The sequence below is a fragment of the Serratia sp. BW106 genome (genome assembly GCF_002607755.1).
GTDB lineage: Bacteria > Pseudomonadota > Gammaproteobacteria > Enterobacterales > Enterobacteriaceae > Serratia > Serratia proteamaculans.
On record NZ_MCGS01000021.1, the window covers coordinates 1 to 57,671 of the forward strand.

Annotated in this window: 50 protein-coding genes and 1 pseudogene (1 of these 51 running past the window's edge); 29 read left to right on the forward strand and 22 right to left on the reverse strand. The window is 55.3% G+C overall.

Annotated features, from left to right (window positions below; genetic code table 11):
• From BEI65_RS14605 to hisD, 3 genes and pseudogenes are all read left to right on the forward strand, one after another.
• A pseudogene (locus BEI65_RS14605) lies at nt 1–290 on the forward strand (polyketide cyclase); the annotation flags it as partial.
• Nucleotides 291–469: 179 nt separating this feature from the next.
• Nucleotides 470–1,609, forward strand: coding sequence for an ester cyclase (locus BEI65_RS14610; protein ID WP_099063949.1), 1,140 nt, complete (start codon nt 470–472; stop codon nt 1,607–1,609).
• Nucleotides 1,610–1,612: 3 nt separating this feature from the next.
• Nucleotides 1,613–2,920 carry a histidinol dehydrogenase gene (hisD, locus tag BEI65_RS14615; protein ID WP_099063950.1) on the forward strand — a complete coding sequence of 436 codons (1,308 nt, stop codon included), beginning with the start codon at nt 1,613–1,615 and terminating at the stop codon, nt 2,918–2,920.
• A 231-nt stretch (nt 2,921–3,151) separates the two neighbouring features.
• Here the strand turns inward: hisD and BEI65_RS14620 are convergent, their stop codons facing one another.
• From BEI65_RS14620 to BEI65_RS14640, 5 genes are all read right to left on the reverse strand, one after another.
• On the reverse strand, nt 3,152–4,000 hold the full coding sequence (locus BEI65_RS14620; RefSeq protein WP_099063951.1) for a PA4780 family RIO1-like protein kinase: 849 nt from the start codon (nt 3,998–4,000) through the stop codon (nt 3,152–3,154).
• Between the two features lie 123 nt (nt 4,001–4,123).
• Nucleotides 4,124–5,614: an alpha-amylase gene (gene amyA / locus BEI65_RS14625; protein WP_099063952.1), complete on the reverse strand. Its 1,491-nt coding sequence runs from the start codon at nt 5,612–5,614 to the stop codon at nt 4,124–4,126.
• Nucleotides 5,615–5,801: 187 nt separating this feature from the next.
• Complete coding sequence (gene dapF / locus BEI65_RS14630) at nt 5,802–6,659, reverse strand: diaminopimelate epimerase (RefSeq protein ID WP_099063953.1); 858 nt, start codon at nt 6,657–6,659, stop codon at nt 5,802–5,804.
• Nucleotides 6,660–6,774: 115 nt separating this feature from the next.
• The gene (locus tag BEI65_RS14635) at nt 6,775–7,032 is read right to left on the reverse strand and encodes a YdgH/BhsA/McbA-like domain containing protein (RefSeq protein WP_099063954.1); all 258 of its coding nucleotides are present in this window, start codon (nt 7,030–7,032) and stop codon (nt 6,775–6,777) included.
• 202 nt (nt 7,033–7,234) lie between these two features.
• Entirely contained in the window at nt 7,235–7,492 is a 258-nt protein-coding gene (locus tag BEI65_RS14640) for a YdgH/BhsA/McbA-like domain containing protein (RefSeq protein ID WP_099063955.1), read from the reverse strand.
• Between the two features lie 174 nt (nt 7,493–7,666).
• Between BEI65_RS14640 and BEI65_RS14645 the strand changes: the two genes are divergently transcribed.
• On the forward strand, nt 7,667–8,311 hold the full coding sequence (locus tag BEI65_RS14645; protein WP_099063956.1) for a TetR/AcrR family transcriptional regulator: 645 nt from the start codon (nt 7,667–7,669) through the stop codon (nt 8,309–8,311).
• A 57-nt stretch (nt 8,312–8,368) separates the two neighbouring features.
• On the opposite strand, the gene BEI65_RS14650 is transcribed toward BEI65_RS14645, so the two are convergent.
• The 4 genes from BEI65_RS14650 to BEI65_RS14665 form a co-directional block, all read right to left on the reverse strand.
• On the reverse strand, nt 8,369–9,190 hold the full coding sequence (locus BEI65_RS14650) for a MetQ/NlpA family ABC transporter substrate-binding protein (RefSeq protein ID WP_369804763.1): 822 nt from the start codon (nt 9,188–9,190) through the stop codon (nt 8,369–8,371).
• Between the two features lie 17 nt (nt 9,191–9,207).
• Nucleotides 9,208–9,876, reverse strand: a complete 669-nt coding sequence (locus BEI65_RS14655) for a methionine ABC transporter permease (RefSeq protein ID WP_099063957.1) — start codon at nt 9,874–9,876, stop codon at nt 9,208–9,210.
• A complete protein-coding gene (locus BEI65_RS14660) occupies nt 9,869–10,894 on the reverse strand; it encodes a methionine ABC transporter ATP-binding protein (protein WP_099063958.1) in 1,026 nt (341 codons plus the stop codon). Before BEI65_RS14660 ends, BEI65_RS14655 begins: the two co-directional genes overlap by 8 nt.
• 249 nt (nt 10,895–11,143) lie before the next feature.
• Entirely contained in the window at nt 11,144–12,034 is an 891-nt protein-coding gene (locus BEI65_RS14665) for a LysR family transcriptional regulator (RefSeq protein WP_099063959.1), read from the reverse strand.
• A gap of 119 nt (nt 12,035–12,153) precedes the next feature.
• Between BEI65_RS14665 and BEI65_RS14670 the strand changes: the two genes are divergently transcribed.
• Nucleotides 12,154–13,134 (forward strand): quinone oxidoreductase, encoded by a 981-nt coding sequence (locus BEI65_RS14670; protein ID WP_099063960.1) that lies wholly within the window; start codon nt 12,154–12,156, stop codon nt 13,132–13,134.
• A 58-nt stretch (nt 13,135–13,192) separates the two neighbouring features.
• The gene (locus tag BEI65_RS14675; protein ID WP_099063961.1) at nt 13,193–14,074 is read left to right on the forward strand and encodes an oxygenase MpaB family protein; all 882 of its coding nucleotides are present in this window, start codon (nt 13,193–13,195) and stop codon (nt 14,072–14,074) included.
• Nucleotides 14,075–14,077: 3 nt separating this feature from the next.
• Here the strand turns inward: BEI65_RS14675 and BEI65_RS14680 are convergent, their stop codons facing one another.
• Entirely contained in the window at nt 14,078–14,587 is a 510-nt protein-coding gene (locus tag BEI65_RS14680; protein WP_198404458.1) for a phenolic acid decarboxylase, read from the reverse strand.
• Nucleotides 14,588–14,706: 119 nt separating this feature from the next.
• Between BEI65_RS14680 and BEI65_RS14685 the strand changes: the two genes are divergently transcribed.
• The 3 genes from BEI65_RS14685 (at nt 14,707) to BEI65_RS14695 (ending at nt 17,378) form a co-directional block, all read left to right on the forward strand.
• Nucleotides 14,707–15,609: a LysR family transcriptional regulator gene (locus BEI65_RS14685; RefSeq protein ID WP_099063963.1), complete on the forward strand. Its 903-nt coding sequence runs from the start codon at nt 14,707–14,709 to the stop codon at nt 15,607–15,609.
• A 110-nt stretch (nt 15,610–15,719) separates the two neighbouring features.
• Nucleotides 15,720–16,823, forward strand: coding sequence for a suppressor of fused domain protein (locus tag BEI65_RS14690; protein WP_099063964.1), 1,104 nt, complete (start codon nt 15,720–15,722; stop codon nt 16,821–16,823).
• Nucleotides 16,824–16,850: 27 nt separating this feature from the next.
• Entirely contained in the window at nt 16,851–17,378 is a 528-nt protein-coding gene (locus tag BEI65_RS14695; protein ID WP_099063965.1) for a cysteine hydrolase family protein, read from the forward strand.
• A 127-nt stretch (nt 17,379–17,505) separates the two neighbouring features.
• Here the strand turns inward: BEI65_RS14695 and BEI65_RS14700 are convergent, their stop codons facing one another.
• Together BEI65_RS14700 and BEI65_RS14705 are read right to left on the reverse strand one after the other, a co-directional pair.
• Entirely contained in the window at nt 17,506–17,841 is a 336-nt protein-coding gene (locus BEI65_RS14700) for a DUF1493 family protein (protein ID WP_099063966.1), read from the reverse strand.
• Nucleotides 17,835–18,290, reverse strand: coding sequence for an STM2901 family protein (locus BEI65_RS14705; RefSeq protein WP_099063967.1), 456 nt, complete (start codon nt 18,288–18,290; stop codon nt 17,835–17,837). Before BEI65_RS14705 ends, BEI65_RS14700 begins: the two co-directional genes overlap by 7 nt.
• A gap of 136 nt (nt 18,291–18,426) precedes the next feature.
• On the opposite strand from BEI65_RS14705, the gene BEI65_RS26830 reads away from it, so the two are divergent.
• The gene (locus BEI65_RS26830) at nt 18,427–18,564 is read left to right on the forward strand and encodes a hypothetical protein (protein WP_232519099.1); all 138 of its coding nucleotides are present in this window, start codon (nt 18,427–18,429) and stop codon (nt 18,562–18,564) included.
• 46 nt (nt 18,565–18,610) lie between these two features.
• On the opposite strand, the gene BEI65_RS14710 is transcribed toward BEI65_RS26830, so the two are convergent.
• Together BEI65_RS14710 and BEI65_RS14715 are read right to left on the reverse strand one after the other, a co-directional pair.
• A complete protein-coding gene (locus tag BEI65_RS14710; RefSeq protein ID WP_255409008.1) occupies nt 18,611–19,504 on the reverse strand; it encodes an NAD(P)-dependent oxidoreductase in 894 nt (297 codons plus the stop codon).
• Nucleotides 19,505–19,566: 62 nt separating this feature from the next.
• A complete protein-coding gene (locus BEI65_RS14715; RefSeq protein WP_099063969.1) occupies nt 19,567–20,313 on the reverse strand; it encodes an SDR family NAD(P)-dependent oxidoreductase in 747 nt (248 codons plus the stop codon).
• 127 nt (nt 20,314–20,440) lie between these two features.
• On the opposite strand from BEI65_RS14715, the gene BEI65_RS14720 reads away from it, so the two are divergent.
• Together BEI65_RS14720 and trpS are read left to right on the forward strand one after the other, a co-directional pair.
• The gene (locus tag BEI65_RS14720; RefSeq protein ID WP_099063970.1) at nt 20,441–21,376 is read left to right on the forward strand and encodes a LysR family transcriptional regulator; all 936 of its coding nucleotides are present in this window, start codon (nt 20,441–20,443) and stop codon (nt 21,374–21,376) included.
• A 158-nt stretch (nt 21,377–21,534) separates the two neighbouring features.
• Nucleotides 21,535–22,542: a tryptophan--tRNA ligase gene (gene trpS, locus BEI65_RS14725; protein ID WP_099063971.1), complete on the forward strand. Its 1,008-nt coding sequence runs from the start codon at nt 21,535–21,537 to the stop codon at nt 22,540–22,542.
• A 39-nt stretch (nt 22,543–22,581) separates the two neighbouring features.
• Here trpS and BEI65_RS14730 read toward each other — a convergent pair whose 3' ends face one another.
• Together BEI65_RS14730 and BEI65_RS14735 are read right to left on the reverse strand one after the other, a co-directional pair.
• Entirely contained in the window at nt 22,582–23,940 is a 1,359-nt protein-coding gene (locus BEI65_RS14730) for an MFS transporter (protein WP_099063972.1), read from the reverse strand.
• Nucleotides 23,941–24,166: 226 nt separating this feature from the next.
• The gene (locus BEI65_RS14735) at nt 24,167–25,072 is read right to left on the reverse strand and encodes a GntR family transcriptional regulator (RefSeq protein WP_099063973.1); all 906 of its coding nucleotides are present in this window, start codon (nt 25,070–25,072) and stop codon (nt 24,167–24,169) included.
• Nucleotides 25,073–25,209: 137 nt separating this feature from the next.
• Between BEI65_RS14735 and BEI65_RS14740 the strand changes: the two genes are divergently transcribed.
• The 6 genes from BEI65_RS14740 (at nt 25,210) to BEI65_RS14765 (ending at nt 30,568) form a co-directional block, all read left to right on the forward strand.
• Nucleotides 25,210–26,232: a zinc-binding alcohol dehydrogenase family protein gene (locus BEI65_RS14740; protein ID WP_198404451.1), complete on the forward strand. Its 1,023-nt coding sequence runs from the start codon at nt 25,210–25,212 to the stop codon at nt 26,230–26,232.
• Nucleotides 26,233–26,351: 119 nt separating this feature from the next.
• Nucleotides 26,352–27,185 carry a phosphonate ABC transporter ATP-binding protein gene (gene phnC / locus BEI65_RS14745; protein ID WP_099063974.1) on the forward strand — a complete coding sequence of 278 codons (834 nt, stop codon included), beginning with the start codon at nt 26,352–26,354 and terminating at the stop codon, nt 27,183–27,185.
• A 44-nt stretch (nt 27,186–27,229) separates the two neighbouring features.
• Nucleotides 27,230–28,162 (forward strand): phosphonate ABC transporter substrate-binding protein, encoded by a 933-nt coding sequence (phnD, locus tag BEI65_RS14750; RefSeq protein WP_099063975.1) that lies wholly within the window; start codon nt 27,230–27,232, stop codon nt 28,160–28,162.
• A 78-nt stretch (nt 28,163–28,240) separates the two neighbouring features.
• Complete coding sequence (gene phnE / locus BEI65_RS14755) at nt 28,241–29,104, forward strand: phosphonate ABC transporter, permease protein PhnE (protein ID WP_099063976.1); 864 nt, start codon at nt 28,241–28,243, stop codon at nt 29,102–29,104.
• Nucleotides 29,101–30,000 carry a phosphonate ABC transporter, permease protein PhnE gene (gene phnE / locus BEI65_RS14760; RefSeq protein ID WP_085115793.1) on the forward strand — a complete coding sequence of 300 codons (900 nt, stop codon included), beginning with the start codon at nt 29,101–29,103 and terminating at the stop codon, nt 29,998–30,000. Before phnE (BEI65_RS14755) ends, phnE (BEI65_RS14760) begins: the two co-directional genes overlap by 4 nt.
• Before the next feature lie 103 nt (nt 30,001–30,103).
• Nucleotides 30,104–30,568, forward strand: a complete 465-nt coding sequence (locus BEI65_RS14765; RefSeq protein ID WP_099063977.1) for a DUF1456 family protein — start codon at nt 30,104–30,106, stop codon at nt 30,566–30,568.
• 37 nt (nt 30,569–30,605) lie between these two features.
• On the opposite strand, the gene BEI65_RS14770 is transcribed toward BEI65_RS14765, so the two are convergent.
• Genes BEI65_RS14770 through ssuD form a run of 3 tightly spaced genes read right to left on the reverse strand, consistent with a single transcriptional unit; the run spans nt 30,606 to nt 34,268 of the window.
• Nucleotides 30,606–32,006 carry an FAD/NAD(P)-binding protein gene (locus BEI65_RS14770; protein WP_099063978.1) on the reverse strand — a complete coding sequence of 467 codons (1,401 nt, stop codon included), beginning with the start codon at nt 32,004–32,006 and terminating at the stop codon, nt 30,606–30,608.
• A complete protein-coding gene (gene sfnG, locus BEI65_RS14775) occupies nt 31,999–33,090 on the reverse strand; it encodes a dimethylsulfone monooxygenase SfnG (RefSeq protein WP_099063979.1) in 1,092 nt (363 codons plus the stop codon). Before sfnG ends, BEI65_RS14770 begins: the two co-directional genes overlap by 8 nt.
• A 17-nt stretch (nt 33,091–33,107) precedes the next feature.
• Complete coding sequence (gene ssuD, locus BEI65_RS14780) at nt 33,108–34,268, reverse strand: FMNH2-dependent alkanesulfonate monooxygenase (protein ID WP_099063980.1); 1,161 nt, start codon at nt 34,266–34,268, stop codon at nt 33,108–33,110.
• 274 nt (nt 34,269–34,542) lie between these two features.
• Between ssuD and BEI65_RS14785 the strand changes: the two genes are divergently transcribed.
• Both BEI65_RS14785 and BEI65_RS14790 read left to right on the forward strand, forming a co-directional pair.
• Entirely contained in the window at nt 34,543–36,429 is a 1,887-nt protein-coding gene (locus tag BEI65_RS14785; protein WP_099063981.1) for a sigma-54-dependent Fis family transcriptional regulator, read from the forward strand.
• A gap of 126 nt (nt 36,430–36,555) precedes the next feature.
• Nucleotides 36,556–39,126: a putative mucin/carbohydrate-binding domain-containing protein gene (locus tag BEI65_RS14790; protein WP_099063982.1), complete on the forward strand. Its 2,571-nt coding sequence runs from the start codon at nt 36,556–36,558 to the stop codon at nt 39,124–39,126.
• 65 nt (nt 39,127–39,191) lie between these two features.
• On the opposite strand, the gene BEI65_RS14795 is transcribed toward BEI65_RS14790, so the two are convergent.
• Entirely contained in the window at nt 39,192–40,691 is a 1,500-nt protein-coding gene (locus BEI65_RS14795) for a SulP family inorganic anion transporter (protein ID WP_099063983.1), read from the reverse strand.
• Nucleotides 40,688–41,308, reverse strand: coding sequence for a carbonic anhydrase (locus BEI65_RS14800; protein WP_099063984.1), 621 nt, complete (start codon nt 41,306–41,308; stop codon nt 40,688–40,690). Before BEI65_RS14800 ends, BEI65_RS14795 begins: the two co-directional genes overlap by 4 nt.
• A 616-nt stretch (nt 41,309–41,924) precedes the next feature.
• On the opposite strand from BEI65_RS14800, the gene atzF reads away from it, so the two are divergent.
• From atzF to urtE, 8 genes are all read left to right on the forward strand, one after another.
• Nucleotides 41,925–43,754 (forward strand): allophanate hydrolase, encoded by a 1,830-nt coding sequence (atzF, locus tag BEI65_RS14805; RefSeq protein ID WP_099063985.1) that lies wholly within the window; start codon nt 41,925–41,927, stop codon nt 43,752–43,754.
• Between the two features lie 2 nt (nt 43,755–43,756).
• Entirely contained in the window at nt 43,757–47,380 is a 3,624-nt protein-coding gene (uca, locus tag BEI65_RS14810) for an urea carboxylase (protein WP_099063986.1), read from the forward strand.
• 51 nt (nt 47,381–47,431) lie between these two features.
• Nucleotides 47,432–48,142: a GntR family transcriptional regulator gene (locus BEI65_RS14815; protein WP_099063987.1), complete on the forward strand. Its 711-nt coding sequence runs from the start codon at nt 47,432–47,434 to the stop codon at nt 48,140–48,142.
• A 53-nt stretch (nt 48,143–48,195) separates the two neighbouring features.
• On the forward strand, nt 48,196–49,464 hold the full coding sequence (urtA, locus tag BEI65_RS14820; protein ID WP_099063988.1) for an urea ABC transporter substrate-binding protein: 1,269 nt from the start codon (nt 48,196–48,198) through the stop codon (nt 49,462–49,464).
• Nucleotides 49,465–49,525: 61 nt separating this feature from the next.
• Nucleotides 49,526–51,106: an urea ABC transporter permease subunit UrtB gene (gene urtB / locus BEI65_RS14825; RefSeq protein WP_099063989.1), complete on the forward strand. Its 1,581-nt coding sequence runs from the start codon at nt 49,526–49,528 to the stop codon at nt 51,104–51,106.
• Nucleotides 51,106–52,182 carry an urea ABC transporter permease subunit UrtC gene (gene urtC, locus BEI65_RS14830; RefSeq protein WP_085115802.1) on the forward strand — a complete coding sequence of 359 codons (1,077 nt, stop codon included), beginning with the start codon at nt 51,106–51,108 and terminating at the stop codon, nt 52,180–52,182. The genes urtB and urtC overlap by 1 nt, the downstream gene beginning before the upstream one ends.
• Nucleotides 52,179–52,985 (forward strand): urea ABC transporter ATP-binding protein UrtD, encoded by an 807-nt coding sequence (gene urtD / locus BEI65_RS14835; RefSeq protein WP_198404452.1) that lies wholly within the window; start codon nt 52,179–52,181, stop codon nt 52,983–52,985. The genes urtC and urtD overlap by 4 nt, the downstream gene beginning before the upstream one ends.
• Before the next feature lie 8 nt (nt 52,986–52,993).
• Nucleotides 52,994–53,692 (forward strand): urea ABC transporter ATP-binding subunit UrtE, encoded by a 699-nt coding sequence (gene urtE, locus BEI65_RS14840; RefSeq protein WP_085115803.1) that lies wholly within the window; start codon nt 52,994–52,996, stop codon nt 53,690–53,692.
• Between the two features lie 914 nt (nt 53,693–54,606).
• Here urtE and BEI65_RS14845 read toward each other — a convergent pair.
• The gene (locus tag BEI65_RS14845) at nt 54,607–54,921 is read right to left on the reverse strand and encodes a hypothetical protein (protein WP_157765453.1); all 315 of its coding nucleotides are present in this window, start codon (nt 54,919–54,921) and stop codon (nt 54,607–54,609) included.
• A 662-nt stretch (nt 54,922–55,583) separates the two neighbouring features.
• Between BEI65_RS14845 and BEI65_RS14850 the strand changes: the two genes are divergently transcribed.
• Nucleotides 55,584–57,671, forward strand: the 5' portion of a protein-coding gene (locus BEI65_RS14850; RefSeq protein ID WP_099063991.1) for a non-ribosomal peptide synthetase. 1,923 nt of this gene lie beyond the right edge of the window; 2,088 of the gene's 4,011 nt are visible here — the first part of the coding sequence; the start codon lies at nt 55,584–55,586; its stop codon lies off the right edge, out of view.

Consider the following 57,671-nt stretch of genomic DNA (forward strand, 5'->3'; position numbering starts at 1 on the left):
CAGTAAGTTGGAGTCATTACCGATTTTTGTCGGGCTATCGTGCTTCATTCGCCGATAGCGAAACCCAATTGCATCATCTTATTGTTCGTCGTGATCACAACGAACCGATCCGGTTATCACTTCGCTGGTCATTATTAACCTATCATGACGGGTTTGGTAAATTCGGTATTCCTACACGGCGTCCTATTTCAATAACCGGTATTAGCCAACTAGAACTACGCGATGGTTTAATTATTCGTGAATATCTTGGTATTGATGAGCTCGCCATTTGGTCACAAATTTTTAATTAATTATACAAGAGGGGTTCCCCTCTTTAAAATGAAATTCTGATGATAAAATAATTGTCAGGTATTGCTGTTGCCCGAAATTAAAGGAAGTTATCGCCATATTTTTGGTGAGGGAAACTTACATCTCTAATTAATTCGTGCTGATATTTATTGCAGCACATCTATACAACGCAGGAGGTTATATGTCTTCAACTGAAACGACAAATAAAACACCGGTAATTAATGAGAAAAGTAATGCAAAAACTATCCGTGACGAGCCTGTATTACAAGTGGAACGCCGCGACTTTATCGATTTAGTGCCCGAGAAACGCCAGCGAGTTCAGTCATTAAGAGGTTTTGATGATTGTTATACCGATATTGTTGATTATATTGTGCGATGTACCCATAAAATATGGGATGAGCGAGACGTCGGCTTAATTTACTCTCATTATACCCATAACTGCGTTTTATATAACGCCCTTGGTACCATGTATAACCGCGAGCAGGTGGTTCAGGATACCTTGCAACGTCTGATTGCCTTCCCAGAACGCCGCGGTTTGGCGACTCAGGTTATCTGGAATGGCAACGATGTGGATGGTTTCTACACGTCACATCTGGTGACCGGCAGTGGTCGACATACCCAATATAGCCACCTTGGCAAACCTACTAACCGTACTTTTGTGACCCGCACCGTGGCGGATTGCATGATCCACGAGAATAAAATTTATCGTGAGTGGGTGGTCAGTGACAACATGTCAATGATGAAACAGCTCGGCCTGGATACTGACGCGGTGGCATACGGTATGGCCAAGGAGCAGTTTGATAAAGGCTTCCGGGTGACTGACATTGGTGAGAATCGTCGCATGGTGGGGCAATATCCGCCGGAAATGGAATGCGATATCTCCATTGCCAATACCGATACCGAAGAGCTCTGCCTGCGTTGGCTGCATGAAATCTACAACCGACGGATGTTTGGCAAAATCAAGGATGTCTACGCCACTAACGTGCAGTGGCATGGCCCATTAATGAAAGAGCTGTATGGCCAAGCTGCGGTGATGCACCAGACGCTGGCGCTTGTCGGCATGATCCCTGACGGTGCGTGGATGCCCCAGCATGTATGCTCCAATCCTTGTGAGGAAGGTGGTACCAAAGTAGCGGTGCGATGGATCATAGAAGGTCATCATTTGGGCTACGGTGAACTGGGTAAACCTACGGGTGAACGCTTGTTCGTCATGGGCATGTCCCATTACCACATTGTTAATGGAAAAATTATTGACGAATGGGTGGTATACGATCATTTGGCTATGCTTGCGCAAATTAAACTGGGACAGATGGAGGAATAAACAATGAGCATGATTAATGTTAATGATGTGCAGTTTATCAAACGCCCGCAGGGGCAGAATGCGCAGGCAGACCGATCGCTGACTGAGACAGTTCATCATATTATTGAGCAAGTGCGTGAATTTGGTGATGCAGCATTACGCGATTTCTCGGCCAAATTTGATAAAACCGTACCCGTGAGCTTTGAGGTGTCAGAAAGCGATATTGCCGGAGCACTGGCAGAGCTTGACCCACAAACTCGTAAAGACAGCGAGTTTGCTATAGCCCAGGTCAAGCGCTTTGCCGAGGCGCAGCTGGCGACCATGAGCGAGCTGGATGTAGAGACACTGCCAGGGGTTCATCTGGGGCACCGCATTATCCCAATCCAAAATATTGGTTGCTACGTACCTGGTGGACGATATCCCATTCTATCTGCCCCGGTAATGTCAATTGTTCCCGCGGTGGTGGCTGGGTGTGACAACATCATTGCCTGCCTGCCTCCAGGAGCCCATCCCGCGATGATAGCCATTTGTCATCTGGCCGGTGCTCATAGAATCTTTAAAGTGGGCGGTGCGCAGGCCATTGCCGCGATGGCCTGGGGAACCGAATCCATTCCTGTGGTGGATAAAATAGTTGGACCCGGCAATGCCTTTGTCAACGAGGCCAAGCGGCAGGTATTTGGTAAAGTCGGTATCGATGCCCTCGCTGGGCCAAGCGAGATTTATACGATTGCTGATGATAGCGCCAACCCACAGATTTTGGCTGCCGACCTATTAGCCCAGGCGGAGCACGATGTTCACACCCGTGTAGGTATGGCGACGACCAGTCCCCGAATTGCCAATGAAACGCTGGTGGAAATTGAACGACAGCTTGAAAATCTTCCCACGGCTGCGACCGCCGGAGAGGCCTGGCGTCGACAGGGTGAAATAGTGGTGTGCCGTGATGAGGCTCAACTCATTGCCTGGGCCGATCACATCGCAACGGAACATTTGCAAGTCCATACCCGCGATCCCCACGCCACGGCCAATAAAATTCGCAATTATGGTTCGCTGTTTATTGGCCAAAATGCCAGCGTGGTTTTCTCGGACAAATGCTGCGGTACCAACCATACGCTACCGACTATGGCAGCGGCTCGTTACACTGGTGGCTTGTGGGTTGGCGCTTATGTGAAAGTCTGTACTCATCAATGGATTGATGACCAGGGTATTGCCGCTATCGCTGAACCGGCCATTCGTCAAAGTCGTACCGAAGGTATGCAGGCACATCGACGCGCTGCGGAGATCCGTTTATTCCCACAGGAGATTGCCGAGATCACAAGTGGAGAGCGTGATTAATCATTCACGCGGGATATGGACGAGAATGACCGTACGTTTGGGGCTCATTTGTGAGCCTCTAGCGACTTGAATACACTGATTGATCAAGCAGATGTGCGGCGTCATGCTACAACACTGCTTAAAAAGGCGGATTAAGTAACAGGGTGAGAGTGCTTCCGCCTTCAGTTTCGGGTACTCGGTTGCCTTCAGGAATTAAGACACCCGGCCATACAGGAAATGGCCGGGTAGAGGTTAATCTTCTTCGTTGCGAGCCATAAGCTGACGTTGGTGCTCTTCGCTGGCCGCCTGGATTTCTTCCAGCACTGAACCGACATCGGCGCGTTTGTTGCTCTCGACAAACTTACCGGTCAACATACTGGCCGGTGTCAGGTTACCTTCCTGATACAGCGCCCAAATTTCTTTGGCGTACTTGCTGTCGAGCAGTTCCGGGGCATATTGGCCGTAAAACTGCGACATGTTGTTGATATCACGTTCGAACATGCTTTTGGCGTGGTTGTTGGCGGCGGCATCCACCACCTGCGGCAAATCGATAATCACCGGTCCGTTTTTGTCCATCAGCACGTTGAATTCCGACAGGTCGCCATGTACCAGCCCGGCGCAAAGCATGCGCACCGCGTAGTTCATCATCAGTGCGTGATCGGCCCGCGCCTGTTCCGGCGTCAGAGTGACATCGCTCAGACGTGGGGCTACCAGGCCTTCTTCGTCGGTGATCAGTTCCATCAGCAGCACGCCATCCAGACAGATATCCGGCTGCGGTACGCGTACGCCCGCTTTGGCGAGCAGATACAGCGCATCGACCTCGGTATTCTGCCAGGCTTCTTCCTGCTGCTGGCGACCGAATTTCGACCCTTTGCTCATGGCACGGGCATCGCGGCTGTTACGCACTTTGCGGCCTTCCTGGTAATTCACGGCCTGCTTGAAGTTACGCTTGTCTGCTTCTTTGTAAACTTTGGCGCAGCGGATCTCTTCGCCGCAGCGCACGATAAAGACGTCGGCTTCTTTGCCACTTTTCAAACGGCGGATGACGTCGTCGATTAAACCATCATCTACCAATGGCTGGAGTCGTTTTGGAATTTTCATGCAGCCTTGTACCCTATTTAGGCTCCGGTGTGAATGGTTTGCTAAGGTGTTAGCCAAATTTAGACCCGAAAGGCAAAATTTAGTTTGCCGCCGCTGCGACACATGGCCGCAACGGCGCACCCGCTACAGGGTTTCTGCCAGTACCCAAACGCTGACGCTGCCGCCGTTAACCGGGAAAGTCGCATTCCCCTGTTCGTCGGTGGTGACCTCATCCTGACGGTTACCGAGCAGATCGCGCCAGTTTTTATGTGCCAGTTCGGCACCCAGCGAAACCGCTTTGCCGCTTTCAGCCCCATTGGTGAGTACCACTACGCAGCCAGGTGCTTCGGCGGTACCGCTGCGGCTGAAGGCCACGCAGTTTTTATCATCAAAATAATCGGTTTGCACGCCGTTGGCAAAGCGTTGTCGCGCCTGAATCAACTTTTCCAGCTCAGGGATGACCGGCATATCAATCTGGTACTCCTGGCCGTCACTGCCTTTATCTTTATAGCTGGCACCGTACAGGTCAGGATAGAACACGCAGGGCACCCCTTGTTCGCGTAACAGGATCAAGGCGTAAGCCAGCGGTTTGAACCAGGGTTCGACCGGCGCTTCCAGCGATTGTAGCGGTTGGGTGTCGTGGTTGGCGACCAGCGTGACCGAATGGGCTGGATCGGCAGCGGTCAGGGTATCGGTGAACATCTGCGCCATATCGAACCCATCCCCCTGTTTTGATGCCTGATGAAACTTCAGGTGCAAGGCTACGTCGAACAGCATCACTTTGCCCTCGACCAGGTCAATATACTGTTGTAACGCGGCCAAATCGTGCGACCAGTATTCGGCGACGATAAACAGATCGCGCTGTGCGCTGTCACGCACGTGGTCAGCCCATTCTTTAAAGAACCAGGCGGGGATATGTTTGGCCGCATCCAGCCGGAAACCGTCGCACGGCAGGGTTTCCAGCAGCCAGCGCGCCCAGTATTTCAGCTCTTCTACCACCGCCGGGTTGCGAAATTCAACGTCGGCTCCCATCAGATAGTCATAGTTGCCTTTCTCGTCGCCGACCTGATCGTTCCAGCCATCGTCACCGTAGTCATTGGCGATTTTGAACACGCCTTTTTCATCGGGCTGTTCAACGTAATCAACCCCGCCAAAGCATTTGTAATCCCAAATAAATTTGGAGTAGGTGCCCTGTCGGCCGGGAAAGGTGAAACGGGTGTAGGCCAGAGCGTCGAAACCCTGGTCGTTAATATTATTGCGGTTGTTGGCGTCCGCCTTATACACGTGCACCTGCTCTTTTTCGTCGGCACCGAGCTTGTGGTTGAAGACCACGTCATAAATCACCCGCACGCCGTTATCACGCAGCGCTGTGGCGGCATGCACCAATGCTTCCTTGTCACCGTATTTGGTGGCGCGGCTGCCTTTTTGGTCGAACTCGCCCAGATCGAACAGATCGTAGCTGTCATACCCTACCGAATAGCCGCCGGAAGCGCCCTTATAGGCGGGGGGCAGCCACAGGTCGGTGATACCCAACTGAGCAATTTGCGCGGCCCGTTCGGCGACCTCTGGCCATAACTTTCCGCCATCAGGATAATACCAATGGAAAAACTGCAGCAAGGTGGTTTTTTTCGTCATGAGCCAGCGTCCCTATTTGCCAGAAAGAGGTGCGGGATGAGCCGTCGCCCACCCCATCCTGTTACAGCATGGGCTACTTTTGGTAAAAGGGAAACTCGGTTCGGGCGGCCACATGTGCCGCCCTGAGAGGTTATCGCAGATTAGAGGGCGTTCATGCAAAATTGCACAGATTTGTGCCTCTGCAATATCACCGCAACGCACCCTCACCGCCGATAAAGCAATCTTCATCCAGCGTCAAACTGGCAATCTTATGCACCGGCCCGAGCATGCTGACTTGAAAGTCACCACTGAAGCTAATCTGCAATTGGCCGCCTGGCATGTGGACGGTAACCTTATCATCTACCTGATTCAGCTTGCGCATCACACTGGCCGCTGCACAACTGCTGCTGCCGGAAGCCAGAGTAAAACCAGCCCCCCGTTCCCAGATGCCAATGCGTAACGTATTGCGATCTATCACTTCAACCAACTGCACATTGGTTCGCTTGGGGAACAGTGGATGATGTTCAATCTGTGGCCCCAGCCGGTGAACCTCTGCCAAATCAAGCCGGGCGACCGGTACCACGCAGTGTGGGTTACCCATCGACACCAGAGACACGCTGAGGGTTTCCTCTGCTAATGAAAGCGGGTAGTTAAGTGCTTCGGGCAAATCGATCAGCGCCGGCAGTGCTGCCGGATTGAAATTGGCGCGGCCCATATCCACCTGAACTTGGTGTTTATCTTCGTTAACCTGGCAGCGCACATCACCACCTGCGGTATGTACCCAAAACGGCAGGTGATTGACTCGGCCTATATCGAAAAGATAACGGGCATAAATGCGCAGACCGTTGCCACTTTTCTCCGCTTCTGAGCCATCTGGATTAATGATGCGTAGCGTAGGGTTTATGCTGTCTCCGCTGTCGATCAGCAAACCGTCCGACCCAATACCGTAATGGCGGTGACACAAGATGCGTATTTGTTCGTTGGTCAGTTGTGTGGCGACAGAACGGTGGCACACCAGGTAATCATTACCCAGTCCGTGATATTTGTGGAAAAGCAATGGCGTCATGGTATCTGTCAGATTTTGTTGTGGCAGGGCACCACAGATTACAACAGATTTTCGGCGGGGCAATAATACAAAAGGCGGCCAGGGCCGCCTCTTTGCGCAATTGCTGATTCAGCAATTAATTGTAGATAATCGCAGTACCATGCAGTTTGTTGTCGCCGGTAGTTGAGATGATCTGGAATGATTTAGCACCTGCTTCATCCGCTTTGGCAGCCAGTTTGTTTTCCAGGCTGGTCAGGTCGGAAGCCCCACTGACGGTAACCACACCGGCTTTTTGCAGATCTGCCGGTTGGGCATTTACCAGGTCGGCGGCGAAGCTACCGAAAGAAACAGAAGCCAGTGCGATGGCAGCGATGGTCATTTTCAGGTTTTTCATGGTCTTATTTCCTATCTCGATATTCTGTACGATGTTTTTATTGGGTCGTTAAATTAATTAACGATCGATAATTTAATGTTAGACGCCTGTTCGGCGCTTTGCAACTATTTTTTTAATGTTCGTTAATTAATTTTTTTCTTATCGTCGTTAACCGGGAAGAAAATAGCCGTTACCGGCCCAGAGAATGACGATTAACTGATTGTTATTGATAGATTACTGCGGTGCCATGCAGCTGGTTGTTACCCCCGGCGCCGGTGATGCGGAATGATTTTGCACCGGCTGCGTCAGCTTTGGCCGCTAAATCGGCTTCCAGAGAGGTGATATCGGAAGCACCACTGACGGTGACCACACCGATTTTTTGCTGATCAGCCGGCTGACTGTTAACCAGGTCTGCAGCAAAGCTACCGAAAGAAGCAGAGGCAAGCGCGATGGCGGCAAGAGTAATTTTTAAGTTTTTCATTATGTTAATTCCTATTCTAACAGCGTAAACTGGGATTTGAATGTCTGTCGTTGTTATTACTTAACGATCGATAACTAAATGTTAATCGCTTCTCGACGGCAGCGCAATATTTTTTTATAATGATCGTTAATTTAATTAGTGAGCCCTGCTGCGGGGCGGGATAAGAGAGGGTCTATGAGTATCAATGAAGAGGTCTGCGCTAAAAAAACGCGTGGCAGACCGAAGCAGTTTGATCGCGACCGTGCGCTGGACAGCGCGCTCGATCTGTTCTGGCGGCACGGTTATGACTCAACGTCGCTGGCCGATCTGGTTGAAGTCACCGGCGCCAAGGCGCCAACGCTGTATGCCGAGTTCGGTAATAAAGAAGGGCTGTTTCGCGCGGCGGTGGAGCGTTATCTGCAAAAGTACACCACCTGCACCAATCAACTGCTGGAGCAGGATCTGCCGATAGCGGAAATCGTTGAAGCCTATGTGCGCTCTTCAGCTGAAGTGTTTACCGATCCGGATACGCCGTCCGGCTGCTTTATGGTGTGTGCGTCCGCGGCGCTGTCTTCGTCGTCTGATGAAGTCGCCGAAATGCTGCGTAACAAGCATCATGCTAATGAGGCCAGCCTGCGAGCCTGTTTTGACCGCAAGGTACAGCAGGGGGAGTTATTGGCGAAAACCGATACCGCACTGTTGGCCAAATTCATCGTCTGTACCATTGAAGGCATGTCGGTTCAGGCACGTGAAGGGGCTAGCCGTGAGGATTTATATCGCTTGCTCGATGCATTGATGCTGGTTTGGCCGCGTCTCAGCCAGGTGGGCAATAAGGTCTAGGGAAGGGCGTATTGTGCGATAAAGGGCAAGGCCGCATCGCTGCGACCTTGCTTTTAATTACTGGTTAACCGGGATCACTGCGCCCTGGTATTTTTGGCGGATGAAATCCTGAATGGCTTTGGAGTGCAACACCTTCACCAGGGCGACAATTTCCGGCTTGTTCACGTCGGCCTTATGCACGGTGATGATGTTGGCATAGGGGTTGTTTTCACCGCTTTCGACCGCGATCGGGTCTTTGGTTGGGTTCAGCCCGGCATCGATGGCGTAGTTGGCGTTAATCACCACCGCGTCACCCTCATCGTTGTTGTACATCTGTGGCAACAATGCGCCTTCCACGTTCGCCAGGAACTTCAGATGTTTCGGGTTTTCCACCACGTCGGTAATGCGTGCATCCACTTTGCTCACGCCTGGTTTCAGCTTAATCACGCCTTCTTTTTCAAAGATAGACAAAATGCGCCCTTCCTCTGCCACCGCATCACGCATGATGATTTTTCCGTTGTCCGGCAGATCCTTCAGGCTTTTATACTTCTTGGAGTAAATGCCGATCGGCTCGATATGGATAGCCCCGGCGCTGACAAAGTCGTAACTCTTATCGCCCGCATGGTCCTTCAGTACCGAATTCAGATAGGGCACATGCTGGAAGTAGTTGGCGTCAATATCGTGACTGGCCAGCGCCGTATTCGGCAGGATGTAATCCTGGAAGGGTTTGATCACCAGATCAATGCCTTCCTTCGCCAAAATCGGCTTGGCCTGCTCGAGGATCTCCGCGTGCGGAACGTTGGACGCACCAACCACCAGCTTGGTCTCCGCCGCGGCACCCAAGGAGGCTAACGCGGTCAGTGAGGCGAAAGCCAGCATCATCATTTGCTTTTTCATCATCATTATTCCCAGGTTATTTATCGTTTATCGAGCGTTGTTGTAATGGTGTCGCCGATGAACTGGATAACGAAAACGATCAGCAGGATCGTAAGCGTCGCCACCAGCGTCACGTCACCGTGATTGCGTTGAAAACCTTCCAGATAGGCCAGATTACCCAGCCCGCCTGCGCCGATCACCCCGGCCATCGCGGTATAGCTCACCAGCGCGATCAGGGTGACGGTAATACCAGAAACCAGCGCCGGGGAAGACTCCGGCAGCAGCACGCGGAAGATAATGGTGCTGGTTTTGGCACCCATAGAGCGCGCCGCTTCAATGACCCCCTTGTCCACCTCACGCAAGCCAATCTCAACCAGCCGCGCATAGAAGGGGGCAGCGCCGACAATCAGCGCCGGCAGCGCAGCGTCAGCTCCTAAAATGGTGCCGATCAGCGTCTTGGTGAACGGGATCAGCAACACGATCAAAATGATGAAGGGAATGGAACGGAATACGTTGACCAGCACTGAAATCAGCGAATAGACGAGGCGATTTTGCAACAGTTGGCCGCGGGAGGTCAGGAACAGCAGCACCCCCAGCACGATACCGAGTACCAGCGTCGCCAGCCCGGCGATACCGGTCATGTACAGGGTTTCCAGGGTGGCGTTCAGCAACTGGTCAATGCGCAGGTGAGGGAACAGTGACTCAATCATGTTTAATCACCTCAGCGGCGATCTGTTGTTCTTTCAATAATTTCAGCATGCTGTCGATTTGCAGATCGTTGCCATCGGCGTGGATATACAATTCGCCAAAGGATCCGTTCAGGGTCTGGGTTATCTTGCCGTGCAGAATATTAATGCTCACCTTGTAGCGCAGGATCACGTCGGAAATCACCGCCTGATGGGTTTGCACGCCGACAAAGGTCAGCTTGAAGATCGCGCCCGGCAGGTGCTGGGCCAACAGTGGATTAAAGCTTTCCTCTGTTTCCTGATACTGCGAAACCTGTTTAACGAACTGCTGGGTAATCGGCTGCTGCGGCCGGGTGAAAACATCGATCACCGGGCCTTCTTCGACAATGCGGCCGTTTTCCATCACCGCCACGCGATGGCAAATTTTGCGCACTACGTGCATTTCATGGGTGATCAACACAATGGTCAGGTTCAGCTTGCGGTTGATGTCCAGCAACAGGTCCAGAATCGAATCGGTGGTCTGAGGATCGAGTGCCGAGGTGGCCTCATCGCACAGCAATACTCCCGGATTATTGGCCAGTGCGCGGGCGATGCCGACACGCTGTTTCTGTCCGCCACTGAGCTGCGAAGGATAAGCCTCTTCGCGGCCCTGCAGGCCAACCAATGTCACCAGCTCCGCCACACGCGGTTTAATCTGTGCCTTGGGCACGCCGGCGATTTGCATCGAGAAGGCAATATTCTGGCTGACGGTGCGTGACCACAGCAGGTTGAAGTGTTGAAACACCATGCTGATTTTCAGCCGCGCCTGGCGCAACTGGTCGCTTTTGGCGGCGGCGATATCGAAACCGTCGACCTGAATGCTGCCGCTGGTAGGGGTTTCCAGCCCGTTAAGCAAACGGATCAGGGTGCTTTTACCGGCTCCGCTATAGCCAATGATGCCGTAAATTTGCCCGGCTTCGACCGCCAGGTTGACATCATCCACCGCGATAACGCGGCCCTGTGCGCTGTCAAAAGTTTTGCAAACGTTCGAAAGAACGATCATAAAGAAGCGGATCCTTATCAATACATCACAGTATTCCGCCCGGAGCGCGCAGCGCCAGAGGGCTCGGCTTCTCGAAGCAAAGGGCAGGCGGAACCTCTGTTGCTGGTGAATACAGGCCAATCCTACCGGGGGTTGATAGTGACAGGAAGAATATAAATCCTATTAGTTATTCTTATTTGATATATAAAATAATGAGCAGAAGTGATGGTGAAACCGCGGCCTGGGGCGATTTTGGCCGCGGTGTTTTGTTCAGGCGCGTCCCCAAAGTCTGGCGACGGTCAGGGCGATAAAAGCTTCCAGCTTGGGTGACTGCCGTCGTTCGGGCAGATAGACCAGGTGCATCGGCCGTGGCAGCGGCGAATAGTCCGGCAACACCCGCACCAGCCGGCCGGCAGCAATATCTTCGTCCAGCAGCATACCGGCATGCAGCGCGATACCAAACCCGGCCAGCGCCGCCCGGCGCACTCCTTCGCCAGAGTCCATCCGCAGCCGTGGCCTGACCGGCACGCTGATTTCCCCCTCTGGCCCCTGCAACCGCCAGAAGTGGTTGCCGTCCCACTGGCTGAAGCCAAAGCAACTGTGGGTGCTGAGCTGAGTCGGCTGCATTGGAACACCCTGCTGCGCTAAATAGTCCGGCGAGGCGGCCAGCGTCATACGGTAATCGGGCAGGGCACGCGCCACCAGGCCGTCGTCCGCCACCGGGCCGATGCGAAATGCGGCTTCGTAGCTTTCCTCAATCAAATCCACTTTGCGATCCGACAGCACCACCTCCGCCTCGACCTCTGGGTGCCGCTGCAGGAATTCGGTGAGGATCGGCGTCAGAACGCGGTTGCCAAAAGTGACCGGTGCGCTGATACGCAGCAGCCCGCTGGGGGAGCTCAGCAGCGCCCGGGCACTGGCTTCGGCGGCATCGGCGTCGGCCAGCAGGCGGCGGCAGCGTTCGTAGAACACCCGACCGGCCTCGGTCAATCCCTGCCTGCGGGTGGTGCGGTTCAGCAGCGGCACATTCAGGCGTTGCTCCAGGTAACGGATGTGCTTGCCGACCATGGTCGGAGAGATTGCCATCTCCTCGGCGGCGGCGACAAAGCTGCCTTTTTCCACCACCCGCACAAACACCGCCATGCTGGTTAATCGGTCCATTATAAACCCCTGGTGTTTTCTGAATGTTCTGCGGGCCACTTTGCCTGATTATAGCGCTTTGCGATAATCCTTCTATCGACCGTCAGTGTGTTATTGGCGGAATTTCCCGGAGCAGCAACATGCATGCATTAGCGTTTGAACACTTTGGCGGGCCGGACGTGCTCGAATACCTTGAGTTACCGACGCCAGTGGTACCGGCGGGCGCGGTGCAGGTGCGGATGGGCGCTGCCGGGCTGAATTTTGCCGATATCTACCGCCGCAAGGGCAATTATGTGCTGCACGGTAACCCGCCGCATATCGGTGGTTACGAAGGCGTAGGCACCATTATCGCCGTGGGTGAGGGCGTCAATGGCTGGCAGTTGGGGGAGCGGATTGGTTTCGCCGATGTGCCTTTTTGTCACGCCACGCGTATCAATGTGCCAGTGGAGCATGCACTGCGACTGCCACCAGCCCTGAGCGACGTCGAGGCGGCCTCAATTCTGCTGCAAGGGCTGACGGCGCAGTACCTGATTAATGACAGCGTGCAGGTGAAGGCGGGCGATCGCGCGTTAGTGCATGCAGCGGCGGGCGGTGTCGGGCAGATCCTGACCCGCATGCTGGTGGCGCGTGGCGCACAGGTTTACGCCGTGGTGTCTTCGGCGCACAAACAGCAGATCGCGCTGAACAACGGTGCCGCAGCAGCCTTCACCTATCAGCAGGATTGGGTCGCGCAAATTGCCGCGCTGACCGGCGGTGGCGTTGAGTACGGTTTCGACTCGGTCGGCATCACGCTGCAACAGAGCATCGACGCGCTGTGCCCTGGTGGCCGGGTCGTCACCTTTGGGATGGCGGGCGGCGAGGCTCCGGCGATTTCTGCCTACGGCTTGATGATGGATTCCAAAGGTGTGGTCGGCGGCGATCTCTGGACTTATCTTAATAGCGCCGAGGCACGACGTGACAGGGCTGAGCGTCTGTTCAGCAGTTGGCAGAACGGCGAATTTGCCGTGCCCCATATCGAAACCTTCCCGCTGAGCGAAGGCGCGGCTGCCCACCGTCGGCTGGAAGATCGCAGCTTTGCCGGTAAGATTGTGCTGCTCAACGATCGCGACCCGCAGAGTTAAAAGCAGCCTTCCCCTGCATGCTACACTGGCCGCCGGACGATAATTGGGGTCAGTCAGGATGGAAGTGATACGTGCGGCGATAGAAAAACAGGTGATCGGCCTGACCGGGCTGGCGCTCGGCGGGGTCGATTTTGAGAACCCGCCGGGTGATCCGGGCCTGTTTGGGCCGCAGTCGGTTATCTGGCAGGTACACAGTGATTTCACCTCGATGCTGTGTGGCGGTGTCAGCGCCTTGTTGCTGCAAATGCTGCACCCGTTGGCGCTGGCCGGCGTCTGGGATCATTCCAACTTCCGCGACGATATGCTCGGCCGCCTGCGCCGTACCAGCCAGTTTGTCTCCGTCACCACCTTTGGCCCCACGGCCGAGGCCGAACGGTTGATCGCCAAAGTCAAAGCCATTCATTTGCGGGTCAACGGCGTCAGCAGCGACGGCAGGGCTTATGCCGCCAGCGATCCGGACCTGCTCACCTGGGTGCACGTGGTGGAAAGCCGCTGTTTTTTGGCCAGCCATCTGCGTTACCGCAATCCTCATCTTGCCCGCGAACAGCAGGACAGCTATTACCGTGAGGCGGCACGCGTCGCCGCTGCCCTGGGAGCACGCAATATCCCTGTATCCTGTTGCGAAATCGAAGATTACCTGCAGCGAATGCGGCCGCAGTTGGTGTGTGATGAGCGCACGCAGGAAGTGGCGCGCATTCTGCTGGCGGCTCCGGCACCGAGCAGGCTGGCACAACCTTTTGGCGCTCTGGTAATGCAGGCGGGTATTGATCTGTTGCCGGATTGGGCGCAGCAGCAGTTTGATTTTTCTTCCGGCCGGTTGCGACAAAAACTGGTGCGGGTCGGTGCCGGTGGGGTGGGTAAAGTGCTGCGGGCCTCGATGCGTAACGGTTCCTATCAGCGAGCGCTACGACGAATTAGCAAAACCGCCGTAGCGCATTGATGATTACCGCAGGTTAGCGGGGAAATCTGCCGGTAGCTCGCTGGCCGGACAGTTAATCACCTGCTCATCGTTTTCGCCGCAGTCGCGTACAAAGGTGATGCTGGCAAATTCGTCGATCACTTCAGTCGGGTACGCCGGACCGGCTTCACGATAGGCCGCCATCTGTGCCAGGTGTTCATTTTGGAAACACACGGTGTGCTGCGGATTATTCATAACCCAGCGCGGGAAGAAAATGGTGCCGTGGAAAATCAGATCGCCCAGATTGACGATGAGGCTAACGTCAGTCCCGGTCGGCTCAGTCCATGAGATTTTATACACTTCTGCGGCCACCCGAACCACGTAGACCGCCTGATCTTTCACCCAACGATTGCCCACTAACCCACTGTGGATCCGATAATCGATGGTGCCGGCATTCTTCAGGTAGATCTCATAATTCCAGCCATTGTCATAGGTATACACCAGATGTTTGCCGATAAAACCGCTCAGGTCGTGTTTGTCGAAGCTGCTCATTATGTGTTCCTTATGGGGAGTGTTTTAAGTCGATATGAGTAGCCTACGCTGATAAAAATCGATATAAAAACGCTAATATTGGCGGTTAATAATCGAATTTTTAGATGTTTTAGGAGGCGAGAATGCGGGCACCCAAAACCACTCTGGATCAGTGGCACACGTTGCAGACCGTGATTGAGCAAGGGGGGTATATTCAGGCGGCTGAATACCTGCACCGCAGCCAATCCTCGGTGAGTTACAGTTTGCACACCTTGCAGGAGCGGCTGGGGGTTAAATTGCTGATGATAGTCGGCCGTAAGGCGGAGTTGACGGTGGAAGGCCGGGCATTATTGGAACATGCCAAACCGCTGATTACCGCTTTCAGTCAGCTTGAGGCGCGGGCGGCGGCGTTTACCCAAGGTGAGAAGGTGGCGTTAACGCTGGTAGCGGACAGCGTTTTTCCCAAGCCGTTACTGTTCCGCGCGCTGCGGAAATTTCAACAGCGCTATCCGCAAACTCAGGTGCGGTTGCGTGAGATCCTGCGGGGTGAAAGCCGGGAACTGCTGGCGCAAGCTGATGCCGACTTATACATCACCACGTTGCCGCCGGATGCTTCAGTGGACGGCAGTTTTTTGATGGATGTGAATTTTATCGCCGTCGCCCATCGTCACCATCCGTTGCATCAATTGAAGGGCCCACTGACGCAGGCCGAACTGGTCCGTTTTCATCGCGTGGTGATTACCGATCCTCTGCAGCAAGCGGATGCAGACGCCGCGTGGAGTTTTACCACCTTTGATGCGGCGATACAGGCGATATGTCATGGGGTGGGATATGGCTGGTTGCCGCAGGACCGGATCACCGGGCTGCTGGCCAGTGGTGAATTGCAGCCCTTACCGCTTGCCGGTCAGCGGATCCGTGCCACGCCGCTATATTTAATTTATGGGGATCCTCAGGGGTATTTTGATCTGACGACCAGGGCGATGGCGGAAATGATTACCGATGCGGTGCAATCCGACCATCAATTAGCCAACAGCCCGAAATTTTGAGACTTTTACGGGTGATCCGGCCGCTAATGCGCTTTACACTGGGCAAAAGCCAATTTCCATTTTATTTAGCGTGCAGCATTATTCTGCGCCTTGAGCCTATTTGAGGTTATATGAACGAGTCACACGTACTTGCTGAAGTCAGTAATGAGAACCAGACGCTGGTGGCGGTGGTTCAGCAAGATCACCGGGCTGCCTATTTTTATATTTATCCTTCAGAAGAAAATAGCGAACGTTTTCAGGTGCGAGCCTGCTGGCTGCGTAACCTGGCGGCCGCGCCGCAACAGGAAGACAGTGCGGCATTGGCGTTGGGCCAGCCACCGATGCTGGCAGCCGAGTTTTGCCGCAATCTGGAGGGGGAAGCGCCGTTGAACCCGGAAGGGCTGATGGTGGTCTGGACGGAGAGCGACGACGGTGCGGCGCTGTGGTATTACGGTCAACTGCTGGCAGTGATCCCCGGCTGGAGCCTGTATATCGACCACTCGGTGTGCTATTCAGCCAGTTGTATCAAAGAGAGCCCGCTGGCTTATCCGCTCGGCTCTGCTTCCACCAATACCCAGTATGCGCTGGCGGAAAGTACCCGTCAGTTCTGGCGTAGCTGGCAGCGGGAAGAGGGTAATCCGTGGCCAAAAATGCAGAACGACTATCAGGCGATTTACGATCAGCACTTTGGTCCTTCGGTGAAATACTACGCAATCGACCAGGGTAAATGGCCGCCGATGGCTATTACTCAGCATGAGCGCGATGGCATCTACTATTTTCTCACCATGGGCGTCAGTATCCGCCCGATGCCGTGGGTGGAAATCCTGTTTAACGACGAAGCTCCCCGCTACCGCCGTATGGAAATGGGCATCGCCATCGACGGTCAGTACATGACCGAGGAGAACGCGGTGCAGATGGCCAGCGCGCTGGCCGGGTTTGCCCACGCCCCCTGGGCTAAAATTACCTGGTTTGGCGAAGGCCATACCCTGGAGTCTGAAGTCGCGCCGCAGGGTTATGAGGGCTATGTGCTCTCCTCGTCGTTTTACCCGTACAGCGAGCACCTGACCCTGCCGAAACAGTATGGCGATCCGGTGAATATTTTCTGGGCCAGCCCGGTATTTGAAGCCGAGCGCCTGCTGGCACACGCGACACCGAATGGCGGCCACGATCTGGTGAGTCAATTGCGTGAACAGGGCGTTGACCATATCTTCCGTCCGCGCCAACCGTTATGCTGATCTTCGATTAAATTCACGGGAGTTATCATGAAGTCAGCGCTGTTGATTATTGATGTGCAGAAAGGGTTGTTTACGCCGCCGCCGGCCGATGCCGAAGCGACGATTGAGCGAATTAACACTTTGAGCGCCGGTGCCCGTCAGGCTGGGGTGCCGGTGATTTTTATCCAGCATCAGACACCGGACGATGAGCTGGCACAGGGCAGCGATGCCTGGCAGATTGACTCCCGTTTGCAGGTGAACGACGGCGACCATCGGGTGGGTAAAACCACCCCGGACTCCTTCCTGCGCACCGGGCTGGGGCCATTGCTGATCGCCAAGGGGGTTTCGCATTTGGTGGTCTGCGGCTACTCCACCGAGTTTTGCGTAGACACTACCACCCGTCGCGCCGCTGGGCTGGGCTATCCGGTGACGCTGGCGGCCGACGCACACACCAGTCACGACAAAGCGCACGCCACTGGCCTGCAGATCCGTACCCATCACAACGCCACGTTGTCGAATATTGAAAGCTTCGGCGTGCTGATCAATGCGCTACCGGCGGCAGAAATCCGATTCTGATCGCCAGATAAAAACGAGCCCGGTGTATCAGCCGGGCTCGTTAGCCTTATTTCAATCCCGCCCTGCGAGAACTTATCTTCGGCGATAAGCACCGTATTCTTTGTATGTTGGTGAGTTGCCACTGTTGTCAGTACAGCCAGCGCCCAGCCTTCGCGGAATTTAGAAGCATAAGCACAGTAAATTCAGGCACTGTGGGGATGTCTTTTTCACGCCTGAACATATTTTTAAGCAAGGTTCTCATCGGTGGGTTGGGGTAATAAGTTTCAATGTTAAAACCCGCTTTATCTACTGAGAATTCCTCGAAAAACTCATCCATCAGTTCTTCAGCTTCAGGCCAATCAATACTTAAATCTGTATCGATATCAGAATCCAACGTTATCTCAGGATAGCGACCAATGATAGGCGTGCCATAGTGCTTTTTGATAAGCGAGAGAATCCTTTCCTCCAGTGTTTCTTCTACCATAAACGGTCCCCTACACGGGCTATTTTGTTATAAGTGACGACGCTATCAACGCTGATTCTTGAAACATCATAAGCGAGGATCACCCACCCAACGACAGGGACGGTCCGGCCCACGAAAGTGCCAATATTAGACACCATTTTTCGCCTTATCCCCTCCACTGGATTACCAATAAATGTCGGGAGCTGTTTGCCATATGGGAACTTAGCCTTACCAAATACCTTTCGCGAAGCTACGCTGGCGAGCGATGTCCCCTCTTTCGCGCCAACAGGCTTGGTTCGTGTGGGTAAGATAGCCATTCCGGAAACAATTGCTGTTACGGATGCAACGTCGCTGACACCAAGTTGCTGCATGGTTTTATCAATAAAAATCCAAAAGAAAAGCTCACCCGGAGTAAGGCGCTCCATCCCTGCATAAAAGTATGTTCCACCTAACTCTTCAGTTGTATCCATACGGCGTCCCTCCGCTAAATATTTTCGTAACGTAGCCAAATGAGAGTGGTGTGTTCAATGTTCAAACGGATGATGTTGAAGCCTGGTTAAGTGGAAATGATCCACCAATATTTCATTTAATATGATAATACATCATGTGTTTTCATTTTATGTGACCCACATTTTCCTTTTACATGGCCTGCAGATCCGCACCCATCACAACGCCACGTTGTCGAATATTGAAAGCTTAGGCGTGCTGATCAATGCGCTGCCGGCGGCAGAAATCCGCTTCTGATCGCCAGATAAAAACAAGCCCGGTGTATCAGCCGGGCTCGTTAGCCTTATTTCAATCCCGCCCTGCGTGCCGCCACCTTGGCCAACGCTGACCAGTCCAAATCCGCATCGCCTTGCGCCACCGCATCGAGGAAGTTATCCTTCAGTACGCTGGCGAACGGCATTGGTGTGTGGCTGTTGGCAGCGGCCTCCAATGCCAGGCTCACGTCTTTCATACCCAGGCTTAATTTGAAACCGGCCGGTTCGAACTTCTCTTCGGCAATCAGTGCGCCATACCCCTTGTAGGCCGGAGAGGCGAACAGGGTACTGCTGAGCATTTGCAGGTAATCCGCGCCGGAAACGCCGTAATTACGCACCAGCGCACTGCCTTCGGCCATTGCCTCAATCGCACTGGCCAGCGTAAAGTTGGCGGCGATTTTGACGATATTGGCCTGTTCGGGTTGATCGCCAAAATGCCAGGTCTGTTGGCCGAGCACCTCAAACAGCGGCTGTACCTTGGCGATCAGCTGCGCATCGCCCGCCGCCAGAATATTCAGCTTACCGGCCGCGGCTACGTCCACCCGCCCCAGCACCGGCGCGGCGATATAGCCGACGTTGTGCTCCATATGCAACGCCGCCAGTCGTTTGGCCAGCGCCACCAATATCGTCGCCATATTGATGTGGATCGCCCCCGGTTGCAGCCGTTGCAGCAACCCGCTTGCCAGCACCACCTGCTCGGTTGCGGCGTCGTTGGCCAGCATGGTGATCAGCACATCCACATCGGCCAACTCATCAGCCTGCTGCGCCTGTTGGCCCCCGGCGGCGACCAGCGGTAGTGCTGCCTCTGGGGAGCGATTCCAGACTTTCAGCGTATAGCCCGCCTGCAACAGGTTGGTGGCCATTGCGCTACCCATACCGCCCAGCCCGGCAAATCCGATCTTCATATTGCGCTCCTTCTTCAGGTTGAATCCCTTCACCCTAGCGCGGCAGGCCGAGAACGCAAATGGCGGAATGTAACGCTTTCTTAACCGACCCGCGCGCCGCCGTTAATTGAGGTGATGGTGCCGGTGATAAATGAGGCTTCTTTTGACGCCAGCCACAGTGCGGCGTTGGCGATGTCTTCCACCCGGCCGGTGCGGCCCATAGGTGTTTCTGCCGCGATGGCGTCAATGCGATCCTGCGGTAACCCGGCGCCGAAGAAGCGGGTATCGGCGATAAAGCCCGGGGCAATGGCGTTGACAGTAATGCCCAATTCACCAAGTTCGCGTGCCAGACTGAGGGTAAAACCCTGCACACCGGCCTTGGCGGCGGAATACCCCAGCGCCCCGGCGCTACCGCTGCCACACTGGGCGGCAATTGAGCTCAGGTTAATGATGCGACCGCCCGGTTTACGCAGGTGTGGCAACATCGCAAGGGTAAACAGGAAGGTGCTTTTCAGATTCCCCTCGATCACCGCATCCCATTCCTGTTCGGCCTGCGCCAGCGGCGTGTCGGCGGCAATCACCCGGGTAAAACCGGCGTTGTTGATCAACACATCTACGGTGCCGAGATCGGCAGCGAGCTGTGCGACGACGTCTTCCACTGGCCCACGGCGGCTCAAATCCGCCGAATAGTAGCGGGTGTCGGGGCCAATTTGCTGCGCTGCCTGCTGCAGGCGTTGGGGATCACGTGCCACGATGGCGACACGGTAATCCTGTTGCGCCAGTTGCCGGGCGATAGCCAGCCCAATGCCGCTGGAGCCGCCGGTGATAATCGCTGTACGTTGCGTCATAACTGTTCTCCTTACCGCGGGCCGTGCCGGAATGGCGTCGGTGTTCTGCGGTTGGAAAAGTATTGGCTTTTGCTGTTGATACATCCAATACTCTATTTATGCTCCCAAAATATGAAAAAGGTATCGTGTGATTGAACTACGTCAGCTGCGGCAGTTTATCGCCGTCTCGGAAGAAATGAGTTTTCACCGTGCCGCCGAGCGCTTGCATATGGCACAGCCACCGCTGACCGCCGCCATCAGAAAAATTGAGCAGGAACTGGGGGTGCTTTTGCTGGAGCGCGGCAACCGCATCACCAGGATCACCGAAGCGGGGCAGGTATTTCTGATTGAGGCACGGCGCACGCTGGCGCAGTTTGATCGCACCCTCGGCAATACCCAGCGTGCGGCACGTGGTCTGACGGAATCGCTGCGCCTGACTTTTGTCGACAGCACGGTGAACGCTCTGTTACCGGGGATCCTGCGGCAGTTTCGTCAGGCGCATCCGCAGGCGGAGTTTCATTTGCAGGAGGCCACTACCGCCGAGCAACTGATCGCACTGCGTGATGACCGTGCCGACATTGGCATGGTAGTGCTGCCGGTGGTGCCACAGGAGGGCTTGCAGATGCTGCCTTTCCTGTACGATCGCATGGTGCTGGCGTTGCCGGAAAACCACCCACTGGCGACACAGCAGCAAGTCACGTTGAGCAGTCTGGCCGATCAGTCCTGGATATTGTTTCCAGCGCATTACGGGCCGGGGATGCATGCGGCGATCCTGCAGGCCTGTGCCGTGGCGGGGTTTAGCCCGCGTATCGTGCAGGAGGCGCGACAGATGCAGACCATTGGCGGGCTGGTGGCGGGAGGCGTGGGGATCGCACTGATGCCGGCCCTGTTTGCGGTACTGCAGTCTCCCGGGGTAGTGTTCCGTGAACTGAGCGGTGCCGGCAGCCCGGTACCCTATACGTTGGCGCTGGCGTGGCGCACACCGTCACCGCTGAGCGAGGCATTTTGTCGCATAGCCCGTGAGCAGGCGGCAATCTGGCAACCTGCGGTTATTGACAACACGGCTGCCGGGAGCGTAGCCTAAAAGCCATGAATATGCCGATGCACTCCACTCACAGCCAGTCCTGGTGGCGCCTCCTCTAAAGGCGGCACGGGTATTCACACCTCTTTTTAATGCCGCCGGTTCTGGCGGCATTTTTATTGCGTTGATCCGGTGGTGTCTTTACTTTCAGGAGCAAGGCAATGAGCTACACCATTCTGACCGGCGATCGCGCCACCGGATCTCTCCATTTAGGCCACTACGTCGGTTCACTGCGTCAGCGCGTTGAGCTGCAACAGCAGCATCAGCAAACGGTATTGGTGGCAGACCTGCAGGGGCTGACCGATAACGGCAATAACCCGCAAAAAATCAGCACCAACGTGCTTAATCTGGTGGCCGACTATCTGGCGGTTGGCATCGATCCGCAGAAAACCACCATTTGCCTGCAATCCGCGCTACCGGCGCTGGCCGAGCTGACGATGTATTACCTCAACCTGGTCAGCGTGGCGCGGCTGGAACGCAACCCAACGGTGAAAAGTGAAATCATCGAGAAGGACTTCTCCCGCAGCCTGCCGGCCGGTTTTCTGGTTTATCCGGTCAGCCAGGCGGCGGATATTACCGCCTTTGGTGCCACTCACGTGCCGGTCGGCGAGGATCAACTGCCGATGCTGGAGCAAACCAATGAAATTGTCCGACGTTTCAATCGCATTGTCGGCCAGCAGGTTTTGACGGAGTGCCAACCCTTACTGAGCAACGTTAGCCGACTGCCGGGGCTGGACGGGCAGGGTAAAATGTCGAAATCACGCGGTAACACCATCACCCTGGGGGCTGATGCCAATCAGGTGCACAAGGCGGTAATGAGCATGTTTACCGATCCGGGTCATCTGAACGTCAGTGATCCCGGCCAGGTGGAGGGCAACATGGTGTTCACCTATCTGGATGCCTTCTGTGATGACGCCGTGCTGGTGGCGGATTTGAAGGAACACTATCGCCGTGGCGGGTTGGGTGACATGAAAATCAAACGCCTGCTGGAAGACTGCCTGCAAAGTCTGCTGGAGCCGATCCGCACTCGCCGGGCCGATTACCTGGCCGACAAGGGCGAACTGCTGCGCATTTTACAGCAGGGTACCCGGTGCGCCGACCAGGTCAGTCGGCAGACGCTGGTGCGGGTGAAGGCCGCGCTGGGGTTGGATTTCTTCTCCCTGAGCTGAAGGTTTGCCCCCGGTGGAAAAGGGGGCGTGAGCAAAACATCAGGCTGCGCTGTCAACGATCGGCTGTTTGACCACGAAGATATACGACAGCGCGCCGATCACGGTGAAGCAGGAGCAGAGGGTGAGCGCCAGGCTGAACGAGTGAGTGGTATCCAGGATCCAACCGGTGACTACCGGCGCGAACGAGGCAAAGATAAAGCTGGCGAAGTTTTGAATGCTACCGACCGAGGCGGTCATGCGGGAGGTCACCGCCACGTGGATCAGCCCCCAGCAGGAGGTGCCGGCAAAGTGGATGCAGAACAGCGCCATGCCGATCAACAACACCGCGCTGTAGGTGGTGGTGGCCTGAGCGACCACGGCGGTAAAGGAAGCGGACAGCAGCATGCCGGCGACGATGCAAATTTTACGGCTTTTCAACGGCGCCATACCACGACGCACCAGAAAGTCGGTGACAAAGCCGTTCGACAGCATGCCAGCGGCACCAAACAGGAATGGGATGGCGCTCATCAGCCCGGTGCTTTTCAAATCCAGATGGTAAGTGGTCTGCAGATAACCCGGCAGCCAGGCCAGATACAGCCAGGCGGTGTAGTTGATACCGCTAAAGCCGATCATCATGCCCCACATGGTGCGATTCCTGAACAGCGCTCGCCATTCGCGAAAGTTCATCGGTTCTGGCCTTGCGCTGACGCTCCCGGCATTCAAATAGGCCTGTTCCTGGGCACTCAGGCTGACGTCCTGTCGGTTGCGATACAGCATGTACCAGCCGATCGACAGTGCGATGCCCAACACGCCGATGGTGATAAACATGCCGCGCCAGCCGAAGGCCAGCATCATGGCGGTGAGGATCGGCGGGCTGATCGCCAGCCCAATGGTCGAAGCGGCATTGAAAATGCCCATCGGCATACCGCGATCCTTGATATTGAACCAGTCGTTGATCACCTTCACGCCGCACGGGTTCATCGGCGCTTCACCGATCCCCAACCCGATACGCACCCAGATAAACTGGGTGAAGTTGTGGATCATGCCGGACAGCGTCTGGAACACTGACCAGACAAACATGCCGATCCCCAGCATGATGCGCGGGCCTTTCCTGTCCAGCAATGGGCCGCAAGGCAACTGGGCGATACCGTAGGCCAGGGAGAATGCCGAAAGCAGCAAGCCGATTTCGGTGCCGCTCAGGCCCATTTCTTGCCGAATGGTAGAGTTCGCCACCGAGAGTGAACTGCGATCAAGAAAGTTAATTATTGCCGCCAGAAATAACAAACACATGGCCGTAGTTTGAATTTTTTTAATTCTGGCCGAGCGAACCAGCATGCCCTCGGGTGGCATAGGAATTATGTGATCGGAATAGGGTTCAGCCTGTTCCTTTCCGGCGTTAATCGTATTACTTCTTTCCATTTCGTCCTCCAGAATCTCGCATTAATAATATTTATTATTCCGGGTATTCCCCTGGATGGTGTTTTAGTGAAGGTATTGGCAGGTGGTCGGCAGTAAGCCTAGAGGGCGAAATATTTTAGGCACTAAGTTTTGTCGCGGTTCCGTGCGGCAGCCAGTATTTTGCTGCTTTTTATCGGTTTTAAATCATGCCGGGGTGTTTTTTATCAGTAAAAAACACCCCGGCAGCTCAAGCGATGGCCTGATTGAGGGAGCGGATCATCGACTGTTTGGCGGTATCCAAATGGCGGTGTAGCGCGTTGATGGCTTCCTGATCGTTGCGGCAGATCAGCGCACTGAGAATGGTCATGTGCTCTTCAATGGCAATGATATTGCGCTGTTTCAGATCGGTCTCATCCCACTGATAGTGGAAATGAAAAATCACCGAAATGATCTCCAGCGACTGGTTGAAAAACGGGTTGTTGGCGGCGGAGAGGATCAGCCCGTGGAAGTCACGATCCAACTGGGAAAACAGGCGATAGTGGTCGCTGATGCTTTCGCGAAGTTGGCGGTGGCGGCTCAGCAGTTCTTTGGCCTGCAGCCAGCGTTCATCGTGCGCCGGCAGATTGATAAAGTGGGAAAGGGCGTGCGTTTCCAGCATTTGTCGCAGTTCAAACAGTTGTTCGGCATAGCGCTGGTCAAACTGTTTCATGCTCCACTGCCCGCGCTTGACGCTGTCGATCAGATTGTAACGGCTAAAATGCAGCAGAAATTCCCGCACCACCACCGGGCTGACGTTGACCGCCCGCGCCAGTTGCAGTTCGCTGAAGCTGTCTCCGGCGCGCAGTTGCTTCTGATTGATCATCTGATAGAACGCTTTCTCGAACCTTTTCCCCTGCTCGTCCAGGGAGGGGCTTTGGCAGTCGAAGCCGTCGTCCGACTGCGGCTGGCGTAAAATAACATAGTCGTCACCGACCTTTTCCAGCACGCCACGCTGGAACAAATGCGTCAGCGTATGGCGCACCGTGGTGCGGCTGATGTTGTACATTTCGGCCAACGCAGCCTGAGACGGCAGCGGCGAGCGCAGGTGGCCACTGTTGATGCCGTCAATCATCTGGTTAACGACATTGTGCCGCAGATTTTGGGTTCTGCTCATATGAGCCTCGGCTGTTTTTTATCTATTTAAAACCAATTTAAAGCGGTTTATTTTGTACTGCCTCACAGATTTACCCACCAATTTATTGCCGTTCGGCATTTTTATTTAATAACTCTCCCAATAACCGAGGGGACGTTATGAAAACAATGAAAGTATTAGTGCTCGATCAACCGACGAAATTAATTTATCAGCAACGTCCGGCCCCTTTTCCCGCACCGGCCGAGGCGGTGATCAAAATGATTACCGTGGGCATTTGTGGTACGGATATTCACGCCTGGTCCGGTCAGCAACCTTTCTTTAGTTATCCGCGGGTGCTGGGGCACGAGATATGCGGTGAGATTATCAGTCTGGGCAACCAAGCGACGGGCTGGCGGATTGGGCAGCGCGTGACGGTGATGCCTTATCTTTCCTGTCATCATTGCGGTGCCTGCCTGAGCGGCAAAACCAATTGCTGCGAGAATATTTCGGTGATTGGTGTACATCAGGACGGCGGCTTCAGCGAGTTTCTCAGCGTGCCGGTCAGTAACCTGCTGGCGGTGGACGACGTAGCGCCAGAGGCGGCAGCCCTGATTGAGCCGTTTGCCATCAGCGCCCATGCAGTCCGCCGTGCGGCCATCGCGCCGGACGATCCGTTATTGGTGGTAGGTGCCGGGCCAATCGGCTTGGGTGTGGCGGCGATAGCCAAAGCCGATGGAGCACAGGTAGTGGTGGCTGATACCAGCGCCGAACGACGACGGCATGTCGAACGGGTGCTGGAGCTGCCGGCACTCAATCCACTGGACGATCAGTTTGAGGCCAGGCTGCGCGGCCAGTTTGGTGGCATGCTGGCGGCGAAAGTGATCGACGCCACCGGCAGTGCGCAGGCAATGAACCATGCCGTCAACCTGATCCGTCACGGCGGCAGCATCGTTTTTGTTGGGTTGTTCAAGGGGGATTTGCAATTCTCGGATCCTGAGTTCCACAAAAAGGAAACCACCCTGATGGGCAGTCGTAACGCTACCGAAGAGGATTTCGTCAAGGTCGGCCGGTTAATGGCGACGGGGGCGATCACCGCCCAGATGATGTTGACCCATCACTTTGATTTCGACAGCCTGGCGGAGGATTACGAAGCGCAGGTCATCAACAACAAACAGCTAATTAAAGGCCTTATTCGCTTTTAATCCCAATGGGAAATGACGGCACGCGTCATTTCCCAGCCATAAAACCATCATCCCGTTGTCACAAAGTTATTCGTTAATAGGTGCCCATAATGATTAGCCACTGAAACCAGAGAAATCATATGGCTCAGGCACAGTTAAAACTTGCAACGACCGACTTTCCAGGGCAACAACCGATGTCATCCCGCAAGGTGCTATCGGTAAAAGGCTTAGGCAAAGCTTATAAATCTCAGCAACGGGTGCTGGACGATATCAACTTCGACCTGCACGTGGGTGAGTTCGTGGCGGTGATCGGCCGTTCCGGTGCTGGTAAATCCACTCTGTTGCATACCCTGAACGGCACCATTCCTTCGAGCTGCGGCGAAATGCTGCATTTTGAAGACGACGGCGTGGCGCAGGATATCGCCCAGTTGACCGCCCGCCAGATGCGCCAGTGGCGTTCACGCTGTGGCATGATTTTCCAGGACTTCTGCCTGGTGCCGCGGCTGGACGTGATGACCAACGTGTTGCTGGGTCGTCTGAGCCACACTTCCACCCTGAAATCCTTCTTCAAACTGTTTGACGACGCCGACCGTGCCCGCGCCATAGAACTGCTGCAGTGGCTCAATATGCTGCCGCATGCGTTGCAGCGCGCCGAGAACCTGTCGGGCGGCCAGATGCAGCGAGTGGCGATCTGCCGCGCGCTGATGCAAAACCCCAAAATTCTGCTGGCCGATGAGCCGGTGGCATCACTCGACCCGAAAAATACCCGCCGCATTATGGATGCGCTGCAAAAAGTCAGCGAAAACGACATCGCGGTGATGGTGAATCTGCATTCGGTCGAACTGGTGAAAGAATATTGCACCCGGGTGATCGGCATTGCTCAGGGCAAAATCGTGTTTGACGGTCATCCGTCGCAACTGAACGAACGGATACTGCACCAGCTGTATGGCGAGGAAGCCAATCAAATCCATTGAAACCCTTATTTTCACTTTTACCTTTACACACACAAGGCATAGTAATGAAAAAAGTATTGAGTCTGACCACCCTGATGGCCGGCGCGATGATGGTATTTAATGCTACCGCAGCGGACGCACCTAAAGTACTGAACCTGGGCATTCTCGGTGGGCAAAACGCCACCCAGCAGATTGGTGATAACCAGTGCGTTAAACAGTTCCTGGACAAAGAGCTGAGCGTCGACACCAAGCTGCGCAACTCCTCCGACTATTCCGGTGTGATCCAGGGGCTACTGGGCGGCAAAATTGACCTGGTGCTGAGCATGTCGCCGTCGTCATTTGCTTCGGTGTACATCAAGGATCCAAAAGCGGTGGATATCGTCGGCATCGCGGTGGATGACGTTGACCAATCCCGTGGTTACCACTCGGTGGTGATCGTTAAAGCCGGCAGCCCGTATAAAAAGCTGGAAGACCTGAAAGGCAAGGCGGTGGGCTTCGCCGATCCGGATTCCACTTCCGGCTTCCTGATCCCGAACCAGGAATTCAAGAAACTGTTCGGCGGCACGGTAGACAATAAATACAACAACGCTTTCTCCAGTGTGACCTTCTCCGGTGGCCATGAGCAGGACGTCCTCGGCGTGCTGAACGGCCAGTTCGAAGGCGCAGTGACCTGGGCGTCGATGATCGGCGACTACAATACCGGCTACACCAGCGGAGCATTCACCCGCATGATCCGCATGGATCACCCGGACCTGATGAAACAGATCCGTATTATCTGGCAGTCGCCACTGATCCCGAACGGCCCAATCCTGGTGAGCAATGCATTGCCGGCAGAATTCAAAGCCAAGGTCGTGACTGCCATCAAGAAGCTGGATAAGGAAGACCACCAGTGCTTTATCAAGGCGATGGGCGGCAAACAACACATCGGCGACACCACACTGGCGGAATACCAGAACATCATCGATATGAAGCGTGAGCTGACCAAAGGCGACCGTTAATTCTCGCCTTTACGTCGTGATTGATCCAAAGGGGTTCAGCATGCTGAGCCCCTTGTTGCATAAAGATGGAAACCTATTTTGAATAAAGATTTTGCGCACTATTACCAGCAAATCCGCAGCAAGCAAAAGCGTGAGACGCTGATCTGGTCGCTCGGTCTGGTGGTGCTCTACCTGGGCGCCGGTAACATCGCCGAGTTCAACCTGCACACCGTGTGGCTGTCGATCCCCCACTTCTTTGACTATCTGGCGGAAACCATTCCGACCCTGCACTGGCGCTTATTGTTCGCCGATGGCCACACCGAAGGGTCATTCGCCTACTGGGGTTACCGGCTGAACATTCAATTGCCGCTGATCTGGGAAACCTTGCAGCTGGCGTTGGCGGCGACCATTCTTTCGGTGCTGGTGGCGGGTGTGCTGGCATTTTTGGCCGCCAACAACACCCACAGCCCGGCGACGCTACGTCTGACAATCCGCACGCTGGTGGCATTTTTACGCACCATGCCGGAACTGGCGTGGGCGGTGATGTTCGTGATGGCGTTCGGCATCGGGGCTATTCCCGGCTTTTTGGCGCTGGCGCTGCACACCATTGGCAGCCTGACCAAATTGTTTTATGAGTCGATTGAAACCGCCTCCAACAAGCCGGTACGCGGGCTGATGGCCTGCGGTGCGACCCCGTTGCAGCGCATGCGTTTTGGCATGTGGCCCCAAGTGAAGCCGGTGTTTCTTTCGTACAGCTTTATGCGGCTGGAAATCAACTTCCGTCAGTCAACCATTTTGGGGTTGGTGGGGGCGGGTGGCATCGGTCAGGAGCTGATGACCAACATCAAACTCGATCGCTACGATCAGGTCAGCATGACGCTGCTGCTGATTATCCTGGTAGTTTCGCTGCTTGATTACACCTCAGGTGAACTGCGCAAACGGGTCGTGGAGGGGAAAAAATGATAACGGCACCCACTATTTCGGCGGAAAAGCTGCAAACGCTCAAACAGCAGCATCCGGAGATATTTTCACAGCAGCGCCGCTACCTGCGCACCATCGGTATTGTGGCGGTGGCGATTGCACTGTATTACCTGTTTTTCTTCCAGTTTTTTGGTATCTCGTGGCCGCAGTTTATTAACGGCTGTCATCAGCTAGGCCGCTACTTTATGCGCATGTTCGTCTGGCACGATTTCGTCAACTGGCCGTTCATGTACTACTTCCAGCAGATATTTATCACCATCGGCATCGTGTTCGCCGGCACTATCACTGCTTCGTTGATCGCCTTGCCGCTGTCGTTCTTTGCGGCGCGCAACGTGATGTCGACGCCGTTGCTGCGACCGATCTCGGTGCTGGTGCGCCGCCTGCTGGATGTCTTGCGCGGTATCGACATGGCGATTTGGGGGCTGATTTTTGTACGCGCCGTTGGCATGGGGCCGCTGGCCGGGGTGCTGGCGATTGTGATGCAGGACGTCGGGCTGCTCGGCAAACTGTACGCCGAAGGGCATGAAGCGGTAGATAAATCCCCCAGCCGGGGTCTGACGGCGGTGGGCGCTAACGGGCTGCAAAAGCACCGTTACGGTATCTTTACCCAGTCGTTCCCCACATTTTTAGCGCTCAGCCTGTACCAGATTGAATCCAACACCCGTTCTGCTGCGGTGCTGGGCTTCGTCGGCGCCGGCGGTATCGGTCTGGTGTATGCGGAGAACATGCGATTGTGGAACTGGGACGTGGTGATGTTTATCACCCTGATCCTGGTGGTGGTGGTGATGATTATGGATAAGGTCTCATCCATCCTGCGCAATAAATACATCATTGGCGAAGACATCCCGCTGTATCAGCAAAAAAGCCAAATCGATTGAGAAACACGGCTCTGATCCCTATACTGCCGCACATATTCAAGGCGCAGCAGTATAGGGTATTACAATGTGCGCGCCTTCCGGTTTACAAGCTAAAGGCAATTCTATGATCAACAATGACGTGCTGCGCAGCGTGCGCTACATGCTGAATATTAACGACGCGAAAATGGTTGAGATTATCAAGCTGGATAATTTCGACGTTGCGGTCTCGGCAATGAGCACTTACGTCATCAAGGAAGGTGAGCCAGGTTTCGAAAACTGTCCGGACGAAGTGATGGCACACTTCCTGAACGGTCTGGTGTTCTTCAAGCGTGGTAAGGACGACAAGTTCCCGGCGCCGGAAGTGGAACTGCCTGTCACCAACAATCTGGTGTTGAAAAAGCTGCGCGTAGCCTTCGAGTTGAAAGATACCGACATGCACCAGATCTTCACCGCCGTGGAGTTCCGCATTTCCAAACCGGAACTGAGTGCGCTGTTCCGCAAAGAAGGCACCAAAAACTTCCGTCCTTGTGGCGACCAGATGCTGCGTTACTTCCTCAAAGGGTTGGCGCAACGTCTTCGTGGTGCATAAATAACACCCCGGTGGTGATTAAGGCGTGATCGAAAGATTACGCCTTTTTTATTGGTTTCGGGGGAGAGGGGGCCAGCAGCTGTTGCGCCAGCGATTCTGCGTGTTGCGCCACCTGCGGCAAGCCCATCAGCTCGCCGAAACGGCCACGGGCGGCGGGGCCTGCCACGTACAGGTGAGCCTGACTCTGGCCCTGGCGGTTAATAGGCCGGGAATAGGCATCGACCCAAATTCCCAACGCCAGCGGATCGGGTTGGATCAGCCCCTGCGTTGCGAGTTGTTTCAGCAAAGCATCACTTTCCAGCAACGCACCGTGCGCAGGGCCGGTAGTGACAATCAGTTGATCCACCAACAGCGTTTCCGCAATGCCCCTACCGCGCGCTTTTAAACTCAGGACGATCGCCCCTTTATCCACTGCGACCTGCTGCAGGCGGGCGGCCAGCACCTTAAGATGCCCGGTCTGCTGCAACTGCGTCAGCACCTCGCTGACCTGCGGCGCGATGCGGTAACGATGCACGTCCCACCAGGGGCGAAGATGTCGCAGAAAACGCCGCTGTTCCTTCAGCGACCACTGTTGCCAAATTTGTTGGCCGTGGGAGCGAATGTCATCCAGCACCAGTTGCCAGGGCAGCCCCTCTGCCTTTGCCTGGCGGACTTCCTGCCGAACTCGTCGCAGCCAGCCACGGGCGGTAGCCGCCTGCGGACGCTGGTAATCAAGCGGCCGCGCGGCATAGTCACCGGTCAGGTTTGGCCGGGGAAGTTGACCGCGCCGTGAGAAAGCCAGGATCGGTCCGCGATGTCCCTGGCGGTGAAGTGAGGCCACCACATCCGACATGGTCAAACCGGAACCGATAATAGCCACCCGAGCCTGATTATCCACCTCGGCCAGTGCGTCAACCTGCCAGGGATTGGCGATCAGCCCCGGATGATTTTTCAGCGCTTGTTGAAGCTGTTTGGGTACGGCCGGCGGCGGATGACTGATGGCCAGCACCACGTCATCCGCAGGGTATTTATTTCCGCAAGCGGTCAGTACCACACCGTCCTGCAGAGCAACGGCGTAGTCCTGAACGTGGGTAACCTGCACCGCGGAGGTTTCCATCGCCGTGGCCAGCTTTTCGGCGATATAGGCGCCAAACTGGCCCCGCTGCGGATAGAGGCTCCCATCCGACCAGAGTGCCTTGGGATCCTGTTGGCAGGCGGCAGAAGCCCGGAACCAACGGTCGAAATCGCCTTCTTCCTCTGCGGAAAGCTGCATCCGTGCGGCGGGGACGTTAATGCGGTGCGCCGGATCGCGGGTGCCGTAAGCGACGCCTTGCGCCAACTGAGTACGAGGCTCAATAATTGTCACCTTCAGCCCGGCTTCTCCCAGTCGCGCCAGGTGGATAGCCAGCGCCGTGCCGCTAAAACCGCCACCAATGATGACAATCTGCTGGTCAGCCATGACTCAGTTCCGGCTGCTGTTGACGTTCCAGTTCACGCACCAGCGGGATCACTTCGCGGCCAAAAAACTCCACCTCTTCCTGGAAGTGCAGGAAGCCGAGCAGCATCAGATTTACCCCCGCCTGCTTCAGCGCGATGATCCGCTGTGCAATCTGCTGCGGCGTGCCAATCAGGTTGGTTTTGAACCCATCGTTATATTGCACCAGATCCTCCAGCGTTGATTTAGCCCAGTTGCCTTCGCCCTCTGGCGAAGCGCTGCCGGCATTTTTAACCTCGGATTGAAAGCCTTTCACCGCATCGGGATTGGCATGATCAAGGATATCACGCAGCACGCTTTGTGCTTCCTGCTCCGTCTGGCGGGCAATCACAAAGCCATTGACGCCGACCTTTACCCGGTGCTGGTTTTCTGCGGCCTTGAGCTGGATATCCTCAACCTGCAGGCGGATAGCTTCCGGAGTATTGCCGTTAGTGAAGTACCAGTCGGAGACCCGTGCTGCCATATCCCGCGCGGCTCTCGAGCTGCCACCCTGGAAAATTTCCGGCTGGGGATCGAGGGGTTTGGGCTTCAATGAATAGTCGCGGAAACGGTAAAAATCGCCGGCAAAAGTGAAGCTATCCTGCTGCCAGATGCCCTGCAGGCAGCGAATAAATTCCTCCGAACGCAGGTAGCGCTCTTCATGATCCAGCCAGGGTTCGCCAATGGCTTTAAACTCGCCGCGGAACCAACCGCTAACGATATTGACAGCAATACGCGCGTTGGACAGGTGGCTGATGGTGGCGATCTGTTTGGCCGCCAGCGTCGGGTTCCATGGGCCAGGCAACAGGGCGGCAATCACCTTGAGCCTGGTGGTCACGGCCAGCAGGTCTTGTGAAAAGGTCACCGACTCGTGCTGGTTATCGGCACCATAACCGGCGGTAAAGCGGATCTGTGTCAGGGCATAGTCAAACCCGGCGCGCTCCGCTATCTGGGCCAGCTTGCGGTTATAGTCGGCATCCCAACCGGTGCGCTGAGGGATCTGGCTGATCACCAGCCCGCCTGAGACGTTAGGCACCCAGTAGGCGAATTTAATCGGTTCATTGCTCATGGTGTGGCTCCTCAGTTTTACTTTTTCACCGGACGACGATCGCCACCGATGGTTTCTCCAAACGGCCCGGTATTGACCGTGCGCTGACGTTTCACGCTGTTCATCGCCAGCGGCAATAGCGGCATCACCAGCTCGGCAAATCGGTGCGCTTCTTCCAGATGCGGGTAACCCGAGAAAATGAAATTGGTGATCCCCAACGCCTGATATTCTCGAATGCGTGCCGCAACCTGTTGCGGATTGCCAACCAACGCCGTACCCGCGCCCCCACGTACCAGTCCTACTCCAGCCCATAAATTGGGAGCGATGCGTAAACTGTCCTTCGAACCGCCATGCAGGGCGCTCATACGGGCCTGGCCAGTCGAGTCCATGCGCGAGAAAATCTTCTGCGCGGCGGCGATGGTTTCATCATCCAGGTGGGCAATCAGTTTGTCGGCGGCGGCCCAGGCTTTCTCTTCGGTTTCGCGCACAATGACGTGCAGGCGAATGCCATAGTCCAGGGTGCGGCCGCGCTCTTCTGCCCGCTGACGGACCACGGCAATTTTCTCCGCCACCTGTTCGAGCGGTTCTCCCCAGGTGAGATAGGTATCGATCTGGTCGGCCGCCACCTCCAGCGCTTCTTCAGACGAACCGCCAAAAAACAGCGGTGGCCCGTTCTCCTGCACCGGCGGGAACAGTACCTCAGCGCCTTCCACCCGCAGATGCTCACCCTGGAAATCGACCTTTTCCCCTTTCAACAGGCGGGAATAAACCTCCAGAAACTCACGCGTGACCTGATAACGTTCGGCATGGCTCAGGAAAATCCCATCGCCTTTGTTTTCCACCGGGTCGCCACCGGTGACTACATTGATCAACAGACGGCCTTCCGAAAGACGATCCAGCGTGGCAGCCATCCGTGCAGCCAGGCTGGGGGGCTGCAAGCCAGGGCGCACAGCGACCAGATAGCGCAGACGTTTGGTGATTGGGGCCAGTGCGGCAGCGACCAGCCAGGAATCCTCGCAGCTTTTGCCGGTGGGGATCAGCACGCCGTAATAACCCAGACTGTCTGCCGCCAAAGCAACCTGTTGTAAATAAGGCAGATCGACGGCTCTTCCTCCTTCGGCAGTGCCCAAATAACGGCCGTCACCGTGGGTCGGTAAAAACCAAAAAACGTTGATGTTGTCAGCCTGTGCTTCGCTCATTATCCGTTTCCTATATAACGATATCTTAATTTATTCCATAGAATATCCAGACTTGGTTATAAACAACTTAGCAGGAAGCATGCCAGAAATGACTTTCTTATTTTTTGTTAATTATTAGTGGGTTAGCTTATTTGTTGGCAGCGGTATTCTGCTGCAAATGCAGCAGTGACTGGCGGAGTGCTGCTGCATTTGCAGCAAGGAGGGCGTTTCCCCTCTCGTTATCGCCGGCGTCTGCCGGTATGGTTTCCGTTCTGATCCCCTGAAGGTAGTAATTATGCAAACCTCTGGCCCACAGTTAATTGATCCCGCTTCTATCGCCTTCCAGAGCGTGCTGGATCGATTGGCACCGACCGACGCGACGGTGCTTATCGTGGGTGAAACCGGCACCGGTAAAGAAGGGGTCGCCCGTTACCTGCATCATCACAGCTCAAGACGCGATGGCCCTTTTCTGGCGGTGAACTGCGGGGCTTTGACCGAGAGCCTGGCCGAATCGGAGCTGTTTGGGCATGAAAAAGGGGCTTTCACCGGGGCGACGGATCGCCATCAGGGATGGTTTGAGGCGGCGGCAGGCGGCACGCTGTTGCTTGATGAAATTGGTGAGTTGAGCCTGTCGTTACAGGTCAAACTACTGCGTGTTTTGCAAGAACGGGAAGTGACCCGGGTTGGTTCTCATCGACCGGTCAAAGTGGACGTCCGCGTGGTGGCCGCCACGCATGTGGATCTGGCTACTGCCATTCGCGAACGTCGTTTCCGTGAAGATCTTTACTATCGGCTTAACGTCGCCGCCGTTGCTCTGCCGCCCTTGCGCCAACGGCGGGAGGATATCCCGTTGCTGGCCGACCATTTCCTGACGCTGTACGCGCGGCGCCTGGGGCGCCCTCAATTACGTCTCAGTGAGCAGGCGTTGGCCGCCCTGATGGACTATCCGTGGCCGGGGAATATCCGCGAACTGGAAAACACCCTGCACAATGCCGTGTTGCTTAGCAGAGAGCCGCTGATTAGCCCACAGCAGCTGAGGTTGAACGCCGAAAATGTCAGTGCATTGCCTTATGGTGATGATTCGTTGGATGTTTTCCTGCGCCAGCAGCTTGAGAGCAACGACGGCCCACTCTACCAGCGGGTGATCGATTCGCTGGTGCGCAATGCTTTTGAACTGAGCCAGGGCAATCAGTTGCAGACCGCGTCGCTGTTGGGGATCAGCCGTAATACGCTGCGTACCCATCTGGGGCATCTTGGCCTGATCAAAGCCCGGCGCAGCGTGACGAGTTCGGCACTAAAATCTGCCCAATCCGCCGGCCGCAGTGAACGTGAGCTGCGCATTGGCTATCAGAAGTTTGGCAATTTGGGGATACTCAAAGCCCGTCAGTCGCTGGAGGCCCGGTTTGCCGAGGGCGGGGTGAGTGTATTGTGGAGCGAGTTTCCTGCCGGCCCGCAGTTACTGCATGCCCTGACCAACCGTGAAATCGATTTTGGCACTACCGGCGAGGTACCACCGCTGTTCGCTCAGGCCGGCAACAGCCCGCTGCTGTATGTGGCCTGGGAACCTGCCGCCCCACAGAGCGTGGCATTGCTGGTTGCTCACGATAGCCTCATTCAGACTATTGCCGACCTGCGCGGCAAGAGGATTGCGGTCAATAAAGGCTCCAACGTGCATTATCTGTTGCTGCAAATTCTGGATGAAGCCGGGTTGACGCTGGAAGATGTGCGGGTGGTCTATGCACCACCAAAATACCCACTGACCCCCAGCGATCACCATGCGGTAGATGCCTGGATGATGTGGGATCCTCTGCTGAGCGATGCCGAACAGAATGCGCAGCTCAGGGTGATTGCCAATGGCGTCGGACGGGTGAACAACCATCAGTTTTATCTCACCCATCGCGACTTTGCCGGGCATTCCCCCGATTTACTGCACGGGCTGATGAGTGCGCTGGAACAAACCGGCCATTATATTGACGCCCACCGTGACCAGGCCGCGGTGCTGTTATCCGCTGAGCTGGGGTTGGCTATTTCTTCGCTCACCCATGCTTTGTCTCGTCGCAGTCATCAACCCCGTCGAATGGATTTGACTATTATTCGCCAGCAGCAGGCGATAGCCGATCGTTTTTATGCTTTGGGGCTATTGCCGCGCGCGATTAAAGTCCGCGAGGCGGTATGGCAGTAAAATATTTGGGTTTCTACTCTTTGTTGTGTGGTGGTTCAGCCATTTTCCATCGTTAGTGCTTAAGAGCATTCCTGGTTAATTTCTCAAGGTCTGTTAGACGAAAATAATAACCTTGAGGAATATAAAATGCCTACAATCACTAAATCAAAAACTCTTTATACTTTGCCAAGACCGGTATGGCTGGATGCTGCGGGAATGAGCAAAGGCATCGGCCACGATCGTCAGCATCTGGGGATTATTCTCGCCGCCGGGCAGGTGGTGCGAGTACGTCAGACCAATGCAGCCTTTACCACCAAACTTAAACTGCGCCTGCTCAATGACGATAACAAAACCGAGGCCGAATTCAGCATCGGCAATGCCTGGGTTGAGGCCAGCGTAAATGCGGTCTCGGTGCCGTTTATTGATACGCCTTACGTAGAGGGCACGCCGGTTCTGGAGTTTGAGTATCCCGACGCCAGCAAACCCTTGCCGGTTTACCGCAAAGGTGAAAATGAAACCACTTTCTTTGCACGTTGGGACGCGCAGGATGCTGAATTCGCATTGGTCGACTCTGAATATGCCAATATCCTGGTGCCAAAAATCAGCAAAAAAGATCTGAAGTCTTTGGGTGAAGCCAAAAATATTGATGGCTTGATCGCCTATTACGATCGGATCTTTACTTTTTATAATACGCTGGCGGGTGTTTCATTTGAGGCTGAAAGCGACTCTGATCGTAATATCAAAAATCGTTATTTTATCAAGGCCGATAAAAATGGTGCCGGAGCCGCTTATTATGGCGGTAATTGGACGGCGGAAAGTACCAGCTCTGTCAGCAGTTTCTGGCTGACGGCGCTGGATAATAATTGGGGCAGCCTGCATGAGATTGCCCATGGTTATCAGGGCAATTTTATGGGCGATAAATATTTTTCCACCGGTGAGGTATGGAACAATATTTATGCCGCCTGTTATCAGGATGTGATGTTGGGGGAGCGAAAATATAAAGAAGGCTGGCTGTATGATTACGGCAATATGGCTAAAGTTGAGAAAAAAATCCTGGACCTAATCGCTCAGTCCACGCCGCTCAATCAGTGGGACCTGCGTTCCAAGCTGTATTTTATCGTCTTGATGGTGGGCAAAGCGGGCAAAAATGCCTTCACCCACTTTAATCAGCAGTATCGCCAAAGTTGTAATACCCCTGGCTTCGTGCCAAGTGAACATGCCTTGCTGGATATGCTGTCGGAAAGCTTTGCCGTTGCGGGCAACAAAGTGGATGTGACGCCATTTATCCAATGGGTCGGGGGTTATGTCACTCAGGAACAACGCAATCGCAACGTTTTCAGCCATGCGAAAGCCGTCTATCCGTTGTGTCAATTGGTCGGTGCTCAGGATATTGAATCGGTCAAAACGCAGTTGAAACTCGACTCCACTCTGCAGTTGGTTGATTCGACTCAGTTGAAGGCCAGCGGCCTGAAAGGCAATGCGACCCTGAGCTTTGATATTGACGATTTCGCACAAATTTATGGCGAAGACCTGATCCTGATGGAAGGGGCGCGTTACGCATATAAAACGCGTATCAACAGCCCGACCATGGTCCTGAGTGACCTGCCGATTGGCGTATACACTCTGCGGTTACCGACGGGTAAAAACCATAAGTATCAACCGACTCAGGACTACCTGGTGCTGCAGCAGGGGGATAACGCGGCGAAGATTGGCTTTGTCAAAAAAGTATCTTCGTCAATCGTTTCACAGGACATCAATCTGCTTGGCCTGGGCGATGCCGTGTTCGCCACGCTGGCGGTTGATCATGCCAAAGGTATGGTGGTGATTGACGTTACCAGCACCACGCCGCATTCCTATTTCCCTGATATGACCTACGCCAAAATCACCTTACGTAATCAGCAAAATGCGGTGATTTTCAGCAAGGATATTCATGGTACTCAGGCCACCTTAAGTCATGATGAGCTGCCTTTCACCGCCGGTGATAAAATTGAAATCTATCATGAGGAACCGGGCCGGGTACGCGTGAGCCCGGCGTATCCGAATATCCTTGATAACAAAAACAAAACTAACGTCTTGCTGATCACTAACAGCGGACTGAAAAATGAAGCGCTGCCGGGTGATCCCGAGCAGGCGCTATTAGCGCGGATTGAAACTGCGGCCCAGCATTTGCGCAGCTACCCTCAGGCCTATTACGCGCTGTTCTCGGTATTTAAAGACGATATTTACCTGGCGATTAATACTTTCGCCAGTCCCCAGCGTGAGCAGTTGTTAGAAACCTATAAGGACTGTATTTCTGCCAGCAACATTCGCCCTGATGAGCTGGTAGGGAATACTTTCAGCATCGCCTACAAGGGGATCAGCGATTGGCAATTCTTGACTGGCACTGTCGACCTGGTGAGAAAAACCTTAACGATTGAACTCATCAAAGGTGGGGTTGTACACAATTATTTCCCAGGCACTTATGCCACATTCAGTTATGACGATGCGGATGGTAACAACCTGTTCAGCTATGAAGTGATTGGCGACCAGGCGCAGCAGGCCCGTACAGTGGTGCTGCCGATTTCAGGTTACGGCGGTGAAGTAATCCACCTGCATCACGAAGAGCCGAATAACCGTTTGGTGATCACCAATGAAATGCAGCACTTGCGGTTGGGTGAAAGGAGCAAGCAACAGACTTATTGCATTACCCCGGTGGGTCTGGAACGGATCGCGGACTGATCCGCAGCCAGGTTTCTGACTAGGGTACTCACGGTGCCGGGTTTCATACCCGGCGCCGTTTTCGTTTAAGAGATTTCGCGTGCCAGAATGTTGGCCGGTGGATGCAGACTGATGTTGATCTGTTTATCCGCCGCCGTTTGGCGGTATTCGTTGAGCATCGCGCGGATATCGTCGTCCAGGTAGTTAATCCCTTCGCAATCGATAATCACCGTGCTGTTGGGCTCTATTTGCGCCAATAAATGCTTCAGGCGCATCTTGTTGAGGAAGGTCAGGTTTTGCTGGCACTGAAGCAGATAATGGTCGTCGTAGCGGGTCAGATGCAGGGCGTGACGATTGCTTTGGTACAGGCTCCACAGCAGTTGCGCCGCCAGGCCGATCGCAATGCCCGCCAGCATGCCAAATGCCAGAATACCGCCGAGCGTCGCGGCAAAAGGGACGAACTGTTGCAGGCCCTGACGCCACAGACTGATAAAAATACGCGGGTGCGCCAGCTTAAAACCGGTGTAGATCAGGATGGCCGCCAGACTGGCCAGCGGGATGCTGTTGAGCAGCTCGGCAAACAGCAACGCACTGAGCAGCAACAGTACGCCGTGCAGCAAAATAGACACCCGACTGCGTGCGCCGGCCTGCACGTTGGCAGAGCTGCGCACGATCACGGCGGTAATCGGCAAACCGCCCAGCAGCCCGCTAATGCAGTTGCCCACGCCTTGCGCCCGTAGCTCTTTATCGGCGGAGGGTTCCGGCATCATCGGCGCCATCTTTTTCAAGGCTTCCTGGCTCAGCAGGGTTTCCAGGCTGGCGACAATCGCCAGGGTAATCGCCACCAGATAAACCGCCGGGTTGCGCCACGCTTGCCAGTTGGGCAACGAAAATTGCGTCTGCAGCGCTTCGACACTGTTCAGTGCCGGCAACTCTATCCGCGGCAAAGTGCCAATGGTGGGCCAAATCTTCTGGCCTAGCCAGACAAACAGGCAGCCCCACAACACGGCGACCAGAGGGCCGGGTAATGCCGTCAGCCGCAGGCGTTGTTTGAGCGATGAGCGCCCCCAGAAACCGATCAGCAGCAGGGCACCCAGCGTCAGTGACACCGCCGCCGGGGCGATATCACTCCGCAGTTGCGCGCCAGACGGTTTCTCACTCAGACCATGCCCTGACGGATAACCCATGGCTAACGGCAACTGTTGCAGGATCAGTAAAATACCGATGGCGGCCAACATGCCGTGGATCACCGCTCCGGGGATCAGCGCCGCCAGCTTGCCGCCGCGCAGCAGGCCGAATGCCAGTTGCAACACGCCGGCCAATAACAAGGCGAGCAAAAATGACGGAAAGTCGCCCAGCGTGACCATGGCACCGGTGACAATGGTCACCAGCCCGGCGGCGGGGCCGCTGACCGAAAACGGGGAAGGGCTGAGCAGGGTGACGACAATGCCGCCGATCACCCCGGTCAGCAGGCCGACGAACGGAGGGACACCGCTGGCTTGCGCAATGCCCAGGCTCAGTGGCAGGGCGACCAGAAACACCACCAGCCCGGCGGGCAGGTCAAAACGCAGATCGGCGCGATTCATGTCACCCTCCCGGCGGCGTTACGCTGCTCCAGCACATTCAAAAATCCGGTATGCATATCGTAAATGCAGCCGACCAGCGTCAAGCGGGCATTGTGTCGCCAGGCGCGTTGAATCAACTGGGTTTTGCTGAGGGTACTGAGCTGGAGCTGTACGTTGGTGTGCGCCGCCTGGTTCAGGTGAGCCGTTTCGTCGTCTTCGGTATCGGTGCCAAATGGCAAATGTGGTTCCAGGCTAGTGCGTAGCGAATTGAGGCGGCGGGTTAGTGAGTCCTTACTGGGGGTATCGCGGCTGCTCAGGGCAGATTGGATGCCACCGCAGCCGTAATGGCCGCAAATCACTATGGCCTCAACCTCCAGATGTTCGACCGCGTATTGCACCACGCTCATCAAATTATCATCCTGCTCTTCGACCATATTGGCGATATTGCGGTGTACAAACAGTTCGCCGGGCTGTGCACGAACGAGGGTTTCGGCGGGGACCCGGCTGTCGGAACAGCCAATCCACAGCGTGTGCGGTTTCTGCGCCTGTGCCAACTGCGGGAAAAAATTGGGATCGCGCGCTTGTTGCTGGGTTGCCCAACTGCGGTTTTTAACCAGCAGATGATTAATCAATGTCATGGGGGCTCCTTGGGTCAGGGTATTTAGCAGCGAGAAAGTTCGGCGCTGACGTGCAGGCCGCCGCCACTAGCAAAAACTCCAGACCTAGGTTAGTCCAATCATTGTGCGAATGATAAGCAGGGTTTGTGTAAAGTTTTCTATATCGAGGTGGGCTTGGTTAAATGCTCTATTTTAAAGTCCATTTTGTTATAAACATATGTCGGTTATTTTATGGTTTTTAATTCTGGATTTTTAATTAAGGTTGAAACTTAATTGGTGTTTTCATGGTTCTTTGTAATTCATTGTGCTCCGGTTGATTTTAGCTTGAAGTTGGTTGATGGCATTGTTTTGTAATTAAATAATTTATTAAAACCACAGGCTAATTATTTCTGATTAATCGTAAGTTGGTATTCCAACACACGCACATAGATTGGGGTTAATTTAAGAAAAACATTTTTGTATCGGCATAATAGCGGTTTATTGCACCTTTTTTGTTCGCCGCTTGCCCGTGGCTGGTGCAGGTTTTCTCTGTTTTAAGATAAGTTTTTCTTATAATTTATTAGAATCAGCCAATTAAAAATTGGCACGCCGGTTGCTCTGTTGAATCCCATCTTGTGTACCAGATGGAATTCAGCCAATGACTCAGCCTGTAAATCTACGCGGTTTCACCCTCGGTGAATGGCAACACTATTATCACACCCGCCTGGCGGGCGAGCGCATGGCCTGCGTGCGCGCTACTTTGGCTGCATGGGCTACCGATCTCCCTGCGGATGACAATGCCTGGCTGTATCTTGCCGACGCGGCACAGCTGGAGGCGCAGTGCCAACGACTGGCACAACGGCTTGAAGCCGTCGCCGGTGACATCAGCCGTCTGCCGCTGTTTGGCGTGCCCTTTGCGGTTAAAGACAATATCGACGTCGGTGGCTGGCCGACCACCGCCGCCTGTCCGGAGTTTGCCTATCAGGCGACGGCAGACGCCAGCGTCGTCGCCAATCTGTGCGCCGCCGGTGCCCTGGTGATCGGTAAAACCAACCTCGATCAGTTCGCCACCGGCCTGGTGGGCACCCGTTCCCCGCACGGTGCGGTGGTAAACAGTTTCGACAGCCGTTACGTCAGCGGCGGCTCCAGTTCTGGATCGGCCTCGGTGGTGGCGCGCGGCCTGACACCGTTCTCACTGGGTACCGATACCGCCGGTTCAGGGCGTGTCCCGGCCGGATTCAACAATATTGTCGGCCTGAAACCGACCAAGGGCTGGTTATCGAATCAAGGTGTGGTACCCGCCTGTCGGCTGAATGACACGGTGTCGGTATTTGCTCTGACGGTGACGGACGCCGCGCTGGTGGCCGAACTGGCGGGTGGCTACGACGCCGCCGACGCCTATTCCCGTATCAATCCCCATACCGCCCCGGCGGACCTGCCCGCGGTGCCACGCCTTGCAGTGCCCGCGCAGCTCGAGTTTTTTGGCGATACTCAGGCCGAGCGGGCTTTTCAACGGGCGCTGGCGCAGTTGCAACGCTGCGGCGTGACGCTGGAAACCCTCGATTTTACCCCGTTCCGCGTACTGGCGGAGCAGCTCTATTACGGCCCCTGGGTGGCGGAACGCACCGTGGCGGTCGAAAAGATGCTGAGTGCCAACCCGCAGGCCATCAACCCGGTGGTGCGCGGCATCGTCAATAACGGCCTGAAGTACAGCGCCTGCGATGCCTATAAGGCGGAATATCTGCGTGCCGAACTGACACGGCAGATTGAACAGCGGCTGGCTCCCTTCGACGCGCTGGTGGTGCCGACCTCACCGACCATCCGCACGCTGGCGGAAATGGAGCAGGAACCGGTGTTGTTCAACTCGCAGTTTGGTACCTACACCAATTTCACCAACCTGGCCGATCTGAGCGCGCTGGCGCTGCCTGCGTCGATGCGTGACGACGGCCTGCCCGCCGGTATCACGCTGGTCGCCCCCGCCTGGCACGATCGGGCGCTGGCCGCGTTCGGCCTGCGCTGGCAACAGGCGCAGGATCTGCCGTTGGGCGCCACCGGCCGCCCGCTGCCACCTTCGCAATCCCTTATACCTTCGACCCAGCACGTGCGGGTGGCGGTGGTGGGTGCCCACCTCAGTGGAATGCCATTGAATTTCCAGCTCACGCAGCGTGCGGCGGCTTTGGTGGAACAAACCACCACCGCGCCGTGCTACCGGCTGTACGCGTTAGCCAATACTCAGCCGCCAAAGCCGGGGTTGGCCAAAACCGAACAGGGGGCCGCTATCGATGTCGAGCTGTGGGATATCCCTCTGGCGCGTTTCGGCGAATTCGTGGCGGAAATCCCGGCGCCGCTGGGCATCGGCACGCTGTTGCTGGCGGACGGTCGCCGGGTGAAGGGCTTTATCTGCGAACCTTGGGCGCTACAAGGCGCCACGGACATCACTGAATTTGGCGGTTGGCGCAACTATGTCGCCAGCCTGAAGGGGGCTTGATCATGTTTTCTACCGTACTGATTGCCAACCGTGGCGAAATCGCCTGTCGCGCCATCCGCACTTTGAAACGTCTGGGCGTGACCAGCGTGGCGGTCTATTCCGATGCCGATCGCAATGCTCCGCACGTCACCGAAGCCGACTTGGCGGTGGCGCTTGGCGGTGAAAAACCCGGCGACAGCTACCTGTGTATCGACAAGATCCTGGCGGCGGCGGCAGAAACCGGCGCGCAGGCGATCTACCCCGGTTACGGCTTCCTCTCCGAGAGCGCTGAGTTTGCCGACGCCTGTGAAGCGGCGGGCATTGCCTTTATCGGCCCAACGGCGGCGCAAATCCGCGAGTTCGGCCTGAAACACCGGGCGCGTGAGCTGGCGGCGGTGGCGCAGGTGCCGATGACACCGGGCACCGGCCTGCTGGACAGCGTTGAGCAGGCGGTCAACGCTGCCAGCCAGATTGGCTACCCGGTGATGCTGAAAAGCACCGCCGGCGGTGGCGGTATCGGCCTGACGCGCTGCGATGACGAAGCCGCACTGCGTGAAGCCTACGACAGCGTGAAACGGCTGGGTGAGCAGTTTTTCCGCGACTCTGGGGCCTTTATCGAGCGCTTTGTCGATCAGGCGCGCCATGTCGAAGTGCAGATCTTTGGCGACGGTCAGGGCTGGGTGGTCGCGCTCGGCGAGCGTGACTGCTCATTGCAACGTCGCAACCAAAAAGTGGTGGAAGAGACCCCGGCACCCAACCTGCCTGCGGCCACTCGTCAGGCGCTGCATCAGGCGGCGGTGGCGCTGGGAGCGTCGGTTAATTATCGCAGCGCCGGTACCGTGGAGTTTATCTACGACGGTGCACGCGATGAATTTTATTTCCTCGAGGTGAACACTCGCCTGCAGGTGGAGCATCCGGTCACCGAGATGGTCACCGGGCTGGATCTGATCGAATGCATGTTGCAGGTGGCGGCGGGGGATGCGTTGGACTGGGCGGCACTGCAACGTCCGCCGCAGGGTGCGTCGATTGAAGTGCGCATTTATGCCGAAGATCCGCTGAAGAACTTCCAGCCCAGCCCGGGCGTATTGACCGAGGTGCATTTCCCAGAGTCCGTGCGGGTTGACGGTTGGGTCGCTACCGGCAGTGAAGTGTCGGCATTTTACGACCCGATGATCGCCAAGCTGATTGTCCACGGCGAGGATCGCCAGCAGGCGCTGGAGAAAATGCGCGTGGCGCTGGACGCTACCCGGCTGCACGGCATTGCCACCAATCTGGATTACCTGCGGCAGGTGATTGCCACCGCCGAATTCCAGACCGGCAGCGTGTGGACCCGCATGCTGGACAGTTTCCGTTTCCAGCCCAGCAGCATCGAAGTATTGCAACCGGGGACCTACAGCAGCGTGCAGGATTACCCGGGCCGTCTCGGTTATTGGGATATCGGCGTACCGCCGTCCGGGCCGATGGACGACTTTGCTTTCCGGCTGGCCAACCGCATTGTCGGTAACCACCCCAGCGCCGCCGGACTGGAGTTTACCCTGCAGGGGCCGACCTTACGTTTCCACTGCGATGCCACCATTGCCCTGACCGGGGCGGACTGCCCGGCGGATCTGGACGGCGAAGCGCTGGATTACTGGCAGCCGGTTGCGGTTCGGGCCGGGCAGGTGCTGACGATGGGCCGCGCTCAGCACGGATGCCGCACCTATCTGGCGGTACGTAACGGTTTCGACGTGCCGGTGTATCTGGGCAGCCGCTCGACCTTCGCACTGGGGCAGTTTGGCGGTCACGCCGGGCGTACTCTACGGGTCGCGGACATGCTGGCGGTGTCCCAACCGACGTTGGCCGCCACCACGACTCCTGCGCCGATCGCCGCGCCGCAGGCAATGGATGACAGCCTGATCCCCGAGTACGGCAACCTGTGGAACATCGGCGTGCTGTACGGGCCGCACGGCGCGCCGGATTTCTTTACCCCGGAGTCGATCGAGACTTTCTTCGCTGCCGAATGGCAGGTGCATTACAACTCCAACCGGCTGGGCGTACGCCTGTCCGGGCCAAAACCCGAGTGGGCACGGCAGGACGGCGGTGAGGCGGGGCTGCATCCGTCCAACGTGCATGACTGCGAATATGCCATCGGTGCGATTAACTTCACCGGCGATTTCCCGGTGATCCTCACCCGCGACGGGCCGAGCCTGGGTGGCTTTGTCTGTCCGGTGACCATTGCCAGGGCCGAATTGTGGAAGGTCGGTCAGGTGAAGCCGGGGGATCGCATCCGCTTCCACCCGATTGGCTTCAAACAGGCGCAGTCACTGGAGCAAGCGCAGCTTGGCAGCATCGAAGCCTTGGCGGCGGTAAAGGCGATTACCCTGGCCGCACCGGATCTGACTCCGGGAGCCACCGGGTCGGCCAGCATTCTGGCGGCGTTACCGGTCACCGACAGCCGCCCTGCAGTGGTCTATCGCCAGGCAGGGGACGGCTACATTTTGCTGGAGTACGGCGACAACGTGCTCGATCTGGCACTGCGGTTACGCATTCATCTGCTGATGCAGTCGCTCAGGCAGGACGTCATTCCCGGCGTTGAGGAGTTAGCGCCCGGTGTGCGATCGCTGCAGATCCGCTACGACAGCCGCGTGCTCGGTCAGGCCGATTTACTGACGCGTTTGCTGGCGCGCGAGCAGGCGCTGGGGGATGTCAGCCAACTGAAGGTGCCGACGCGCACGGTGTATCTGCCGATGGCATTTGAAGACTCCGCCACCCTGGGAGCGGTGGAACGTTATCAGCAGACGGTCCGTTCGTCCGCCCCCTGGCTGCCGAACAACGTCGATTTTATCCAGCGCATCAACGGCCTCAGCACCCGTGAGCAGGTGCGCGACATCATCTTTGATGCCAGTTACCTGATCCTCGGGCTGGGTGATGTTTATCTCGGCGCACCCTGCGCGGTGCCGATTGACCCGCGTCACCGCTTGCTCAGTTCCAAATACAACCCGGCGCGTACCCATACCGCCGAAGGCACGGTCGGTATCGGCGGCATGTACATGTGCATTTATGGCATGGATTCGCCGGGTGGTTACCAACTGGTCGGGCGCACGCTGCCAATCTGGAACAAATTCCTCAAAAACCCGCAGTTCACCGCCGGTGAGCCCTGGCTGCTGCACTTCTTTGATCTGGTGCGTTTCTACCCGGTCAGCGAGCAGGAGCTGGATGAACAGCGCGAGGCGTTCCGTGAAGGGCGCGCGCAGATCCGCATCGAGGACAGCGAGTTTGATTTTGCCGAATACAGCCGTTTCCTGGTGGACAACGCCGAAGATATCAGCGCCTTCCAGCAGCGTCAGCAGCAGGCGTTCAACCACGAGGTGACGCGCTGGCAGGAAGAAGAGGGCGAAGCCGAGGCCCAACTGTTGCCGCCGCAGATTGATGAGGAAGAAGTGGACGGCTATCTGGTCAGCGCCGACCTGAACGGCAGCGTGTGGAAGATCCTGGTGGAGCCGGGACAGCAGGTAGAAGCCGGTCAGCCGCTGATCGTGGTCGAGGCGATGAAAATGGAGCTGGCGGTCACCGCACCGCGCGCCGGGATCATTAAGCGCATCAGTTGTCAGCAGGGGCGACCTGTCGGGCCGGGCGACGCCCTGTTGTGGCTGGAGCACGCCAGTTAACCGTCTTTAATCGTCGCGGCGCGGCAGGCTGCGCCCGCAGAGAGGAATGCGATGCAAATCACCAATAACCGCAGCAAGGCGCGACCGGAGGGGCTGGCGGAACGTATCTATCTGCAGCTCAAGGACGACATTTTTGATTTTCAGCTGCTGCCGGGCGATCGCTTTAGCGAAAACGAAGTGGCGCTGCGTATGGACGTCAGCCGTACGCCGGTGCGTCAGGCGTTGTTCTGGCTGGAGCGCGAAGGCTATGTCGAAGTGCATTTTCGCAGTGGTTGGCAGGTGCGGCCATTCGATTTTGCCTACTTCGAGGAACTGTATGACCTGCGCATCGTGCTGGAGTGTGAGGCGGTAAAACGACTGTGTGCACGGCTGGCGGGCGAAATGCCGTTGCAACTGGAGACGCTCAGCAGTTTCTGGATCGACGAGCCGCGGCTGGAGGACGGCAAGACCGTTTCGCCGCACGACGAGCAGTTTCACATGGCGCTGGTGGAGGCGGCGGGCAATGGCGAAATGGCGCGTATCCATCGTGATCTGACCGAGAAGATCCGCATCATTCGTCGGCTGGACTTCACTCAGGGTAGCCGGGTGGCGGCGACCTATAACGAACACGCCGCGATTTTGCGGGCAATCTTGCAACAGCAAACCGAGGAGGCGCAAACGCTGCTCAGCAACCATATTGCCGTCAGTAAGGCTGAGGTCAGAAAAATAACTTTACACATGTTGCATCAAGCACGCCTCCAGCTACCAGACAGTCCTACGTGAGTTTTTCTTAAAAAAGAAGGTTGGTTTTCTAACACACATCAGGAGTTTGAATTATGCAACGTCGTCACTTTATAAAAGCTTTTGCGCTGTCCGCCACCATGATTGGCATGGGGATGGCTTGGGGCGTGCAGGCGGCCGATACCATCAAGGTCGGCATCCTGAGTTCGCTGTCCGGCACCATGGCCATTTCTGAAACGCCGCTCAAGGATGTAGCGCTGATGACCATTGATGACATTAACGCCAAGGGTGGCGTATTGGGTAAAAAACTCGAGGCGGTGGTGGTGGATCCCGCCTCCAACTGGCCGCTGTTCGCCGAAAAGGCGCGTCAGTTGCTGAGCCAGGATAAAGTGGCGGCGGTGTTTGGCTGCTGGACTTCGGTGTCGCGTAAATCCGTGCTGCCAGTGTTTGAAGAGCTGAACGGCCTGCTGTTCTACCCGGTGCAGTACGAAGGGGAAGAAATGTCACCTAACGTGTTCTACACCGGCGCCGCCCCTAACCAGCAGGCGATCCCGGCGGTGGAATACCTGCTGAGCGAAGACGGCGGCTCGGCGAAACGCTTCTTCCTGCTGGGCACCGACTACGTGTATCCGCGCACTACCAACAAGATACTGCGCGCCTTCCTGCATTCGAAAGGTATTCAGGATAAAGATATCGAAGAGGTCTATACGCCGTTTGGCTACAGCGACTACCAGACCATCGTCGCCAACATCAAGAAATTCTCCGCCGGCGGCAAAACGGCGGTGATCTCCACCATCAACGGTGACTCCAACGTGCCGTTCTACAAAGAGCTGGCCAATCAGGGCATCAAAGCCACCGATGTACCGGTGATCGCCTTCTCGGTGGGGGAAGAAGAGCTGCGCGGCATCGACACCAAACCGCTGGTGGGCAACCTGGCGGCCTGGAACTACTTCGAATCGGTAGACAACCCGACCAACAAGCAGTTTGTCAGCGAATGGCGAGCCTATGCCAAGGCGCATAACCTGCCGAACTATGCCACTGCCGTGACCAACGATCCGATGGAGGCCACCTATGTCGGCATCCACATGTGGGCGCAGGCGGTTGAGAAGGCCGGTACCACGGACGTGGATAAGGTACGCGCCGCGATGGCCGGACAGACCTTCGCCGCGCCGTCGGGCTTTACCCTGACCATGGACGCCACCAACCACCACCTGCACAAACCGGTGATGATCGGTGAAATTGAAGGCAACGGCCAGTTCAACGTGGTGTGGCAGACCGATGCCCCGGTACGCGCTCAGCCGTGGAGCCCGTACATTGCCGGCAACGACAAAAAGTCGGAAAGCCCGGTAAAAGGCGGTAAGTAATGCCCGGCCCCCGTTACGGCGGGGGCTGACTGAGCCATGCCCTATTGCGACGAGGCATCTGATGAAACTTTTATCTTTAAGCCATCTCAGGCATCTGTGGTTATTGCTGTGCTGCCTGCCCATGTTCGCGCAGGCGGGGCCGGCCGATGACTTTGCTGCGGCCAACCGTACGCAGCAGGCCAAATTATTGCAGGCGTGGGCAACCGCGCCGGATGCTGCGCGTTTGCCATTACTGCAGGCGTTAAAGCAGGAAAACGTGGTGATCGACGAGGCCAAACATGCCTTTATCCAGCAGGGCGATCGCTATCAGCCGCTGGAGGGTAGCGCTGCCCCGGTCGGTACGCCGAAGAAGCTGTGGCTGAATAACCGGCTGCGGATACTGATTGCCAACGCGCTGTCGGCACACCGGCTGGTCAGTGAAGATCCGGCGCTGCGTTTACAGGCGGCGCAGGCTCTGCAGCAAGAGGCGCAAAACAGTCAGCTACCGCTGTTGACCCAACGTCTGGCGCAGGAAAAAGACAGCCGGGTGCATGACGCGCTGAGCATCGCGCTGGCCAATCTGCAACTGACCGACACCGATGCCAAAGTACGCCTTAATGCGGTGCAACTGCTCGGCAGTTCGGGCGCGCCGGAAACCCAAACCCGGCTGCAGGCATTGACCGATGCCAGCCATGAACCGGACGCCGCCGTGCGTGCCGAAGCGCTGAAAAGCCTGACCAGCGTGAAACACCGGTTGATGATCGGCGACCTGATTGGCCAGGCGTTTACCGGCCTGTCGCTCGGTTCGATCCTGCTGTTGGCGGCGCTTGGGTTGGCGATCACCTATGGCCTGCTGGGGGTGATCAACATGGCGCACGGCGAAATGCTGATGCTGGGTGCCTATTCGGCTTATCTGGTGCAGGGGGTGTTTCAGCAGTTTGCGCCGCAGTGGCTGGCGCTGTATCCGCTGGTGGCGTTGCCGGTGGCGTTCACCATCACCGCCTGCATTGGCATGGCACTGGAGCGCACGGTGATCCGTCATCTGTATGGTCGGCCGCTGGAAACCCTGCTGGCGACCTGGGGTATCAGTCTGGTGCTGATCCAGGGCGTACGTGTGTTGTTCGGCGCGCAAAACGTCGAGGTCGCCAACCCGGCCTGGCTGTCAGGCGGCATTCAGTTACTGCCGAATCTGGTGCTGCCGTGGAACCGTATCGCGGTGATCCTGTTTGTGGTGTTGGTGCTGGCACTCACCTGGCTGTTGCTGAATAAAACCCGCCTCGGCATGAACGTGCGTGCCGTGACCCAGAACCGTGCGATGGCTGCCTGCTGTGGTGTGCCCACCGGCCGTGTCGATATGCTGGCGTTCGGTCTGGGCTCCGGCATTGCCGGGCTGGGTGGAGTGGCGCTGTCGCAACTGGGTAACGTCGGGCCGGAACTGGGCCAGGGCTATATCATCGACTCGTTCCTGGTGGTGGTACTCGGCGGCGTCGGCCAACTGGCCGGTACCGTGGTGGCGGCTTTTGGCCTCGGTATCCTCAACAAAATTCTTGAACCGCAGATTGGTGCTGTATTGGGCAAGATCCTGATCCTGGCGCTGATCGTGCTGTTTATCCAAAAACGTCCTCAGGGACTGTTCGCCTTCAAGGGCAGGGTGATCGACTGATGAGCCAACCATTGACTGTCACCGGCGTGCAAAAGGCACCCCGACTGGCGCTGGGCATCGGCGGACTGGCGTTGCTGGCGCTGTTGATTATGCCGTTTCTGGCGCTGTTGCCGGCAGACCATCCGCTGGCGATCTCCACTTATACCCTGACGCTGGTGGGTAAAATTTTGTGTTATGCGGTGGTGGCGGTGGCGCTCGACCTGGTGTGGGGCTATGCCGGGCTGCTGTCGTTGGGGCACGGGCTGTTTTTTGCCCTCGGTGGCTATGCCATGGGCATGTACCTGATGCGCCAGGCGGCGGGTGATGGCCTGCCGGGATTTATGGCCTTCCTGTCGTGGAACGAGTTGCCGTGGTTCTGGAGCGGTACCCAGTATTTCGCCTGGGCGCTGTGCCTGATCGTGCTGGTGCCCGGGGTGCTGGCCTTTATCTTCGGTTACTTCGCTTTTCGCTCAAAAATCAAAGGGGTGTATTTCTCCATCATGACCCAGGCGTTGACCTACGCCGGTATGCTGCTGTTCTTCCGTAACGAAACCGGCTTTGGTGGCAACAATGGCTTTACCGGTTTCACGACGCTGCTGGGCTTCCCGATCACCGCGACCGGCACGCGGGTGGCGCTGTTCCTGACCACGGTGCTGCTGCTGGCTGCCAGTCTGGCAATCGGCTTCGCTCTGGCACGCAGCAAGTTCGGTCGGGTGTTGACGGCGGTACGCGATGCGGAAAACCGCCTGACGTTCTGCGGTTACGATCCGAAAGGCTTCAAACTGTTTGTCTGGACGTTGTCGGCGGTGCTGTGTGGGCTGGCCGGGGCGCTGTATGTGCCGCAGGTGGGGATTATCAACCCGGGCGAAATGTCGCCGACCAACTCGATCGAAGCCGCTATCTGGGTGGCACTTGGTGGGCGCGGCACGCTGGTGGGGCCGCTGCTGGGGGCCGGTATCGTCAACGGTGCCAAGAGCTGGTTCACCATGGCCATTCCGGAATACTGGCAGTTCTTCCTCGGCCTGATGTTTATCATCGTCACGCTGTTCCTGCCGAAAGGGGTCATTGGCCTGCTGCGCAGAGGGAAATCACAATGAATTCGCTGCAAATGACCGAAGAGCTGTTCACCCAGCCGCTGCCGGCCGATAAATACCGCCAGCAAACCGATCCGGTGCTGTTGCTCGACAAGATCAACGTCAGCTTCGACGGTTTCCGTGCGCTGAGCGATCTGTCGTTGCAGATTGGCGTGGGGGAATTGCGCTGTGTGATCGGGCCTAACGGCGCGGGGAAAACCACGCTGATGGATGTGATCACCGGCAAGACCCGGCCGGACAGCGGCAGGGTGTTTTACGATCAAACCGTTGATCTGACCGCGCTGGATCCGATGCAGATCGCCCAGGCAGGCATTGGCCGCAAGTTCCAAAAGCCCACGGTATTTGAGGCGCTGACGGTGTTCGAAAACCTGGAGATCGCCCAAAAAAACCAAAAGTCGGTATGGGCCTGCCTGCGCGCCAAACTGAGCAGCGAACAACGCGACCGTATCGATGACATGCTGAAAACTCTGCGGCTCGGCCATGAACGGCATCGTCCCGCTGGGTTGCTGTCTCACGGGCAAAAACAGTTTCTCGAGATCGGTATGCTGCTGGTACAGGAACCGCACCTGCTGTTGCTCGATGAACCGGCGGCTGGCATGACCGATGCTGAAACCGAGTACACCGCCGAACTGTTCCGCTCGCTGGCGGGCAAGCATTCACTGATGGTGGTGGAGCACGATATGGGGTTTGTTGAAACCATTGCCGACCACGTCACGGTGCTGCATCAGGGTCAGGTGCTGGCGGAGGGTTCATTGGCGCAGGTGCAGGCCGACGAGCAGGTGATCGAAGTGTATTTGGGGCGCTAGGAGCAGCTATGTTGCAAGTGAACGAACTGAATCAATATTACGGCGGCAGCCATATTTTGCGCGGCCTGTCGTTTGAAGCCCATATCGGCGAAGTGACCTGCCTGCTGGGGCGCAACGGCGTGGGGAAAACCACGCTGTTGAAGTGCCTGATGGGGCTGATCCCGGCCAAGAGCGGCAGTATCAGTTGGCAGGGCGAAAGCCTCAACGGCAGAAAACCGCACCAGCGGGTACAGGCAGGCGTCGCCTATGTGCCGCAGGGGCGTGAGATCTTTGGTCGCCTGACGGTGGAGGAAAACTTGCTCATGGGGTTGGCGCGCTTTTCTGGCAGTCAGGCCCGCAAGGTACCGGATCATATCTATGAACTGTTCCCGGTGCTGTTGCAGATGAAAGATCGGCGCGGCGGCGATCTCTCCGGTGGCCAGCAACAGCAGTTGGCGATAGGGCGTGCGCTGGCTTGCCGACCGCAGTTGTTGATCCTCGATGAGCCGACGGAGGGGATCCAGCCTTCGGTGATCAAAGAGATCGGCGCGGTGATCAAACAGTTGGCGGAAAGAGGGGATATGGCGATCCTGCTGGTGGAACAGTTTTATGATTTCGCCGCCGAGCTGGCGGACCGTTATCTTGTGATGTCGCGTGGCAGCATTGTCCAGCGCGGTGCAGGCAGCGCGATGGAGCAAGACGGCGTGCGCGGGCTGGTGGCGATATAAGGCCTAATTAACCCGGGGTATCGCAAAGTGATGGGTTGCCAATCGTCGTTGTGTAGGTTGGTAATCCACTATTCAGTGGTTTTGATATCATAGGCGCTATAGGTTTGGATTTTTAGCTCCGGTAGAAATAGCGGGAGTAAGTGTAATCAGCTAATTTCCGGCAGTTGGGGGAATCCTCTAATTTAGTTGTATGTAATAAAAATCACCTGTTTCTGTAGCGCCTAAAAATAAAAGAAAACATGCTTGAAAAAATAAATGAAAGCATTATGGTGTTTTTTTGGTTAAATTCCTCACCGAATACAAATATTCCTAAGTAGATACACAGGTAGAAGGCAAGGAAAAAAAGGATCCACGATATAATTGGCTTCATAATATATCCTTTATTATGGCGAAGTTAACAGTAGCTGCGAGCAGCTACTGTTAACCCATACAGAAATATTATCGTTCAGTTAACTGCTGTAATTTGCAGCTGCTGTTGCGCTACTAGTACCACCACTGGGACCGTTATTTCCAGCTGCGTCATACATAGCCCCTACGCCAGCGCCAAATGCCACTCCGATTAGAGGTCCAAACGGGCCAGCGAGTCCGGTACCAAATGCTGTTCCAGCTACAGTTGCTCCACCAACAACGACATCTCTCCCTGCTTGTACCCAGTCAACATCGCCAGAACCAGAGACAAAGTTAATATCGGTATAACTTAGAACTCTCATTTTAAATTCCTTTTCACTTGAAAGTATATAAACATTACGATTACCACTCCAATTGATATGGAAAGAGACTGTAGGAATGGGGTGGCATTAAAGTGTCTTGCAACGAAACCTATAGTCACGCCGAGAATAATACAAAATACAGATAGTGCCAACTCTTTCATTGCATTACCCCTATGCGTATGGGAGCCAGGATTGATGTGAATACTACACTTTCATCTTCTGCGTGTCGTTTGCTTCTATTTGGAGTAATTGTTTTTCAGCAATTTCAGGTAATACATGCTCGATTATGGTAACTGGTTGAATGGCCATGTCGAGAACGAATTTTTTTATTTTATCGACTTTATGCTTTTGCAGAAACGCATGCAGGAAGATGTCACCAAATGCAGCACTGTTCAAATCTTCAGTTGTTCTGCACGCCATAAGACGATCAAATCCGTAATCACAATCATAAGGTTCAGCACAAAAAAAGGCCGTCTCCATCGCTATCCGTTTGATGGCAATCAATGCCAATCTATCCATCAACATTTCCCCTATAAACATCATCTGACAATTATATATTGGTAATTGTTATGCCACGTGTTTGTTTTAAAACTCATCTGGTTTATAAAGCGGTATTGTAGGCATCTTCTATACAAATCTAACTTGACGAGTGTCACAAATTTTAATTTTTTGAAAGCATTGTCAATGCTTGTTTAAGATTATCATTGATTTGATAAATACTATATTAGCATGGGGTAAAAAATATTTATAACTAAGTGGTAATATTTTATTTGGTATAATTATACAATAAAAATTTTTAGTTAAATATTTTAAGAAATAATTTAAATTGACTTTTTGTTATGAGGTGGGAAAATTAAAAAACAAACTGGAACTGTTATCTTAGGGGGATAGGGGCATGATTAGACCTCTTTGGAGATGTTAAATTAAAATTTACCTTGGTAGAGTTTGTTACATTCAATCTTCTAAAGTAGTGGGGTATTTATAAAATAATAATAGACTTTTAATTACTTTTCTTTTCAATGGGTTTTGCTTCAGTAAAAACACACTGTGAGTGGGAATAAAATAGCGATATGACCTTGTTTTAGGTGTTATTTAGCCATGTTTCCTACAGGATTCGAATGAGAATGATGGTTTCAGACTAGGCTACTGAACTGCCTAGTTCAACTAAAGGTGCAAACAAAATGGATTTTTGTTCTCCTGATAATTTTCCCATGACTGACGCACAACAGGGAATCTGGTATGCCTCTCAAGCTAGACACTCTTTCAGGTTGTACGCGACGGGGCAAGCTCTATACCTACGCGGTGATATTGATCAACCTAAATTACTTCGTGCGATAGAAAGGGCTTTACTGGAATGTGAGGTACTCAATTGTAGCTTTATCGAAGTTGAGGGGGTGCCGTCTTTCGGTTACCAGTCCTCGAAAGCGCAAATCACGCTGTGCGATTTGAGTTTCCAACCTGAGTCTGATGATCTTGCATGGCAATCGATGGAACAAATTACTAACCAGGAACTTGGCCCCAACAGCCTGCATCAACATACACATCGTCTGTATGTCCTCGATGAGCATGAAGTCATATGGTTCTCCTGTATACATCATATTGCCTTCGATGCTTACGCTTATCATTTACTGCATCATCGAGCAGGGGAGCATTATAAGGCATTGCTGCGAGAGGAAACTGTGGCTCATTGCAGTTTTACAAATCTGCGCACGTTGTATGAAGACGATTTGGCATACAGGCAGAGTTCTCAATATGCCGATGATCACGACTATTGGACGAACCGCTGCGTACGGATGCCAGCGCCAACTTTTCTCGGTGGCCCTGCGCAAGGGATGGCGGTGGATAGCATACAGGTCGAAGTGGCCATCAGTGCGGAGTTGTCCTTGATTTTGAATACGTTTTACCAACGTAGTGGTATAGCGTTGTCCGATACGTTGCTTGGCGTGTTTGCCAGTTATTTCTCATTATGCCTTGGAGGTTCACGTGAACTACTTTTCGGGCTGCCTTCCATGGGCCGTCTGGATACCTTTGGCGCTCAGGCGGCAGTTACTCGCAGCAATATCCTGCCGCTACTGCTTGAATTGCCGGAAGATGCCAGTTTTCAGGATGTTTGTGCTGTTGTGGCTAGAAACAGACGCGAATTGCTTTCGCATCAGCGTTATCGCGGAGAATGGATAGGCAGGTCTATCGGCAGGATCGGCGATACTATGCCACTTTATGGGATAGAGTTGAATATATTACCCTGTTTTTCGACTATTGATTTTGCGGGATTAAACGCAACAGCAAGGCATATTGTCACCGGTCCAGTGAGAGATCTCAATATCCATTTGGAGCTCGGTCCAGACTTGCGTCCCTGTAACCTCAGGCTGCTAGCTAATGCCTCGCGACATAGCCAAGAGGCGTTGCAATTGCATGCGCATCGGCTGTTGTATTGGATGGCGCAGTTGGTCGAGGCACCAACTGTGCCATTGCAGGAGTTGCCGTTGGTGACGCCAACCGAGTTGGCTTTGATCGCAAAGTGGAACGACACAGCCCATAAGCTATCAGCCCAAGGCATTCTTGAACTGTTCGAAGTGCAAGCCCGTGCGGCACCGCAACAGCTTGCCGTGCTTGACGATGCCAGTAGGCTGACTTACGCAGAATTGGAGCGTCGTTCGCGGCAAGTTGCAAACGCCTTAAACTACCATCTGCGAGGAGCAAAAGGTAAGGTTATCGGTGTAGCCTTAGAGCGCAGCGTTGAAATGGAAGTAATCCTGCTGGCTATCCTTCGTGCTGGCGCTGTTATTTTACCGCTGTCGATGGAACTTCCAGAATTACGGCTCCTCAATATGCTTGAGCAGGCCGGGGTTTCATTAATCATATCCAGCCTTGCCTGTCGGAACAATTTGCCTGCCAGGTATCCGCAGCTCGATATCAAATCACTGAATCGCATCGCACAAACGCAGGGCAAGGCAATATTGCCGATAGTGGCCGAACAGTGTGTCGATGCACCGGCTTACATTTTGTTCACTTCAGGATCCAGCGGCGAACCTAAAGGCGTGATGGTCGGCCATTTGGCGTTGGCTAATCGTCTTCAGTGGATGCAGGCCGTATATCATCTTCAGCCGACGGATCGTGTGCTGCAGAAAACACCTGCGACCTTTGATGTATCGATGTGGGAGTTTTTCTGGCCTCTGATCAGTGGCGCTACCTTAGTCATGGCTCGGCCTGGTGGGCACACAGACCCAGTGTATTTGCTGAACTGTATTGAGCGGCATAACATTACCACC

What these genes read in the sequence shown, in the direction of transcription:
- BEI65_RS14610 (WP_099063949.1), top strand. Translation starts at nt 470, where the DNA reads ATGTCTTCAACTGAAACGACAAATAAAACACCGGTAATTAATGAGAAA.
- hisD (WP_099063950.1), top strand. Translation starts at nt 1,613, where the DNA reads ATGAGCATGATTAATGTTAATGATGTGCAGTTTATCAAACGCCCGCAG.
- BEI65_RS14620 (WP_099063951.1), bottom strand. Translation starts at nt 4,000, where the DNA reads ATGAAAATTCCAAAACGACTCCAGCCATTGGTAGATGATGGTTTAATC.
- amyA (WP_099063952.1), bottom strand. Translation starts at nt 5,614, where the DNA reads ATGACGAAAAAAACCACCTTGCTGCAGTTTTTCCATTGGTATTATCCT.
- dapF (WP_099063953.1), bottom strand. Translation starts at nt 6,659, where the DNA reads ATGACGCCATTGCTTTTCCACAAATATCACGGACTGGGTAATGATTAC.
- BEI65_RS14635 (WP_099063954.1), bottom strand. Translation starts at nt 7,032, where the DNA reads ATGAAAAACCTGAAAATGACCATCGCTGCCATCGCACTGGCTTCTGTT.
- BEI65_RS14640 (WP_099063955.1), bottom strand. Translation starts at nt 7,492, where the DNA reads ATGAAAAACTTAAAAATTACTCTTGCCGCCATCGCGCTTGCCTCTGCT.
- BEI65_RS14645 (WP_099063956.1), top strand. Translation starts at nt 7,667, where the DNA reads ATGAGTATCAATGAAGAGGTCTGCGCTAAAAAAACGCGTGGCAGACCG.
- BEI65_RS14650 (WP_369804763.1), bottom strand. Translation starts at nt 9,190, where the DNA reads ATGATGAAAAAGCAAATGATGATGCTGGCTTTCGCCTCACTGACCGCG.
- BEI65_RS14655 (WP_099063957.1), bottom strand. Translation starts at nt 9,876, where the DNA reads ATGATTGAGTCACTGTTCCCTCACCTGCGCATTGACCAGTTGCTGAAC.
- BEI65_RS14660 (WP_099063958.1), bottom strand. Translation starts at nt 10,894, where the DNA reads ATGATCGTTCTTTCGAACGTTTGCAAAACTTTTGACAGCGCACAGGGC.
- BEI65_RS14665 (WP_099063959.1), bottom strand. Translation starts at nt 12,034, where the DNA reads ATGGACCGATTAACCAGCATGGCGGTGTTTGTGCGGGTGGTGGAAAAA.
- BEI65_RS14670 (WP_099063960.1), top strand. Translation starts at nt 12,154, where the DNA reads ATGCATGCATTAGCGTTTGAACACTTTGGCGGGCCGGACGTGCTCGAA.
- BEI65_RS14675 (WP_099063961.1), top strand. Translation starts at nt 13,193, where the DNA reads ATGGAAGTGATACGTGCGGCGATAGAAAAACAGGTGATCGGCCTGACC.
- BEI65_RS14685 (WP_099063963.1), top strand. Translation starts at nt 14,707, where the DNA reads ATGCGGGCACCCAAAACCACTCTGGATCAGTGGCACACGTTGCAGACC.
- BEI65_RS14690 (WP_099063964.1), top strand. Translation starts at nt 15,720, where the DNA reads ATGAACGAGTCACACGTACTTGCTGAAGTCAGTAATGAGAACCAGACG.
- BEI65_RS14695 (WP_099063965.1), top strand. Translation starts at nt 16,851, where the DNA reads ATGAAGTCAGCGCTGTTGATTATTGATGTGCAGAAAGGGTTGTTTACG.
- BEI65_RS14700 (WP_099063966.1), bottom strand. Translation starts at nt 17,841, where the DNA reads ATGGTAGAAGAAACACTGGAGGAAAGGATTCTCTCGCTTATCAAAAAG.
- BEI65_RS14705 (WP_099063967.1), bottom strand. Translation starts at nt 18,290, where the DNA reads ATGGATACAACTGAAGAGTTAGGTGGAACATACTTTTATGCAGGGATG.
- BEI65_RS14715 (WP_099063969.1), bottom strand. Translation starts at nt 20,313, where the DNA reads ATGACGCAACGTACAGCGATTATCACCGGCGGCTCCAGCGGCATTGGG.
- trpS (WP_099063971.1), top strand. Translation starts at nt 21,535, where the DNA reads ATGAGCTACACCATTCTGACCGGCGATCGCGCCACCGGATCTCTCCAT.
- BEI65_RS14730 (WP_099063972.1), bottom strand. Translation starts at nt 23,940, where the DNA reads ATGGAAAGAAGTAATACGATTAACGCCGGAAAGGAACAGGCTGAACCC.
- BEI65_RS14735 (WP_099063973.1), bottom strand. Translation starts at nt 25,072, where the DNA reads ATGAGCAGAACCCAAAATCTGCGGCACAATGTCGTTAACCAGATGATT.
- BEI65_RS14740 (WP_198404451.1), top strand. Translation starts at nt 25,210, where the DNA reads ATGAAAACAATGAAAGTATTAGTGCTCGATCAACCGACGAAATTAATT.
- phnC (WP_099063974.1), top strand. Translation starts at nt 26,352, where the DNA reads ATGGCTCAGGCACAGTTAAAACTTGCAACGACCGACTTTCCAGGGCAA.
- phnD (WP_099063975.1), top strand. Translation starts at nt 27,230, where the DNA reads ATGAAAAAAGTATTGAGTCTGACCACCCTGATGGCCGGCGCGATGATG.
- phnE (WP_085115793.1), top strand. Translation starts at nt 29,101, where the DNA reads ATGATAACGGCACCCACTATTTCGGCGGAAAAGCTGCAAACGCTCAAA.
- BEI65_RS14765 (WP_099063977.1), top strand. Translation starts at nt 30,104, where the DNA reads ATGATCAACAATGACGTGCTGCGCAGCGTGCGCTACATGCTGAATATT.
- BEI65_RS14770 (WP_099063978.1), bottom strand. Translation starts at nt 32,006, where the DNA reads ATGGCTGACCAGCAGATTGTCATCATTGGTGGCGGTTTTAGCGGCACG.
- sfnG (WP_099063979.1), bottom strand. Translation starts at nt 33,090, where the DNA reads ATGAGCAATGAACCGATTAAATTCGCCTACTGGGTGCCTAACGTCTCA.
- ssuD (WP_099063980.1), bottom strand. Translation starts at nt 34,268, where the DNA reads ATGAGCGAAGCACAGGCTGACAACATCAACGTTTTTTGGTTTTTACCG.
- BEI65_RS14785 (WP_099063981.1), top strand. Translation starts at nt 34,543, where the DNA reads ATGCAAACCTCTGGCCCACAGTTAATTGATCCCGCTTCTATCGCCTTC.
- BEI65_RS14790 (WP_099063982.1), top strand. Translation starts at nt 36,556, where the DNA reads ATGCCTACAATCACTAAATCAAAAACTCTTTATACTTTGCCAAGACCG.
- BEI65_RS14795 (WP_099063983.1), bottom strand. Translation starts at nt 40,691, where the DNA reads ATGAATCGCGCCGATCTGCGTTTTGACCTGCCCGCCGGGCTGGTGGTG.
- BEI65_RS14800 (WP_099063984.1), bottom strand. Translation starts at nt 41,308, where the DNA reads ATGACATTGATTAATCATCTGCTGGTTAAAAACCGCAGTTGGGCAACC.
- atzF (WP_099063985.1), top strand. Translation starts at nt 41,925, where the DNA reads ATGACTCAGCCTGTAAATCTACGCGGTTTCACCCTCGGTGAATGGCAA.
- uca (WP_099063986.1), top strand. Translation starts at nt 43,757, where the DNA reads ATGTTTTCTACCGTACTGATTGCCAACCGTGGCGAAATCGCCTGTCGC.
- BEI65_RS14815 (WP_099063987.1), top strand. Translation starts at nt 47,432, where the DNA reads ATGCAAATCACCAATAACCGCAGCAAGGCGCGACCGGAGGGGCTGGCG.
- urtA (WP_099063988.1), top strand. Translation starts at nt 48,196, where the DNA reads ATGCAACGTCGTCACTTTATAAAAGCTTTTGCGCTGTCCGCCACCATG.
- urtB (WP_099063989.1), top strand. Translation starts at nt 49,526, where the DNA reads ATGAAACTTTTATCTTTAAGCCATCTCAGGCATCTGTGGTTATTGCTG.
- urtC (WP_085115802.1), top strand. Translation starts at nt 51,106, where the DNA reads ATGAGCCAACCATTGACTGTCACCGGCGTGCAAAAGGCACCCCGACTG.
- urtD (WP_198404452.1), top strand. Translation starts at nt 52,179, where the DNA reads ATGAATTCGCTGCAAATGACCGAAGAGCTGTTCACCCAGCCGCTGCCG.
- urtE (WP_085115803.1), top strand. Translation starts at nt 52,994, where the DNA reads ATGTTGCAAGTGAACGAACTGAATCAATATTACGGCGGCAGCCATATT.
- BEI65_RS14845 (WP_157765453.1), bottom strand. Translation starts at nt 54,921, where the DNA reads ATGGATAGATTGGCATTGATTGCCATCAAACGGATAGCGATGGAGACG.